Origin of the sequence: Rathayibacter sp. AY1C5 (genome assembly GCF_002931705.1) — a bacterium.
Lineage (GTDB): Bacteria > Actinomycetota > Actinomycetes > Actinomycetales > Microbacteriaceae > Rathayibacter.
Genome location: NZ_PSWD01000015.1, coordinates 1 through 56600 on the forward strand (window position 1 = coordinate 1; position 56600 = coordinate 56600).

Below are 56600 nucleotides of genomic sequence, written 5' to 3' on the forward strand. Positions count from 1 at the left end.
GGCGCGGGAAGCCGATCAGGAACGCGCCGCCGGGGGGGGCGAACAGGAAGGGGCCGAGCATGGGCAGGTTCGGCGCGAGGAACGCGTAGGCGGCCGCCGTCTCGCGCCGAACCTGCTGATGCTCGGCCTGTTCGTGTTCGTCCCCCTGGGCGGCGCGTTCCTGATCGGCTTCCAGCGCACGAACGGCTTCGGCGACGGCGTCTTCGTCGGGCTCGACAACTACGCGCGGCTGCTCGGCGACGGCCTCTTCTGGCGCTCGACGCTGAACACGGCGCTGTTCACCCTGATCGTGACCCCGCTCTCGATGGCGCTGGGCCTCGGCGCGGCGGTGCTGATGAACTCGGTGCTGCCCGCGCGTCCGGTGTTCCGCAGCATCCTCATCCTGCCGATGGCGGTCTCCGGCGTGGCGACGGCGCTGATGGGCGTGCTGATCTTCGACGAGAACAGCGGCGTGCTCGACGGCATGCTCCAGACGATCGGCCTCCCCCGCATCGCCTGGCAGTCCGGCGGAGCGGCGGCCTTCGCCTCCGTGGTGCTCGTCACCCTGTGGTGGCGCACCGGCTTCAACATGCTGATCTACCTGGCGGGGCTGCAGGGGGTGAACCCGGCGCTCTACGAGGCGGCCCGGCTCGACGGAGCGAACGCGTGGCAGCAGTTCCGCCACGTGACGCTGCCGCTGGTCGGCCCGTCGTCGTTCTTCCTGCTCATCCTCAACGTCATCTACTCGTTCCAGGTGTTCGACATCGTCTTCGTGCTCACCGGCGGCGGACCGCAGAACGCGACCTCGGTGCTCGTGACCTACGCCTACGACACCGGGTTCGTCACCCGCGACCAGGGCTACGCCGCGGCCATCGGCATCGTGCTGCTGATCCTGACCATGATCTTCACCGCGGTGCAGTGGCGCACCAACCGCTCGAGGGACCTCGTCGAATGATCCGCACGTCGCGCACCTCGCGCCTGCTCCGCCTCGCCCTCGCCCTCGGTGTCTCGGTGGTCATCGTCTTCCCGCTGTACTGGATGGTCGTCGTCGCGTTCTCCTCGCGGTCCGAGCTGCTCGGCGGCACCCTCCGCCTCTGGCCGCGCGAGCTGACGCTGGTGAACTTCGAGCGCGTGTTCTCGTCGTTCCCCGTGGCGACCTGGTTCGGCAACTCCCTCGCGATCAGCCTGGTCACCGCGCTGATCACCGTGACGATCAACCTGCTCGGCGGCTACGCCTTCGCGCAGCTGCGGTTCCGCGGATCCGGAGTGCTCTTCCTCCTGGCCCTGTCGACGCTCACCCTGCCCGTGCAGGTGATCATGGTGGCGCTGTTCCGGCTCGTCACCGACCTCGGCCTCTACGGGAGCTACTGGGCGGTGATCCTGCCGACGGCGGCGTCGGCGTTCGGGCTGTTCCTGGCGCGGCAGTTCATCCTCGCGATCCCGCGGGACCTGATCGAGGCGGCCCGGATCGACGGCGCCGGGCACTTCCGCGTGTTCACGGCCATCGTCCTCCCCCTCTCGAAGCCGCTCATCGCCGTGCTCTTCTTCATGTCGCTGCTCGGCTCCTGGAACGACTTCGCCTGGCCGCTCATCGCCCTGAAGGAGAACGCGCTGTTCACGCTCCCGATCGGGCTGCTCTTCCTCCAGGGGCAGTTCGGCAGCGACTACGGAGCGACCATGGCGTTCGCCCTGGTGAACGTCGTGCCGATGGTGGTGCTGTTCCTGGTGTTCCAGCGCTACTTCGTGCAGGGCTTCGCGCGCAGCGGCCTCCGCTGACCCCGCGGCGGGGGATGCCGATCGGTGCACTGAGCGGCCATTCGTCCCCCCGTCCGGGGCCGGGAGTGTCAATCCCCCCGTTCCGCCGACCCGGCCGGCGCCGCCCCGCGGTACCGTCGTCGCAGGCGCCCACCTCGTGCGCTCCGGAGCGCACCGTTCGAGCGGAAGGCGGGATCGCCATGAGTACCGTCGCCGCGAACGCCGCCCAGCAGAAGGTGGCCGGCCGCTACTACCTGATCGAGCGCATCGGCTCCGGCGGGATGGGCTCGGTCTACCGGGCCCGCGACGAGACCGTGCAGCGCGAGGTCGCCGTGAAGGTGTTCCGCGCGGAGGCCTCGAACCCCGAGGACGTGGCCCGCCAGGAGCGCGAGGTGCGGATGCTGAGCTCCTTCGCCCACCCCGGCATCGTCAACCTCTTCGACGCGGGGCTGCACAACTTCGGCGGCGAGGTCCGCCGCTACGTCGTGATGGAGCTCGTCGCCGACCCCACGATGGAGGCGCGGCTCGAGTCCGGCCCCCTCCCGGCGGCGGAGGTCGCGGCGATCGGCACACAGCTCGCGGAGGCCCTGGCCTACCTGCACGAGCGCGGCGTCGTGCACCGCGACGTGAAGCCCGCGAACATCCTGGTCAGCGAGGTCGCCTCCAGCGGCTACACCCGCACCGCCAAGCTCACCGACTTCGGCGTGGCCCACTTCATGGACGGCTCCCGCCTCACCAGCGACGGCGTCGTGATCGGCACCGCGAGCTTCGTCAGCCCGGAGCAGGTCGCGGGCGAGCCGATCAGCGGAGCGAGCGACGTCTTCTCCCTCGGCCTGGTCCTCCTCGAGGCGATCACCGGTCACCGGGAGTACTCGGGCACCGTCCTCGAGGCGGCGATCGCCCGCCTCCACCGCAGCCCCTCCGTGCCCGACGCCCTGCCGGCGGAGTGGCGGGCGCTGCTGACCTCGATGACACAGAGGGACCCGGAGAAGCGGCCGACCGCCGACGAGGTCGCGCACCGGCTCCGCGGCGGGATGACGACGGGCTCGGCTTCGGGCGCGCCGACCGCCTCGGACTCGCGCGCGGCACGGATCCGGCGCTCCGTGATCATCGGCTCGAGCGTGGTCGGCGTCGGCGCGATCGCGGCGCTGTCGTGGATGCTCGGAGCGCTCGCCGGTCGCTGACCGACCGGGCGCGGGGCCCTAGGCCTCGCCGGGGAACGCGGGACGGAGCACGATCCGCGTCCAGGCGCCCACGTAGATCCGATCGCCCTCCTCGACCTCGCGGCGCTGACCGGCGGCGATCGGCGACTGCGGGAGCGGAGCCCCGGCCGGGGCGAGGTACGTGCCGTTCGCCGACTGCAGATCCTCGACCCACCAGCGGTAGCCGTCGGTGCTCAGCTGGCAGTGGCGCCGCGAAACACCGGAGTCGGAGCCGCAGTCCACCTGCGGCGAGATGCCGCGGGAGACGGACGGGCGGCCGACGAGCAGGGTGCGCTCGCGGAGGACGACGGTCGCGGGCGGGCCGGGCGAGGGCATCGGGTCGTCAGCGCGCTGCTCGGCGTACCACTCCGGGTCGACCCAGAGCTCGGCGATCCACGGGCGGTCCGGGTCCGCGGAAGCGGAGGCGGGGCGGGCGGAGCCGGTGGCAGGCGCGGACGCGGCCTCCTCCTCCGACGCTGAGGCCCCGGGTGCCGCGTCGGGGGCTGCGGCCTCGGGTGCAGGGGCCTCCGGGATCACCTCGGTCGGCGGAGCTGCGGGCGGCGCGGTCGCGACGGGGGTGTCGAAGCCGGCCTCTTGCTCCGGGACCAGCTCGGTCGGAGCCGCGGGATCGGCCTGCGGCGCGGGCGCCTCGCCCAGGTGCTGGGCCGGGTCCCCCGACGGCGTCGCGGAGCCGCCGACCTCGCCCGGAGCGCGGACGGCGCCGGAGGAGGTGAACGGATCGGCCTCGGGGAGGGAGCCGGTCGTGAAGTCGTAGCCGCAGTTCTCGCAGAACAGGGCGCCGGGCTCGTTGGGGAACGAGCAGTGCGGGCAGACCGAGGGACCGGTCGGGATCGCGGTGGTCGGCGCGGCGGGAGCGGGCGACGGGGCCGCAGCGGCACCGATGGGCGCCCCGCAGACGTCGCAGTAGTCGCCGGACTGCGAGGTGTGCCCCTCGGGGCAGCGGAAGCTCACTTGCGCACCCGCGTGGTCTTGGTCGACGCGGTGTCCAGCGCCATCTCGTCGAGGCGGTCCACGCCGCGCTTGAGCCGCACGGTGCCCTCGTTCGGGTTGTCGATCTCGACGACCTTCCGCAGCTTCGCGGTCGCCTCGTCGTTCCCGGTGACGGAGGCGAGCTGCACCGCCCGCCCGAGCTTGACCGTGGCGGTCGCCTCGTCGCCCCGCGCCTTGGCCGCGAGCCCGTCCTGGATCGCGGAGGCGAGCTCGGTCTGGCCGGTGTAGTGGGCGACGGCGGGGTCGATGCGGGCGGTCAGGGCGGAGTCGTCCGTCCAGCGCGCCTTCACCAGGGCGGAGGCGACCACCTCGTCGCGCACGCTGAGCTGCACCCGCGCGGCGAGCTGCTCCGAGCCGACCGGCTTCGACGCGACCCGGACCGCCACGTGGTACTCCCGCGACTCGTCGCCCCAGGCGCCGGTCGGGTAGGCGCCGGTGAGCGGGTTCACGGCGTTCCGCCGGGAGCTGAGGTCCTCGAGGTTCGGAGCGACCTGGCGGACGAAGAGCAGCTGCGCGCCCTGCGGAGTCCAGACGCGGAGCTCGCCGTTGGCGACTCCCCGGCCCATCGACGCCCGCATCAGCGACTCGAAGTCGGCAGCCATGTCGGCCGGGTTCGCGATCAGGCCCACGGTGCCCAGCAGGGCGCTCGCGATGGTGCGCGCCTCCTCGACGATCCAGCGGGAGCCGACGCCGCGCACGTCGCACTGGAAGTCGCCCGACGCCGCGCGGATCGCCGCGTCCAGCTGCATCCGCGACTCGTGCTCGTTCTTGCCGTCGGTGAGGAGGATCGCGTGCCTCTGCGTCGCCTCCGGCACGGTCGCGAACAGCTGGCGGGCGAGGGTCAGCCAGGTGCCCATCGCGGTGCCGCCGTCGGCCTGGAGGTAGCCGATCGCCTCCTTCGCCGCGGCCCGCGCCCCCGGCTCCATCCGCACCATCGAGACGGTGGCGTTGGGGTACGGGAAGGCGCGGTCGGCGCGCTCGGATCCGGCCACGACGGCGAAGAAGGTGCCGTCCAGGATCTGGTCGACGGCCACGGCGGCGGCGCGCTTCGCGGCCGTCATGTTCTCGCCGGTCATCGATCCGGAGCAGTCGACGATGATGATCTCGGCCGCGGCCCCGTCGGACCCGGCGACCCCCGTGCCGGACGCGGTCACCGTGACGATGGCGTGCACGTCGGTGGCGCCGTCCGAGAGGAACTCGTTCTGGAAAACACTCGCGCTGAACTCCGCCATTCCGGCAGTTTACGGGGACGCCCGGCCCGAGCGGCCCTCCATCGCCGAGGATCGGCCGGGCATCGCGGCCCGACGCCTGCACGACAGCTGTCGGGGCGGGCGGAGGCGGGTCGAGCGCCGCCGGAGCGCCCCCGTCAAGCCCGCCGCGGCCGGACACCGCCGGTGCCAGGGTGGAGCCGTGCCTCCCTGGACCCTCGCCCTCGCCAGCGGCGCCATCGGCGGCGCCACCCTCCTGATCGGCGCCGCGCTCGCCTGGTTCGTGCGCGTGCCCCCGAAGCTCACCGCCGCGATCTCCGCGTTCGGAGCAGGGGTGCTGATCTCGGCGCTCGCCTACGAGCTCGTGCAGGAGGCGGCGGACGACGGAGGACTGCTCCCGACGATCCTCGGCACGCTCGCGGGAGCCGTCGTCTTCGTCGGCGCGGACGCGCTGCTCACCCGCGCCGGCGCGGGGAACCGCAAGAGCGCGAAGGGGTCGGGCGGAGGAGGAGGCGCGGCCATCGCGGCCGGCGCCCTGATCGACGGGGTCCCAGAATCGATCGTGCTCGGCCTCTCAGTCGCCCAGGGCGGAGCGGGAGCGGCGATCAGCGTGCCCATCGTCGCCGCGGTCGCGATCTCGAACCTCCCCGAGGGCCTGTCCTCGACGGTCGGCATGAAAGCCGACGGCCGCTCCGCCCGCTACGTCTTCACCGTCTGGGGCGGGATCGCCGCGATCTCGGCCGCCGCAGCGCTGGTCGGCTTCCTGGTCTTCGCCACCGCACCGGGCGCGGTCGTGGCCTTCGTGACGACCGTCGCCGCCGGCGCGATCCTCGCCATGATCTCGAACACGATGATCCCCGAGGCGTTCGACCGCGACGACGTGCTCACCGGGCTGTACGCGGTGCTCGGGTTCGTGACGGCGTTCGCCTTGCACAGTGCTGGTTAGGACGCCGCTCCCCGCGCGGCGTCCCGCAGTCGGCTCGAGCGCGGGGCTGGGTCCCGAGGAGCGGGTCGCGCACGGCGACGCGGATCCGCTGGAACGCGGATCCCCGGATACGCCTCGCGAGGACGCCGCTCCCCGCGCGGCGTCCCGCAGTCGGCTCGAGCGCGCTGCCGGGTCCCGAGGAGCGGGATGCGCACGGCGACGCGGATCCGCTGGAACGCGGATCCCCGGATACGCCTCGCGAGGGCGCCGCTGCCTTCGCGGCATCCCGCAGTCGGCTCCAGCGCGGGGCCTGGTCCCGAGGAGCGGGATGCGCACGGCGACGCGGATCCGCTGGAACGCGGATCCCCGGATACGCCTCGCGAAGACGCCGCTCCCTTCGCGGCATCCCGCAGTCGGCTCCAGCGCGGGGCCGGGTCCCAAGGAGCGGGTCGCGCACGGCGACGGGGATCCGCTGGAACGCGGATCCCCGGACACGCCTCGCGAGGACGCCGCCGCCTGCGGAACGGAGTGCGGTCAGCCGCTGAAGGCGGTGAGGGCGTCGTCGAGGATGCCGAGGCCGCGGGCGACCTCGGCGGGGGTGATGACGGCCGGCGGGACCACGTGGATCCGGTTGTCGGCGGTGAAGGGCAGGAGGCCGCGCGACAGCAGGTCGGTCTTGAGGCGGGCGACGGAGGCCGCCGGCAGCGGGGTGCGCGCGGCCCGGTCGGTGACCAGCTCCAGGGCCCAGAACACTCCGGAGCCCCGGACCTCGCCGATCAGGTCGTGCTTCGCCTCGAGCGCCGCCAGGCCGGGGGCCAGGTGCTCCGAGCCGATGGTGCGCGCGTTGTCGACGATCCCCTCCTCCTCCATCGCCTCGAGCGTCGCGACGACGCTGGCCGCGGCGAGCGGGTGGCCCGAGTAGGTGAGGCCGCCGGGGAAGACGCGCTCGTCGAAGTGGTGGGCGATCGGATCCGAGATGACGACGCCGCCGATCGGGACGTAGCCGGAGTTGACGCCCTTCGCGAAGGTGATCAGGTCGGGGCGCACGTCGAAGGCGTCGAAGGCGAACCACTCCCCCGTGCGCCCGAAGCCCGCCATGACCTCGTCGAGGATCAGCTGAATGCCGTACCGGTCGGCGATCTCGCGGACACCCGCGAGGTAGCCGGGCGGCGGGGTGAGCACGCCGGCGGTGCCGGGGATGGTCTCGAGGAGGAACGCGGCGATCGACTCCGGCCCCTCCGCCTGCACGACGCGCTCGAGGTGGTGGAGGGCGCGCTCGCACTCCTGCTCGAGGGTCTCGGCCCAGAACTCGCTGCGGTACAGGTAGGGCCCGAAGGCGTGCACGTGCCCGCGGGAGTACTCGTTCGGAATGCGGCGCCAGTCGCCGGTCGAGACGATCGCCGCTCCCGTGTTGCCGTGGTACGAGCGGTACAGCGAGACGACCTTGTCGCGGCCGGTGAACAGCCGCGCCATGCGGATCGCGTTCTCGTTCGCATCCGCGCCGCCGTTGGTGAAGAAGACCTTCTCCATGCCCTCGGGCGCCCGCTCGGTGATCAGTCGGGCCGCCTCGGCGCGGGTCTCGTTCGCGTAGGCGGGGCCGACGGTGGTGAGGACGCCCGCCTGCTCCTGGATCGCGGCGACGACCTTCGGGTGCTGGTAGCCGATGGTGACGTTCACGAGCTGGCTCGAGAAGTCGAGGTAGCGGGTGCCGTCGACGTCCCAGACCTCGGCGCCGAGACCGCCCGCGATCGGCAGCGGGTTCAGCGCGCCCTGCGCCGACCAGGAGTGGAACACGCGGGACCGGTCGGCGGCGGTGACCGAGGCGTTGTCGCGGACGGTGGGGGCGGTCGAGGACGTCATGCTCCCCATCGTGCCGCGCGCGCCTCGGAAGCGGGCGTGCGGATCCGTCGATCCGCGGACCCTACGATGGACGGAACGTCGAAGGGAGCCGCGCATGCCCGCGACCGTCCGCGATCTGCTGGCCGAACCGGCCTTCTGCCTCCGCGTGCTCGCCGGCGTCCACGACGAGGCCGACCTCGACGCCCCTCTGGTGTGGGCGCACTCCTCGGACCTCGTCGATCCGACGCCCTGGCTCGAGTCGGGCCAGCTGCTGCTGACCGACGGCGTCCACTTCACCGGGCACGACAGCGCCGAGTTCTCGGAGGAGTACGTCGCCCGGCTGCGCGGACGCGGCATCCGCGCGCTCGGCTTCGCCACCCGCATCGTGCACGACGAGGTGCCCGCCGCTCTCGTCACGGCGTGCGACCGCCAGGGCCTGCCGCTGCTGGAGGTGGCGGACCTGACTCCGTTCATGGGGATCATCCGGTTCGTCGCCGACGTGATCTCGCGGGAGCAGCGCGAGCGGCTGGAGTGGTCGCTCGAGGCGCAGCGGCGGGTCGCCCGCGCGGCGCTGCGGCCGGACGGGCTCGCGGCGATCCTCACCGAGCTGGAGCGGCAGCTGGACTGCTGGGTCGCCCTCTACGACGCGGCCGGGCAGAGGGTGCACCTGCCCACCCGGCTCGACGTGCCGGCGGAGGAGGCGGTCGCCGCGGCCGCGAGGCACGCGCTGACCCGCGGCAGCCGAGCGGGACTCCGGCTCGACGACGGCGGCGGGGTGACGCTGCAGACGATCGGGCGCCGCGACCACCTGCGCGGGGTGCTCGCCGTGGGGACGGGCACGCCGCTGGACCCGGCGGGCAGCGACCTCGTCGCGAGCGTCATCGCCCTGGCGAGCATCGCGCTGGAGCAGCGGCGCGCGCTGGACTCCTCCCGCCGGCAGCTGCGCTCCGGACTGCTCGAGCTGCTGGCCGCGGGAGCCTTCGACGTCGCCGAGAGCACCGCACGGCGCCTGGGGAGCCCGCTGCCCGCCGAGCCCGTGCGGGTGGTCGTGCTGAGCACGCCCGTGCACGGCGACTCGCTCCTCGACGAGCTGGAGGTCGTGGCGGAGGAGGACGGCGCGCGCCTGTTCTTCGCCGAGAGGGACGGCTCGCTCGTCGCCGTGGCCGCCGCCGACGGACTCGGGCCGCTGACCGCCGTGCTGGAGCGGCACGGCGCGAGCGCCGGCGCCTCCGCCCCGATCGGCTGGTCCGACCTGGACCGGGGCCTCGAGGAGGCGCGGCGCGCCGCCGAGCGGACAGGAGACAGGACGGTGGTCCGCTTCGAGGACGTCGCCGCCGAGGGGATGATCGGGTTCCTCGCCGCCGCCGGAGCAGCACCGCTCGCCCGCCGGATGCTCGCACCGCTGCTGACCCCCGAGGGAGGCGTGCTGCTCGAGAGCGCCCGCGTCTGGCTCCGCCGCAACGGCGCCTGGGAGCCCGCCGCCCGCGACCTCGGCGTGCACCGTCACACCCTCCGCAACCGCATCACCGCCGTCGAGCGCGCCCTCGGCCTCGACCTCGACGACGTCTCCGCCCGCACCGAGCTCTGGACGGCGCTGCGGCTCCACTCATAGCCTCTCTCCTCCTTCGTCGTCGGTCGGCCGCGGTCGGCCGGGGAGGGTGGTCGCGTTCCGCAGAGCGGGTTGCGTACCGCGCACGACGATCCGCTCCCACGCGGATCGCCGGTTGCGCGGTGCTCAAAAGCCTCTCTCCTCCTGGCGTCGTCGGTCGGCCGCGGTCGGCCTCAGAACGCGGGAACGATGGGAAGAGCGGGTCGCGTACCGCGCACGACGATCCGCTCCCACGCGGATCGCCGGTTGCGCTCAGCCGTGCTCAGGAGCCTCTCCGGTCGACCGAGCGCTTCCCGCCGGCGCGGAGCGCAACCGGCGATCCGCGTTCCAGCGGATCGACGTGCGCGGTACGCACGACGCCCTCGAGAACGGAACCACCCTCCCCAGCCGACCGCAGGCGATCGACGACGAAGGAGGAGAGAGCCTAGGAATGCTGCGGGAACCCGAGGTTGATGCCGCCGTGGGAGGGGTCGAGCCAGCGGCTGGTGATGGCCTTCTGCTGGGTGAAGAAGCGGACGCCTTCTGCTCCGTGGGCCTTGGTGTCGCCGAAGAGGGACGCCTTCCAGCCGCCGAAGGAGAACGTGGCGACGGGGACGGGGATGGGGACGTTGATGCCGATCATGCCGACCTCGACCTCGTTCTGGAAGCGGCGGGCCGCTCCTCCGTCGTTGGTGAAGATCGCGGTGCCGTTGCCGAACGCGCCGTTGTTGATCAGGGCGACGCCCTCCTCGTAGGAGGCGACGCGGACGATGGACAGCACCGGTCCGAAGATCTCCTCCGTGTAGGCGCGGGAGGTGGTGGGGACCTTGTCGATCAGGGTCGGGCCCAGCCAGAAGCCGTTCGCGTCGCCGTCCACCTCGATCCCGCGCCCGTCGATCACGACCTCCGCGCCGTCCTCCTCCGCGATCGCGATGTAGGAGGCGACCTTGTCGCGGTGCGCCTCGGTGATCAGCGGACCCATGTCGCAGCCGCGGCGTCCGTCGCCGGTGCGCAGGGTCGCGGCCCGCTCCTGGATCTTCGCGATCAGCTCGTCGGCGACGGGCTCGACCGCGACGACGACCGAGATCGCCATGCACCGCTCGCCCGCCGAGCCGAAACCGGCGTTGATGGCGGAGTCGGCGACGAGGTCGAGGTCCGCGTCGGGGAGCACCAGCATGTGGTTCTTCGCCCCACCGAGGGCCTGGACGCGCTTGCCGAGGCGGGTGCCCGTCTCGTAGACGTACTGCGCGATCGGGGTCGAGCCGACGAACGAGATCGAGCGGACGTCGGGGTGCTCGAGCAGCCCGTCGACGGCCTGCTTGTCGCCGTTGAGCACCGTGTAGACGCCGTCGGGGAGGCCGGCCTCCTTCCAGAGGGCGCCGAGCCAGATCGCCGGGGACGGGTCCTTCTCGGAGGGCTTCACCACGACGGTGTTGCCGGCGGCGATGGCGATGGGGAAGAACCACATCGGCACCATCGCGGGGAAGTTGAAGGGGGAGATGATCCCGACCACACCCAGCGGCTGCTTGGTCGAGTAGACGTCGACGCCGGTGGAGACCTGCTCCGAGTACTCGCCCTTGAGGTGGTGCGCGAGACCGGTCGCGAACTCCACGACCTCCTGGCCTCGGGTGATCTCGCCGAGCGCGTCCGAGACGACCTTGCCGTGCTCCGACGTGATCAGCTCGGCGAGCTCCTGCTTCTTCGCCTCGAGGAGCTCGCGGAAGCGGAAGACGATCTGCTGCCGCTTCGCGAGCGACGTGTCGCGCCAGGCGGGGAAGGCGGCCTTCGCGGAGGCGACGGCGGCGTCCACCTCGGCGGAGTCGGCGAGCGCGACCTCCTTGGTCGCGACTCCCAGCGCCGGGTCGTAGACGGGAGCGGTGCGGCCGGACGAGGAGGCCGAGGGAGCCCCATCGATCCAGTGGCCGACGACGGACAGGGCGGTGGCGGGCTCGACGATGCTCATGGCGACGACTGTAGGGGCGTGACCACGGCCGCGGGGGTGCCGATCCGTCCAGCGGTGGAGGGGTGATCTGGACGGATCGGCGCGCTCAGTCGGCGGGACGGGAGGCGTCGGCGTCGGGCGACGGGGTGGCCGGGTCGGGGTCGGCCGCGCTCGGGCCCGCAGCGCTGGGATCCGCAGCGCCGAGGTCGGCGGCGCCGGTGTCGGCAGCGTCCGGCTCCGCACCGTCGGGATCGGCACCGGAGTCGGCAGCATCCTGCTCGGCTGCGCCGGTCTCCTCACCGTGCACCGCGGCAGCGGACGCTGCATCCGCTGCCTCCGCCGCACCCGCCGGGTCGAACCGCGCCAGTGCGGCCGTGATGTTGTCGTGCCCGCCGCGCTCGTTCGCCCAGGCGACCAGCGCCTCCGCGAGCGTGACCGGATCCGCGCCCACCCGCTCCTGCGCGTCGCGGAGCACGCGCGCGAGGTCCTCGGCGGCGGACGCGTAGTTCCACAGCCCGTCGGAGCAGACCAGCACCCAGCCCGGCTCGTTCAGCTCCTCGGAGGCGACCCGCGGCTCCTCGTCGTGCGCGTCGGCGCCGAGCCAGCGGGTGATGGCGTGAGCGTCGGGCGCCGTCTCGGCCTGCTCCCGCGGCACTCCCGAGGCGATCTGCTCCTGCGCCCACGAATCGTCGACCGTGAGCTGCCGCGGCTCGCCCGCGTCCGGCATCCAGTAGCTGCGGCTGTCGCCCACGTTGCCCGTGACGAGCAGCGCGCCGTCCAGCACCGCCGCGGTGAAGGTGCACGAGGGCGGATTCGACCGCTTCTCGGGCACGGCCGCGTCGATCGCTCCGGAGGCGCGCGCGGTGGCCATCTGCAGCAGCGCGCGCCAGCGGTCCGCTCCCGTGCTCTCCCCGCCGACCTCGGCCTGCAGCGCGCTGAGTGCCGCACGGGCCGCGGCGAGCGACGCCTTGTCGGAGTCGGGGGTCGAGGAGACCCCGTCGCAGACCACCAGCAGCGCCGTCCTCAGAGAGCCATCGGCGCCGGTGGTCGCCCCGAGCGCCATCGCGTCCTCGTTGGCCGGGTGCCGGAGCCCGCGGTCGCAGACGCCGCCGACCAGCGGGTGCGGCGCTTCGGCCCAGTGCTCGCGCTCGGTCGGAGCGGGGCGTCCGCACTGCTCGCAGTAGCCGTCCTCGGCGACCGCTCCCCCGCAGTAGACGCAGGCGGCGGATCCTCCGACGGCGACGGGCGGAGCGGAGGGGGTGGCCGCGACGATCAGCGGCGTCCCGCAGGCCTCGCAGAACGCGTCGCCGGTCGTGACCGGCTCGCCGCAGTTCGGGCAGGGAGTCGACAGCGCGCCGCTCATGTCAGCGTCCAGCGTCGGACCTCGTTGGCCCGGTCGACGAGGCGCAGGCGCTCGTCGCGCTCGCGAGTGGAGGCGGCGAGCGCGCGGTAGGAGGCCTCGAGGCCGTCGCGGATGGCGGCCTCGTTCGCCTCGACCCCGCCGAGGGTCGCTCCCTCGGCCGGGCCGTCGCGCCGCACCAGCTCGAGGGCGGAGGCGAGGACCTGGGTCGTGAGCTCGAGGCGGGTCCGCTGGTCGATCGACACGGAGTCGACGCTCGCGAGGGCGGCCGAGAGCGCGGGCAGCCCGCGGCCCGACTCCGCCAGCAGCTCCGCCCGGCGGCGGCGCGCGTCGGAGTAGGAGGAGCGCGTGGGCGCGACGATGTCGAGCGCGTCGAGCGCCCCGTCGAGGTCGGAGCGCAGCTGCCGCACCCGGGCGAGACCGAAGGCGGCGGGTGCCGTGTAGTTCGCGTCGGCGCGGGCGCAGATCACGTAGAGGGACTCGGCGACCTCGGGCTCGCCGCTCGCCTCGCACGCCGCGGCGAGCGCGAGCTTCGGGGCGAGCTCGCCGGGGACCTGCCCGTAGACGGTGTTGAAGGAGGCGCGGGCCCCGATGTCGTCGCCGCGCGCGAGCTGGGCGAGGCCGCTCATCCAGACCGCCCGCCACTCCCACGGGTCCTCCGTGAGGATCTCGCCCGTCGCGCGGGCCGCCTCCTCCCAGCGCTGCGCCTCGATCGCCGCCCGGGCGCGGGCGAGCCGCACCTCGACCGTCACGGTGGGCGCGAGCGCGAGAGCGCGCAGGCGCACGATCGGGTCGGCGACGTTCACGCCCGCGAGCCACGACCGGGCGGGATCGGACTCGTCGCGGCGGAGCGCCGGCAGCGCGTCCCACGGCGGGACGCGGTCGACCACGTCGGCCACGGGCGCCTCGAACAGGGCCGACTCCGTCGAGTGCAGCGCGGGGTGTCCGGGACCGCGGTCGGTCGCGACGACCTCGCGCAGCACCCCGAGCAGCTGGCCGCGCATCTCGTCCACCGTGGCGAAGCGGTCCTGCGGGTCGGGAGCGCATGCCTTCGCGATCAGGCGGTAGAAGGAGTCGTAGCGCTGGAACAGCGGCGTCTCCGACACCGGCGGCAGCGAGGCGACGAAGGTCGTCTGGTTGCCGCGGAAGTCGAGCACCAGCGAGGCCAGCGTGCGGCCGATCGTGTAGACGTCGGAGGCGACCGAGGGACCGAGGTCGGCGACCTCCGGAGCCTGGTAGCCGACGGTGCCGTAGATGGCGGAGTCCTCGTCGTCGATCCGGCGCACTCCGCCGAGGTCGATCAGCTTGACCTGGTCGCCCACCTGGATCATGTTGTCCGGCTTGAAGTCGCAGTAGAGCAGGCCGTGGTCGTGCAGGTAGGCGAAGGCGGGCATGACCTCGAGCACGAAGGCGAGCGCCTGGTCCACCGGCAGCGGATCCGCGGCGCCGCCGTTGGCGTCCAGCCGCTCCTTCAGGATCTGCTTGAGGCTCGGCCCGCCGACGTACTCCATCACGATGTAGCCGGCGCCGTCGTGCAGGACGAAGTTGTAGATCTCGACGATCAGCGGGTGCTCGACCTCGGCCAGGAACCGGCGCTCGGTGACGGCCGCCGCGTACGCATCGGGGTCGCCGGAGTTGAGCAGGCCCTTGAGCACCACCCAGCGCCCCGAGACGTTCCGGTCGCGCGCGAGGTAGATCCAGCCGAGGCCGCCGTAGGCCAGGCAGCCGACGACCTCGTACTGGCCGCCGACGACGTCACCCTTCACCAGCTGCGGAGTGAACGAGAACGGCGTGCGGCAGTTGGGGCAGAACCCCTCGGTGCGGCCGGGCCGACCGTCGCGCCCGCGGCCGACGGCCGTGCCGCAGTGCGAGCAGAAGCGCTTGCGCTCGGGGAGGACCGCCTCGGTCATCAGAGCGGCCATCGGGTCGGCGGCCGGGCGGGACGGGACGGTGGTGAGCCCGGCGCCGAGCCTCGGGCCGCGCAGTCGGGTCGAGGTGGTGCCGACGCGGCGGGTGACCTTCGAGCCGGTCTGCGCCGTGCGGGCGGAGCCGAGGGCGGCGGTGGCGAGGCGGGCGGAGGAGGTGCGCGTGCTGCGCGCGGTGGCCGACTCCTCCGCGGGCCCGGGTGCCGTGGCGCCGGGGGTGCCCTCGACGAAGCCGGTGCCGAAGGCGGCGGAGGCGGTGGCCGGCGGGGAGGCCGGAGCGGCGCGGCGCGCGGTCGGCGTGGAGGCGGCGGCGCCCTCCTCGGGCGGGAGGCCGCAGACGTTGCAGTAGCCGTCCTCGATCGTCCCGGTGCAGCCGGGAGTCGCGGTGCAGGGGGCGCCGTTCATGGGGTGGCCTTCCGGTGGTGCGCGGGGTCGGGGTGCGGGAGGTCGCGGGTGACGACGTCGTACTGCTCGACCAGGTGGCGGGCGAGCGGGACGGAGCACGGCACCGTGTCGAGGGCTGCGCGCACCTCCTCCTCGGCCGCGACGCCGACGGCGGTGGCAGCGCGGCCGTTGCCCTCGGCACGCTCCCGCAGCGCCCGGAGGCGGAAGCCGAGGGCGGCCCGTTCGCGCAGCGGCGAGGTGTAGGCGGCCTCGACCGCGTCGAACGCGCGGCCGACGGCGGTGAGCCGGGCGAGGTGCGCGTCGAGCGCCTCGCGGTCGGACGGAGGATCGCCCAGCCGGGAGACGTCGGGCACGGCCAGCCGCGGCGGGTCGGCGATCTCGCGGCGGCAGCGGGCCACGAGCTCGCGCAGCGGCGCCTCGCGGCGCTCGGCCGCCTCCGCCAGCTCGCGCGCCCGACGGCGGTCGCGCTCGAGTCCGCGCCGCTCGGACGCGGCGATGATCAGGTCGCGCTCGAGCCGGGCGGAGTCGCTCTCGAGCTGGCCGAGCGGCCCCGACACGTCGGCTCCCCGACCCGCCCGCTCGGCGAGCGCGTCGAGGCGGGAGCGCAGCACGGCGACCCGCTCCGCCCGCTCGCGGTCGACCGTGCCGCCGCCGTCACGGGTGAGGTCGCGGCAGCGCTCGATCTCGGCGCGCACCCCCACGATCCGCCCGGCGACGTCGGTGCCGCTGGGGTCGAGCTCGAGCCGGGAGCGCAGCTGGCCGACGACCGCGTCGCAGAGGCGCACCGCCTCCACCAGCGAGACCGCGCCGCTCCCGGAGGCGTCGAGACGGCCCCAGATCAGCTGCGACATCCGCTCGCGCGCCACGACGTCGACGCGGCCGGAGTCCCAGACCGCCTCGAGCTCGGCGAGGCGCCGGGTGACGGACTCGCGGAGCGACTGGGCGAGCACCACGTCGGCCGTGTAGTTCTCGGCCTGCGGCGACGCCAGCGCGGCGGCGTCCAGCCGCGAGAGCTCGCGCGTGGTCCGCTGGAGCCAGCGGGTGAGAGCGGCGAGGTACTCGAAGAGCTCGCGCTGCGGCGCGGCCTCCCCCAGCCGGCCCGGAGCGACGGGGGTCCCCTCCGCGAGACCGGTGCTCATCGGCCGTACACCGGGGCCGGCGGCGAGGCCTCGCCGAGGACCCCGAGCCAGCGCTCGTAGATGCTCTGCCAGCGGCCGTCGCTGCGGATGCTCTCGAGCGAGGCGTTGACGAAGCGCACGAAGTCGGGGTCGTCGGCGGGCAGGCCGAGGCCGTAGGGCTCCGAGCTCAGGGCGTCGCCGACGACCTTCGCGTAAGGGTCCTGCGCCACGAAGCCCGCGAGGATCGTGTCGTCGCCCGCGATGGCGTCGACCTCTCCTGCCTGGAAGAGGGCGAGGCACTGCGAGTGCGTGGCGGCCTCGACGGCCTCGACCTCCGGGTAGTCGTTCTGCAGGCGGCTGAGCGTCGTGGTGCCGCTGGGCGCGCAGACCCTCTCGCCGTCGAGGTCGCCGATGCCCGTGATCGGGACGCCGTCGGGGTCGTCGGAGACGAGCACCTTGAGGCCGGCGTCGTAGTACTCGGACGAGAAGGCGATCGAGCTCCAGCGATCGCAGGTCATCGTGAGGGTGCGAGCCACCATGTCGACCTGCGGGGCGCCGTCGCCGCCGGTGAGCGCGGGGAGGCGCTGAGCGGAGGTGATCACGACGTAGTCGATGGAGTCGCTGCCGAGGATCGCCCGGGCGACCTCGCGGGCGATGTCGACGTCGAAGCCCTCGATCGCCCCCGTGATCGGGTTGCGAGCGCTCATCAGGAGGGTGTCGGCCGAGACGCCGACGCGCAGGGTCCCGCGCCCGCGGATCTCCGCGAGCCTGGTGCTGTCGGTCACGCCGGTCGGCGCGTAGGAGGTGACCGCCGAGGGCGAGCAGTCCGCCGCGGCAGGAGCGGCGGGAGCGGACGCGCTCGCCGTCGGAGTCGGGGTCGCCGCGGCGAGGGGCGTGCCGAGGTCGTCCGCCCCCGTCGTGCAGCCGGTGAGGGCGAGAGCCGCGGCGGTGGCCAGGGCGAGGGCGGCGGCGCGCAGGCGGTTCATCGGTACTCCTCCAGTCGCTGGGCGATGCCGCGCCAGGCGAACACGGCTCCGGCGAGACCGGCCGCCAGCAGGATCCACGAGACGAGGGTCGCGAACTCCGCGCCTCTGTCGAGCGTGGTGGCGGCGGCCAGGGCCTTCTCCTGCACCACGTCGCGGGCGTCGTCGGAGAAGGTCGTGAAGAGGTCGTTCGGCGTGCCGTTCCCGGTGATCGTGGCGACGCGGACGGCCTGGTCCCAGTTCCCGGCGTCGTCCGCGGCGCGGATCTCCTCGTGGAACGACTGCCACTGCCCGAACTCGTCGACGAGCCGTGTCCTCGCCAGCTCGTCCTGCAGGTCGCCCGAGAGCTTCTCCCGGGCGGAGTCGACGGCCTGGGTGTAGCGCTCCTCGAGGGCGGCGCCGGAGCCGCGCTTGATCAGCGTGAAGCTCTCGAGCGACTTGGCGTCGCTCGCGGCGATGAGCGCGTTCGACACGGTGAGCGCCTCGCGGTAGGACTCGACCCGCGCCGTCCCCGCGTCCGCCGCGACCGATCCGTAGGCGAGCGCCCCGCCGACGCCGACGACAAGCAGGAGGGCGGTCCCCGTGGCGAGAGGGCGGTTGAGGTAGCGGTGCGTGCGGCGGGCGAGCCAGAGCTGCGCCGCCAGGAGGAGGACCAGCATCACGAGCGAGCCGATCATGAGCAGGACGCTCCAGCGGACGGCGTCGTAGGCGGCCGCGACCCGGTCGGCACCGGAGTCGACGAGCCCGTCGAGGTCCTCGAGGATGCCGCCGTCTCCCGAGAGGGCCGTCGACGCCTGGTCGAGATACGCCGAGGCGACGGGGAAGCCCTGCCGGTTGTTGGCCCGCGCCTGCTCGATCAGCCCGCTGTAGGTCGTGATGCTGCTGGCGACCCGGGCGAGGGCCCGGGTGTCCGCCGAGTCGGCGGCCGAGAGTCCGGCGATCGCGGAGGCGGCGCCGGTGAGGCTCGAGACGTACGACGCCCGCAGCTCGGTCGGCTCCAGTCCGCCGACGAGGAAGGTGTTGGCCGCGATCGCGTTGGCGTCCACCAGCAGCGTGCGGACGTTCTGCACGCCGAGCAGCTGCGCCGACTGCTCCCGGGCCGTGGTCGCGGCGCGCGCCTGCATCGCTCCTGCCTGCTGCGCGAACACGCCGAACAGCACGGCCGCCAGCGCCGTCAGGGCGAGCAGGAGGCGCAGGGTGGCCGGAGTGGTCGCGGTCGCGCGGGCCAGCAGCGACGGCTTCCGCTGCGCCGGCCGGTTGGCGACCTGGACGAGGGGCGGCTCGGGGATCCTCTGCGCGGGCGGCGCGGCGGGTGCGGTGCTCAACGGCTCTCCTCCTCGGAGTCGTCGGTGACGGCGACGGCCGCGCCGCTCGGGGCGGCGTCCGCCTGCCCGAAGGCCTCCTCAGAGCCGTCGACCGCGCCCTCGTCGTCGTCGCCGGCTCCGTCCGGGCTGCTCGAGGCTTCGGGGCTCTCCACCACGTCCTCGGGGAGCAGGATGCGCAGCTCGTCGAGCGTCGGCTCCTCCACGTCGCGGAGGCGCCAGGCGTGCCGGGCGATCGCCGCGTCGAGGACGTTGCGGACCCAGCGCCCGTTGCCGAACGCCTCCGTGCGCTGCTGCGCCGAGGCGAGGCCCGCGAACGCGGCGAGCGCCTCCTCCGTCGGCTCGAAGTCCGCGGAGGCGGCGAGGCGGCCGAAGATCGCCGAGAGCTCGTCGTCGGAGTAGTCGGCGAAGTCGATCGTGGTCGAGAAGCGGCTGGCGAGTCCCGGGTTCGTGTCGAGGAAGCCCTGCATCGGCCCGGAGTAGCCGGCGACGATCACGACGAGGTCGCCGCGGTGGTCCTCCATGTCCTTCACGAGGGTGGTGACCGCCTCCGCGCCGTACTGGTCGAGCGCGAGCGCGTAGGCCTCGTCGATGAAGAGGACGCCGCCGCGCGCGGAGGCGATCACCTCCGCGGTCTTCGTCGCGGTCTGCCCGAGGTAGCCGGCCACCAGCTCCGATCGGTCGACCTCGACGAGCACGCCCTTCGAGAGGATGCCGAGCGAGCGGTAGATCCGCGAGACCAGCCGCGCCACCGTCGTCTTGCCCGTGCCGGGGTTCCCCGTGAAGACGAGGTGGCGGGTGAGCGTGGGCGTGCTGAGACCGGCGGCCTGGCGCAGGGTGTCGATCCGGAGCAGCTGCGTCTGCCGCTTGATCTCGCTCTTCACCCGGTCTAGGCCGATCAGCGCGTCGAGCTCGGCGAGCAGGTCGTCGATGGACTCCGGCGGGTCGAGCGGCTCCGACTCGGAGGCGGGCTCCGCGGCGGGAGCGGCGGCGGGCGCCGGCTCGTCCTGCGGACCGTCGTGCTCGGTCCGGCGGAGGCGCTCGAGGATCTCGTCGACCCCGGGCACGCCGGCGGGCAGACCGGTCGGCAGGTCGGCGCTCGCGGCACCGTCCGGCGTCCGGCCGGTCGTGTGCGGTACTCCTCCGCTCGTCGTCGGAGCGGCGCCCCGGGCGCCCGGGACGGCGGAGAGCTGGGCCGCGGCGGTCGCGGAGGCGGAGGCGATGCCGCCGATGCCCGGGTCGCCGAGAGCGCTGGCCGCCGAGACGACCTCGGTCAGGGCGCGGGCGTAGGCGGAGGAGTGGTGCGAGCCCGCGCCGACCAGGGCGGCCAGCTGATCGGTCGGCCCCGACCGCCAGCGCCGGCCGCTCGAGGCGGCGGTGAAGAACGCCTCCAGACCGCCCGTCGCGCCGGTCGCGGCGAGCCAGTCCTGTCCGGCGCCGCGGATCGACTCGGCGACGGCGGCGGCCAGCCGCGCACCCTCGTCGCGGACGGCCGCGGCGTCGAGGCCGGCGGCCGTCCCCGCGAGCACGAGGGCGTCCAGCGCTGGGGCGAGCGCGGTCACGAGGCGCTCGGCGGGGTCAGCGAGCCGGATCCGGACGGCGCTCCCGGCTGCGGAGGCGCGTCGAGACCGCTCGGGGAGAGCGAGGACTCCGTGAACTTCTCGGCCAGGAACTGCCCGTGCGCGATCAGCGCCGAGGCGTCCTGCCGCGAGACGGCGTCCGAGATGCGGTCGAGCGTGCCTCCGAGGAGGTCGAGCTGGTCGCAGAGGATCATCAGCGAGGTCTTCCCCCTGTGCACGGCGCGGCGGTCGGCGAAGTCCCTCGGCAGGCGGAGGTAACCCTCCACCGCCTCGGGGAGGTAGCTGGTCGCGGTCGCGACGACGGTGTGGCCCTGCCGGCTCATCCCGCCGAGGCGGTCGAGACGGGGCACCATCTCGCGGACCGTCTCGTCGATCCGCTGGATGCGCGCCGCGACGATGCCGGGCACCCGGCCCTCCGTCCGCGTGCCGACCCGGTCGAGCGCCGCGAGGATGTCCTCGCTCGTCGGGACGCTCGGCAGAGCGGGCGCGGTCTCCTCCGGCGCCGCGGGGGCACCCGTGAACAGTCGGGAGAACCAGCCCATCGGCTAGCGGCCGAGATCGAGCGAGGACGTCGCGTCGATGTCCGAGTTGCTGCGGCGGGCCCGCTCGACGTACTCGCCGGCCTTCGCCGTCTCGGTCTGCAGGACTCCGACGGTCTGGGCCATGCTGTCGAGCGCCTTGATCTTGAAGTCCGAGATCGAGTCCATCGTCTGGTAGATGTTCGCGAACGCGGCCTGCAGCTGCGGCAGTCCGACCGTGGCCGAGGCGGCCTGCGACTGGATCGAGGCGGACTGGTCGGCGAGCATGCGCGAGGTGGCCTCGATCATGTTGGACGTGGTGGTGTTCAGCGCCGTGATCTGATCGAGCACGAGGCGCTGGTTGGCGAGCGCCTGCGCCACGATGACCGCCGTGCGCAGCGCCGAGACGGTCGTGGTCGTCGCCCGGTCGACGCCCTTGATCAGCTCGACGTTGTTCTTGATGACGACGTCGATCGCGAGGTAGCCCTGGATCGACACGGCCAGCTGGGTCAGCAGGTCCTGGTGCTTCTGGCGCGCGTAGAAGAGGACGTCCTCGCGCAGCGCCTTCGCCCGCTCCGGGTCGGTGACGTCGAGCTCGGCGATCTTCGCCGAGAGCTTCACGTCGAGCCGCTCGGCGACGTAGATGTACTCGTTGAGACGGGTCATCGTCTCCCAGAGGTTCTGCTTCTCGAGGTTCAGGGCCGCGTTGTCCTTCCGCAGCTCGTCCTGCCCGTCGTACAGGGCCTGGATGATCGCGTTCAGGTGCGACTGGGCGCTCTCGTAGCGGCGGAAGTAGTCGGTGATCTTGTTGCCGAACGGGATGAAGCCCAGGATCTTCTTCTGCAGGTTGTCCTCGGACGGGTCCAGATCCTCCACCGTGCGGCGCAGCTCGAGCAGCGTCTTGCCGATGGTCGACCCCTCGGAGAGCCCGCCCTCCTGGAGGGCGCGCACCGGCGTGCTCAGCAGCCGGTTCGACGAGTCGGCGGCCGAGCGGATGTCGGCGTCGCCCATCGTGCGGATGTCGTTGGCCCGCGTCGCGAACTCGGGGCTGCGGGACTCCGTCGCCAGGAGCGTGTCGAGGTAGCCGTCGACCTTCGCCTCGAGGCCGGGCAGGGCGGCTTCCGGCACCTTCGGCGCGATCGACGGCGCCGAGGTGGTCGGCACCGCTGCCACCGGCTCCGGAGGCGTGAGCGAGAGGGCGTTCTGGACGGGCGGCTGCAGGGCCTCGGTCATCGGGATCCTCACCGTTCCTGGCGCTCGGCGCCGACTGGGATGAACGTCCGCCCAGCATATCCCGGGCCCTCCCGCGGGATCCCCGCGAGCCGCCTCGTCCGAGGACTCGACGCGATCGGGCGGCTGTGGAGGAGCATCCGCCGCCGGTCAGACCGCCTTCGGGCGCCTCCGCAGCGTCGCCACCGCGACTCCGGCCAGGGCGAGCGCGCCTCCGAGCAGCGCGGCGAGCGGCGGGGTCTCGCCCAGGACGAGCCAGGACAGCAGCACGACCACCGCGGGCACCGCGTAGGTGGACGCCGCGGTGCGACCCGCGCTGGAGCGCGCGAGGACGTACCCCCACGTCGTGAAGGCGACGGCAGTCGGGAAGATCCCGAGGTAGACCACGGCCAGGATCGAGGAGAGCGGAGCGGCGGCGAGCGCCTCGACGAGCTCCGGGGCGAAGGGCAGGCACGCGACCGTGCCGGCGAGGCAGCCGAGCCAGGTCATCGTCGGCGCGTCGATCCGTCCCAGCAGGCGCTTCTGAAGGGTCGCCGCGCTGCCGTAGACGACGGCGGCGACCAGGCCGAGGGCGACGCCGATCACGTCGAACTGCCCGGTGGAGGTGGAGAACGCGATCACCGCGACGCCGGTCAGCGCCACGAGCATCCCGGCGAGGAGACGGCGGGGGAACCCCTCCCCCAGCAGCAGCCCGGCGAGCACGGCGGTGATCATCGGCGCGATGTTCACCAGCAGCGCCGCCGTCCCCGCGTCGACGTGCCGCTCCGCAGCGTTCAACGCCAGGTTGTAGACCCCGAACCAGGCGACTCCCCAGCCCAGCACGAGCAGGAGGAGGCGCCCGCGCGGGACCGCTGTGCGCGGATCCGGAGCCGCCTCCGAGCGGCGCCTCCGGGCGGTGAGGACGACGCGCACCACCGTGAGCGCGAGCGACCCCACCACGATGCGGCCGAGGGTCAGCGCGCCCGGGCCGAAGTCCTCCGTCGTGGCGCGGATGCCGACGAAGGCCGACGCCCAGAGAAGGACAGTGACCGCGATCGCGCCCCACAGCAGGAGGGCGTCCCTCGTGGAGGGCGGGGCGGAGGAGGAGACGTCGGCCATGAGGCCATCGTGGCGCTGCCGGGGATTCAGCACCAGTTCCGTTCACTGTCGGATAGTTCAGCCGGACTGTACCGTCGTCCCGTGCTCGACGTGCACCGGCTCCGCATCCTCCGCTCCGTCGTCGCCTCCGGCTCGATCGCGGGAGCCGCCTCCGGCCTCGGCTACACGCCCTCCGCCGTCAGCCAGCACCTCACCGCTCTGCAGCGCGAGACCGGACTGACGCTGCTGGAGCGCGTGGGCCGCGGCGTCCGCCCGACCCCAGCCGGACGCGCCCTCGCCGCCCAGGCGGACCGCGTCCTCGAGCGCCTCGCCGAAGCGGAGGCCGTGGTGGAGGAGCTGCGCGAGGGCCGCTCCGGCCGCCTCTCGGTGACGTACTTCGCCTCCGTCGGCAGCGCCTGGATGCCGGAGGTCGCCCGCCGGCTGACCGCCGCGTTCCCCGGCCTCGCCCTCGATCTGCGCCTGGGAGAGGAGCTCGACGACGACCTCGGAGCGCACCCCGACGTGCAGCTCCTCGTCGCCTCCTCCGAGCCGACCGCCCCCGGATTCACGGCGCACCACCTCCTCGACGACCCCTACCTCGTCGTCCTGCCCGACGGTCATCCGCTCGCCTCCCGGAGCGAGATCGACCTCGCCGAGCTCGCGAACGAGCGCTGGGTCGACAACGACCTGCCCACCGGCTGGTGCCGCCGGAACGTCGTGGAGGCCTGCGCCGCCGCCGGGTTCGCGCCGCCCTTCCACGTCCAGGCCAACGACCACATCACCGCCGCCGCGTTCGTCGCCGCGGGCATGGGCGTGACGGTCCTGCCGGAGCTCGCGGCCCACCGTCTGCCGGACGGCGTCCGCGCCGTGCCCGTCGTCCGTCCCCGGCCTGTCCGCTCCCTCGAGGCCGTCGTGCGGAACTCCGCCGCCTCCTCCGCACCGGTGGCCCTGGTGCTGGAGACACTGAAGGCCCTCGCCGCGCGCCGCTGAGCGCGCCTGCACGGGCGAGCTCGCAGCACACCGGAGCACGATGGGCGCGTGAGCTCCGTCGAACCCGTCACCCGTTCCGCGCCCGCGCTCGGCGGACCGCGCATCCTGAAGCAGCGCTGGACCGAGGCGACGTTCCTGCACTGGCGGGTCGACCCCGCCCTGGTGGCGCCCCACCTCCCGGCCGGGACGAGGCCCGACGAGCACGACGGCTCCTCCTGGGTGGGCCTGATCCCGTTCCGGCTCTCGCGGACGGCCTTCCTCGGCGGCCCGCGGGTGCCCTGGCTCGGCACCTTCCCCGAGGTGAACGTCCGGCTCTACTCCGTCGACGAGCAGGGACGACGCGGAGTCGTGTTCGTCTCGCTCGACGCCTCCCACCTCCTTCCCGTGCTCACCGCGCAGGCGGTGTTCGGGCTCCCCTACCGCTGGGCCCGGATGAGCATCGAGCACCGCCACGGCGCGGTGATCTACGACACGATCCGGCACTCGGACTCGGCCGCCCGCTCCCGGATCGTCGTCCGCCCGGGCGAGCCGGTCGACGAGGACCCGCTCGGCTCGTTCCTCACCGCACGCTGGGCCTACCACGAGCGCCACCTGGGCTCCACCTGGTACGGCCGCAACCTGCACCGGCCGTGGCCGCTGCGACGCGCGGAGCTGCTCGCGCTCGACGACGGGCTGCTCGACGCCGCGGGCTTCCCCGGGCTGGCGACGCGCGCGCCGGACTCGGTGCTGTACTCGGCCGGAGTGGAGACCGTGTTCACGGTGCCGCGGAAGGTGTGAGGGGGGCGACGCTCCTCCACAGACGGTTCTTCGCGATGCTGTCCGATGAAACGGCGCTCCCGAGGCCCACGGCGAGACTTCGTCCGGTGAGATCAGGGCATGAAGGAATCGGCGACAGTAGACGACGCGCTCACGGAGGCGCTCGCGCTCGCCGGCTCACGGCACGCTGAGCGGTCCGCCGTCGAGGCATCCCGGTACCGGGCAGTCGAGGAGGCACGCCGCCTCGCGATGGCGGCACCGGCGGCGCTCGTCGGCGAGCACGTCCAGGTGCAGGTGGATCGGGCGGAGGCGGCGCACCGGGCGCTGATCGCGGAGCTCGCGACGGGACTCCGGGTCTCGGAGGCGCACGCCTCTGCACTGGTCGACGAGGCGCGCCTGCTGGTGAACGACCTCCCGGCGACGTTGCGCGCACTCGCGGACGGAGCGCTCTCCCCCGAGCATGCGCGACTCGTGGTGCGAGGAGCACTCGACGTCCCCGCCGAGGTCCGTGGGCGCTTCGACGAGGAGGCCGCCACGATCGCGGTCGCCTGCACGCCGCCCCAGCTGCGACGCGCCCTCCGGTCGCTCCGGGAACGGCTGCACCCGCAGACGCTCAGCGAACGTCATAGGGACTGCGCCCGTCGTCGCGCGCTCTGGGTGGAGGGCCTCGACGACGGGATGGCGATCCTGCACCTCTACACCGCAGCTCCCGATGTGCTCGGCGCGATGGACAGGATCGACCGGGCCGCCCGCTCCCTCGTGGATCTGCCGGACGAGGAGCGGACGCTGGGCCAGCTCCGCGCAGACATCGCCGCTGCGCTGCTGGTCGACGGGGAGACATCGGCCGACGGAGACGGCACGTCGATGCCGGCGGGAGTGCGCGCCGAAGTCGCGGTGACCGTGCCGGCGCTGACCCTCCTCGGGCGGTCCGACCAGCCCGCCGTCCTCGACGGATACGGACCCGTCGATCCGGAGACCGCGCGGCGTCTCACAGCAGGTGCTCCCTCGTTCACGCGGCTGCTCACCCATCCGGAGAGCGGAGCGGTCCTCTCCGTCGGACGCGACTCCTACCGAGTGCCGGCGGACCTGCGTCGCCACCTCCAGCACCGCGACGGGACCTGCCGGTTCCCGGGATGCACCCGCAGCACCCGCCACGCGGACGTCGACCACACGAACGACTGGCAGCACGGAGGCACCACGTCGGCCGACAACCTCGCACACCTCTGCCGACACCACCACCGGCTCCGCCACACCACGGGGTGGACCCACCGGCAGGAGCCGGACGGCACGCTGCACTGGACGAGCCCGACGGGACGGCAGCATGTCACCCGGCCCGGGGAGCCGGGGAACGGGACGGAGGGCGGACACGATCCGACCGGGACCGGCGGGCCGTGACAAGGGGCAGGTCGGGTGGCGTGGACGGGCAGGTCAAGGGGCGGGCCCGCTTCGGCGCGCCCGCGTAGCGTGGACGGCACGGGCCGATAGGCGCGGAAGCGACAAGAGGGGCAGCGACATGGCAGGAACGAAGGACAGGAAAGACGCGACGACGGGGACCTCGGCGGTGCTCTTCGATATCGACGGGACCCTCGCCGACACGAACTTCCTCCACGTCGAGGCGTGGTCGCGCGCCTTCTGGCAGGCCGACCTCGTCGTCCCCGCCTGGCGCATCCAACGAGCGATCGGCGCAGACTCGTCGGAGCTGCTCGACATGCTCCTCGAGGACGAAGTGAAGGAGGAGCAGCGCGCACTGGTGAAGTCGCTGCACACCAAGAACTACACCGAGACGACAGCACGCATCGTTCCACTTCCGGGAGCTCGCGAGCTCGTCGCGACGCTCGTCGGTCGAGGCGTCCACGTCGTCCTCGCCACCTCGGCACCGCAGAACGAGCTGGACGTGCTTCTCGACGTCCTCGACTTCGGCGGCTCCGTCCACGCTGTCACCAGCGGCGCAGACGTCTCGACCGCCAAGCCGGCACCCGACCTGATCTCGATCGCGCTCGACCGCGCGGGCGTCTCCGTCGACCGCGCCGTCATGGTCGGCGACGCGACCTGGGACGTCCTGGCCGCCGAGCGCGCGGGCCTGGCAACGGTCGGAGTCCTCTCCGGCGGTACCTCGGAGCACGAACTCCGCGAGGCCGGGGCCGTCGCCGTCTACGAGGACGCGGCGGCCGTCCTGACCGGTCTCGGTGAAGGGCCCCTCGCGAGCCTCCTGAACTGACCGACCGCCACCCCAGGAGGCTCACGAGCCTCAGTCGCGGGGTCGCCGTCGCAGCACGAGGAGCGTCACTCCGATGGCGGCGGCGACCGCGGCGAGAGCGCCGCCGATCCACAGGACGTCCCCGAGGAGTGCGGGGTCCGATCCGGACGTCGCCTGCGCTTCGTCGGCTGACTCGGCCTGTCCTCCTGAGACCGCGACGGTGCCGTTGCAGTCCGGGACCGAGTCCGACCCGTCGGCGAGCGCGGTCCCGTCGGACGGCGCCCAGTCGAACGCGTACTGGCCCGACACGGGGTGCCCGTCGGTGGACACGACCTGCCAGGTCACCTCGTACTCCCCCGCCGCGCCGAGCTCGAGCGGCATCGACGCTTCCGGCCCGACGACGCTGACGCAGCCGTCGCCGTAGTAGAGCCCGTCCGGCCCGACGACGCGCAGAGCCGCCGCCGTTCCGTCCGTCCCGAGGACGAGCAGGTCGTCGTTCGTCGTCAGCACCAGCGTTCCCGGCTGCTCCGTCACGGTCGAGTCCGCAGCGGGAGTCGTCGAGACGAGGTAGTTGTGCGCGCTGGCGGGCGCCGCCACCGCGATCGAGCCGAGCAGCCCGATCGCGGTAACGGCGACGAGGGCCTTCCGACGGGTCACGCCGACGCCCGGGGTCCGCGGCGGCGGGAGGCGAGCCCGACGGCCACGCCGACCGCGCCGACGACGAGCCCGCCGACTCCGAGGATGCGGGCGAGCACGTCGTCGCCGCTCGTGGCCGTCGTCGCCGAGGCGGTGGTCGCGACCGCGTCGTCACCGTCGCCGTCGTCGTCGTGTCCGCCCCCGTGGCCGGACCCCGCTTCCGCCGCGGTCACCGCGACGGTGGGAGCGGGCAGCTCGGGCTCGTTTTGGCCGTCGACGGTCGGCTGGTCCCAGGCGGTGCTGCCGGTCTCGCACGTCTGCAGCACGGGGAACTCCAGCGTGGAGCCGGCTGCGTCCTCGGGGAGCTGAAGCTGGAGGGCGACGGTGTCGCGGTAGCCGTCGGCGAGGGGCGTCTTCGCCGTGTAGACCACGTCCGAGACCCGCTTGGTCGCGGTGTTCCCGTGGGAGTCGGTGACCGGGTCGGCGATTGCGACCTCGTTCTTCACGACGTCCCAGTTCGGGTTGATCGTCGGGCTGACCGAGTTGATGCCGTCGGGCATCGTGATCGTGAGTCCCGTCGTCGGCGAGCCCTCGCAGCCGTGGGCCAGCGAGAACGTCACCACCGTGTACGAGCCGGCGGCGGTGCTGCTCGCCGCCGCGGTCACGTGGGCGCTGGCCGCAGTGGGCGCGGCGACAGCGAGCGCGATCGATCCGGCGGCGACGAGTGCGCCGCTGCCGACGAGGCGGAGCCGCGAGAAGGAAGAAGAAGAAGAAGAAGAACGGGTCATGACGGTCGTGTCCTCGGGGGAGATCCGGCGCGGGGCCGGGAGTTCTGGACGCAGCGCGGGTTCGCGGTGCATGCGGAGGCGCCGACCGGAGCCGCTCCCGCACGGGAGGGGCGTCAGGCGGCGCGGAGGACCCGCAGCGGCGGCCCGCGGTGCCGGAGGATCGAGAGGACCGCGTCGAGGGAACGGGGCGCCCGCGGCTCGGGGGTGCCCGTCATCGAGACGCCGGGTGCCGACGGGAGCGCGACCGCGGACGCGCGGGCGACGATCCGTACGACGACGCGGTGGAGGCCTGCTCCCAGCGTCCAGAAGAGGCGCTCGCCGTACCGGAACGCCGCGATCGTGAAGGCAGCCGCAGCGAGGTGGGCGACGAGCATCACCGGAGCGTGAGCCGCGTGTCCGCCTCCGCCGGCGATGAGCTCGATGGTCGACCCGTCGTGGAAGTGCGCGCCGGTGCCCGTCGTCCCGACGACGCTCACCTCCCCACCGCTGCCCGTGATGAGGAAGAGGCCGTGGTACGCGATCTGGCTGAGGAGCACGGAGAGCGTCAGCCGGGGAAGGGACGGACGGCGCCCCGAGAGGAGGACGCAGACGACGACGGCGAACGCCGCGGCGAGGGCGAGCACGGCAGGAGCGGGGGTCTCGGCGCCCGCGAGCGTGTGGGAGGCGGCGGCCGTGGCGGTCGCGGCGAGAGCGGCGGCGACGCCGCGAGCCACTCGTGCACCTCGGGTCTGCACTCGCCCGTCCTCTCGTCGTCGCGTCGACGCGTGCGCGCGACGTCTCCAGGGTAATCGACGCGGCGGAGCAGCTCCCCGCCGTCCCGGTTCCCTGCCGTTACGAAGCCGTTACCTAGATCACCGAAAGAAATCCAAACCCCCGCAGGGAGGGCTCCGAACACATGTCAACGGCCGCGACACGGTCCACACAGAACAGGTCCTCCGCATCACGTGGGGGCCGTCTCACGAAGGAGTAATCCCATGCGATCCACCAAGCGTTCCGCCCTCGCCGCATTCGCCCTGCTGGGCACCGCCGCCCTCGGCCTCACCGCCTGCTCGAGCGGAAGCGGCTCGACCACCGCCGCCAGCGACGCGGCGACCGAGATGTCGACCCCGATGGCCACCTCGTCGGCCTCCGCCTCCTCGACCCCCATGGCGACCATGGACCCGGCCGCGAACCTCGTCGGCCCCGGCTGTGCCGCCTACGCCGAGCAGGTCCCGGACGGCGCCGGCTCGGTCGAGGGCATGTCGCTCGACCCCGTTGCGACCGCCGCGTCGAACAACCCGCTGCTCACCACCCTGACCGCTGCGATCTCCGGTGGCCTCAACCCCGACGTCAACCTCGTCGACACGCTGAACAGCGGCGAGTTCACCGTCTTCGCCCCGGTCGACGACGCGTTCGCCAAGCTCGACGCCGCGACCGTCGACTCCCTCAAGACCCCCGAGGGCGCCGCCACGCTGTCCTCGATCCTGACCTACCACGTCGTCCCCGGCCAGATCGCCCCTGACGCGATCGCCGGCGACCACGCCACTGTCCAGGGTGGCAACCTCACCGTCACCGGTTCCGGCGACGACCTGAAGGTCAACGACGCGTCCGTCATCTGCGGTGGCGTCCAGACCGCCAACGCGACCGTCTACCTCATCGACACCGTGCTGACCCCCCCGGCCAGCTAATTCCCCTCACCGGCTCCGGCCGGTGAACACGCCGAAGGGCGGGCACCGCGAGGTGTCCGCCCTTCGGCGTTCGTGCGTGCAGAAGCCCTCCGCGAAGCCGGACACTGCAGAGTCGTCCGGCACAGAGTCGTCCAGCACAGAGCCGCGCAACGCAGAGCTGTCCGAACGGGAAGCCGCACAGCGAGGAGCCCTGCGCAGCGCGGAGTCGGAGGGTCACCACGACCCGGCACTCGCCGTCACTCCGCACCACAGCACTCACCACGAACGACACGAGGCGCGGACCCCGATGCAGGGGGTCCGCGCCTCGTCGTCGTGCGGTCGGCGGCTACTCGGCCGGGGCGCTGATCTCGCGCAGGACGCGGTCGCCGGGGCGGGCCTCGATCATCTCGGCCTCGATCTCGGCCCGGTCGAGCAGCTCCTCCATGCGGCGGCGACGGTTGCGCGTGATGAGCGTCACGACCGTGCCCGTCTTGCCCGCGCGGCCGGTGCGGCCGGAGCGGTGGAGGTACGTCTTGTACTCGTCGGGAGCGTCGGCCTGAATCACCAGGTCGATGTCGTCGACGTGGATGCCGCGCGCGGCCACGTCCGTCGCGACCAGCACGTCCACGCGTCCGCTGGTGAGCAGTGCGAGGTTGCGGGTGCGGCGCGACTGGTTGAGGTCGCCGTGGAGGCTCGTCGCGGGGATGTCCGCGTGGTCGAGCTGCTCCGCGAGCTGCTCCGCGAACGCGCGGGTACGGGCGAAGATCAGCGTCTTGCCCTGGCGGGCGGCGAGCTGCTCGATGATCTCGGCCTTGTCGCGGTGCTCGATCAGGAGCACGCGGTGGTCGATGGTCGAGGACGCCTGGTCCTCGCCGGCGACCTCGTGGACGCTCGGCTCGACCAGGAACTCGTCGACGAGCGTCGCGACGCCCTTGTCGAGCGTGGCCGAGAACAGCAGCCGCTGGCCGCCGTCGGCGGTCTGGCGGAGGATGCGCTGCACCGGCTCGAGGAAGCCGAGGTCGCACATGTGGTCGGCCTCATCGAGCACCGTGATGGTGATGTTCGAGAGGTCGAGGCGCCCCTGCTCGACGAGGTCCTCGAGGCGGCCCGGCGTCGCGATGACGATGTCGACTCCGCGCTGGAGGGCTCCGACCTGCTTGTACTGGGGGACGCCGCCGTAGATGGTCGTCGTGAACAGGCCGACGGAGCGGGCGATCGGCTGGATGGTCCGGTCGATCTGCATGGCGAGCTCGCGGGTCGGCGCGAGGATGAGCGCCCGCGGAGCGCGGCCCGGCTTGCGGCCCTTCGCTCCGTTGTTCTCCATCAGCCGCTCGACGACGGGGGCGCCGAAGGCGATGGTCTTGCCGGAGCCGGTCTTGCCGCGTCCGAGGACGTCCTTGCCGGCGAGCACCTCGGGGATGGTCGCGGCCTGGATCGGGAACGGCGCGGCCGCTCCGAGCTCGGTCAGCATCCGGACGATGTTCCCTCCCAGGCCGAGGTCGCCGAAGGTGACGCCCTCGACGTCGACGGCGAGCGTGGCCGTCGCCTCGAGGCGCTCGAGCACGACGTCGTCGGCCTGGTGCGGCGCACGGGCGTCGCGGCTGGGGTAGAAGTCCGAGCCGGAGTCGCGGCGCGAGGGCCGGGAGTCGCGGTCGAACGAGCGGGTCGGGCGGTCGCCGCGGTCGTGGCCGCGCGAGGGACGCGCGTCCCGGTCGAAGGAGCGGGCCGGACGGTCGCTGCGGTCGAACGAGCGGGCGGGACGCTCGGTGCGGTCGTAGCCGCGCGAGGGGCGCTCGTCGCGGTCGCCGGTGCGGGCCGGACGGTCGTCGCGTCCGTAGGAGCGGGCCGGACGATCGTCGCGGTCGTTCGAGCGGGCCGGACGCGCATCGCGGTCGAAGGAACGGGCCGGGCGGTCGCTCCGGTCGAAGGAACGCGCAGGACGGTCGTCGCGCCCGTAGGAACGGGCCGGACGATCGTCGCGATCGTTCGAGCGGGCCGGACGCGCATCGCGGTCGAAGGAACGGGCCGGGCGGTCGCTCCGGTCGAAGGAACGCGCAGGACGCTCATCGCGCCCGTAGGAACGCGCCGGACGATCGTCGCGATCGTTCGAGCGGGCCGGACGGTCGTCGCGATCGTTCGAGCGGGCCGGGCGTGCGTCGCGGTCGTACCCGCGGACCGGACGCTCGTCACGGTCGTTCGAGCGCGCCGGACGCGCGTCGCGGTCGTAGCCGCGAGAGGGCCGCTCGTCGCGGTCGTTCCCGCGGGCGGGCCGATCGGCGCGCTCGGTGGCCCGCTCGGCGCGCTCGTCGGCGTTCCAGCGCGCCTTCTTGGGGGCGTTCTCGTCGACGGCGCGGAATCCGCGGTGGCCCTCGCTGCGCGAGCCCGGCTTGGCGCCGGGGAAGCGCGAGCGGCCGCCGAGCTGGGACTTGCCGCTCGAGGCGCCGAAGCGGTTGGGCTCGAAGTTCTTGGCCGGACGTCCGCCGGCGGGCTTCTTGTTCTTGGGCATGGCAGTTCTTCCTGGGTTCAGGTCGTGCGCGAGGAGGCGACGCCGGAGGAGCCCCGTCGTGAGGGGCGTCCGTGCGCTGGACTGCTGCGGGGCAGCAGGGGGAGAACCCGGGCGAGTCATTGACCGGGGCCGATTCACACATGTGATTCGTCTCACGACGACTGTCGGAGACTCGGCCCACTTGACTAACAAACCCATCCGCACGCGAACGCACGGTGTCAAGAGCCGACCGAGCGAGTCTACACGCGGCCCCGGAGCCTGGCTAGGGCGGGGAGACGTGCGGCCAGGAGCCGCTCAGGTCGGGAGCCGCCCAGGTCGGGAGCCGCTCAGGTCCGGAGCCGCGAAGCCCGGGAGTCGCGCATCTCCGCAACCGGTCCCCCGCGGAGTCGCCCCGCATACAGCCCCCCGACCCCGAGCCGCAGCACGATCGACGCGCGAGCCCGTGCGCAGCTACCGCCCGTCCGCTACTGCGACGCCCGCCGAGCCCGGTACGCGGCCACGTTCGCGCGATTGCCGCAGTTGCCCGTGTCGCAGTAGCGCTTCGAGCGGTTGCGGGAGAAGTCCACGAGCACCGCCTCGCAGTCCTCCGCCGCGCAGACGCGGATCCGCTCGCGCTCGTCGCCGCGGATCACGTCGACGAACGCCATGGCGGCCTCGACCAGGATGCGCGTGGCGAGCGGGCTCTCGTCGCGCGTCGCGTGGAGGTGCCAGCCGTAGGGTCCGTGCCGGACCAGCTGCGGGAGCGCGCGGCCGGAGTCGAGCATCCCGTTGACGACGGGGACGAGGTCCTCCTCGGCCCGCGTGAGCCAGAGGGTGCGGAGGGAGGAGCGGATCGCCCGCACGGCCTCCAGCTCCTCGGCCGATCCGTCGCGGCTGCCCGTGTACCGGTTCTCGAGGAGGAAGTCGTCCAGCTGCTCGATCGTCGCCATCTCGTCCTCGCCGGACGGCGACAGCTCGGGGAGCGTGTTGACGAGGGTGGCGGTGGAGGTGAGCGACGCCTCGACGTCATAGGCGAACACCATGTTGACTCCTGACAGTGCGGCTCAGTAGTGTGCGATCAGCTCGCTGTCACGAGTGTAATCCTTTTGACTCCTGAAGGAGCCGGCCATGACCGCCGAGAGCACTGCTGCCGTCACCCTCCCCGCCGCGAGCGCGCCCGCGCCTGCACGGCGCCTCGGCTCCGGCCTCGTCGCGGCGCTGGCCGCGTCGGCGGCGTTCGGTCTGGGCGGGCCGTTCGTGAAGCCGCTCCTCGAGGCGGGCTGGACGCCGGCGTCCGCGGTCCTCTGGCGGGCGGGCGGCGCGGCCCTGATCCTCGCGATCCCGGCGATCCTGTCCCTCCGCGGTCGCTGGCCCGTGCTCCGCCGCAACCTCGGCACGATCGCCCTCTACGGAGTCTTCGCCGTGATCGCCGCGCAGCTCTGCTTCTACAGCGCGATCGAGCACATGTCGGTCGGCGTCGCCCTGCTGATCGAGTACCTCGCGCCGGTGTTCCTCGTCCTCTTCGCCTGGGCGCGCACGCGCCGGCACCCCGGCCGCTTCACCCTCGCCGGCTCCGCGCTCGCGCTCGGCGGCCTGGTGCTCGTGCTCGACCTGTCCGGCGAGTCGACGCCCGAGCTGGTCGGCATCGCCTGGGCGCTGACCGCCTCGCTCGGCCTGTGCGTCTACTACGTCATCGCCGGCCGGGTGGATCCGGAGCTGCCGCCGATCGCGCTCACGGCGGGGGCGATGACGGTCGGCGCCGCGATCCTGCTGGCACTCGGGGCGCTCGGCGTCACACCGCTGCGCGCGACCTTCGGAGAGGTGGTGTTCGTCGGAGCGGAGGTCAGCTGGCTCCTTCCCGCGGGCGTGATCCTCGGCATGTCGACGGTGCTGGCGTATCTGCTCGGGATCGAGGGCGGACGCCGTCTCGGCACGCGGATCGCCTCCTTCGTCGGCCTGACGGAGGTGCTGTTCTCGATCGCGGCCGCGTGGCTGATCCTCGGCGAGCTGCCCGCGCCGATCCAGTTCGGCGGCGGCGCGCTGATCCTCGCGGGGGTCGTCCTGGTCCGGCTGCAGCGCGAGCCCGGCACCCCCTGATCGCGGGGGTGCCGCATCCGGGGCGCCGGGCACCCCGTACGCTGATCGCACTCATGCGCGAGCCCACCCGATCCCCGCGACGCGTCGCCGCGGTCCTGGCCGCCCTCGCACTCCTCCTCTCGGGCTGCGCGAGCACCACTCCCGTCTCGGAGCCGGTGGCGCAGGCGCTCGGAGCGGCACCCGCACCCGACTGGTCCGGCGTGAGCGTGACGGCCGACGTCGTCTACGACGCGAGCACCGGGCAGAGCGTCGACGTCTGCTCCTCCCCTGCCCCGTCGGCGGAGCCGCGGCCCGCTGTCCTCGTCGTGCACGGCGGCAGCTGGGCCCGTGGAGGCAAGGCCGACGCGAACTGGCGCCCGATCTGCCAGTGGCTCGGATCGGAGGGGTTCGTCGCCGTCTCGGTCGACTACCGCCTCGCGCCCGCCGCCGTGTTCCCCGCGCAGCTCGACGATGTGACGGCCGCCCTCGGCTGGCTGCTCGAGCCGGAGCAGACCGCGCGCTTCGGCATCGATCCGGAGCGGGTGGCGGCCTTCGGCGGCTCGGCCGGCGGCAACCTCGCCTCTCTGCTCGGCACGCTGCCGTCGACCTCGTCGCGCCTGGCCGCCGTGGTCGACCTGAGCGGCCCCTCCGATCTCAGCGCCGCCGGCCTCGCCGACGACGACCCGGTTGTCGGAGTCGCGGCCGCCGTGCGCAGCTACCTCGACTGCGCGGACCTCGCCTCCTGCCCCGCTGCGACCGCCGCCTCGCCCCTCGCGCAGGTGGACGGCTCCGAGCCGCCGTTCCTCATCGCGCACGCGGCGCACGAACGGGTCGCGCTCAGCCAGTCGACCCGCTTCGCCGAGGCGCTGCGCGGAGCGGGGTCGAGCGTCGACCTCCTCGTCCTCCCCGGCTCGCTGCACTCGATCGCGCTGCTCGACGACGCTCTGCGTGCTCGGGTCGTCGAGTTCCTCCGCGCCCACCTGGGCTCGTGAGCGGAGTCGTCGTCCGCCTCGAGGACGCAGCCGGAGCGGAGGGCCTCCTCGCCGCGGTCCCGCCCCCGCACGCCCGCGTCCTGGTCGCCCGGATCGACGGGGCGGCGTCCGGCGTGCTGGTGCTCGCTCCCGGCCCGGACGACTTCGCCGAGGTGCTGGAGCTCGTGGTCGCCTCCGTCCACCGGCGCACGGGAGTCGCCCGACGGCTCGTCGCGGCGGCGGAGTCGTGGGCGCGGGTGCAGCGGATCCGCACGCTGCGCCTGGCCGCCGCGCCGGAGCTCGCCGCAGCGGCCGAGGCGCTCGGCTTCACGGCGATCGACGCCTTCGGAGCCCACGTCGGCGACGACGCGGTGCTCTGCTTCGCGCGTCCGGTCTGAGCAGCGCCCGCTCCGAGGCGTGTGCCGCTCCCGAGAGGCGGCCCCGCCTCGTCCTGCGCGCACCCCCGCCGTCAGTCGATCGAGCAGCCCGGCTCGTCCGACAGCGCCCGCTCGATCCGGGCGCGGTGCTCGTCCGACATCGGCGGCAGCGCGTCGGGCGCGAACCAGCCGACCTCGGTCGACTCGTCGTCCGCGACGTGGGCCTCCCCCGAGATCCAGTGGCAGCGCACCACGTGGTCGAGGTACTGCGAGCGGTCCCCGTTGGGGTACTGCATCGGCGGGAGGGTGTGCACCTGCACGAGGCGCTCGACCTCGATCTCGACGCCCGCCTCCTCCTGCGCCTCGCGGCGGGCGGTGCCGGCGACGGTCTCGCCCGGGTCGATGATCCCGGTGACGGCCGTCCAGGCTCCGGTGTCGGCGCGCCGGACGAGCAGGACCTCGAGCGCCGGCTCCTCGCGGAGGATCACCGCGGTCGCGCCGGTGAGCCAGAGCAGCTCGGTCCCGATCCGCTCGCGCAGCCGCAGCACGAAGTCGGGAGTCGCCATCAGTGCTCTTCGGGTCGGAAGTCGAACGCGACGATGCCGGCCGTGTCGACGAACGGCCCGACGAACTCCTTGAACGCGTCGTGCGCCGGATCCCAGTGCGCGGGGTCCTCGACGGCCGGCCGGCCCAGGTAGTAGTGCAGGTCGCCCTCGGAGGAGAAGGTCAGCAGGAACGCGCGGTCGAAGCCCTCGCCCGCGCCCTCGATGCTCAGCTGCGGCCCCGTCTCGATGGACTCGATGTAGGGCCGTCCGTCGCGGACGCACTCGTCGGCCAGGGCGAGGAAGCGGCGGGTGACCTCGTCCGCCTCGGCGACCAGCGCCGTCGGGCGGAAGCGGATCAGGACGAGGTGCCGGAGCGTGCCCGGGCGGAAGTCGCGGGCGACGAAGCGCTCCGGACCGATCTCGTCGAGGACCGCGGTGGCGCGCTCCGGGCCGCTGCGCCAGCGCGAGCCGACCGTCTCGGCCGCATCCCTGATGTCCGTCATGCCGACGCCTTCCCGGCGCGGGCGGCACGCCGCCGCTCACGATACCCCTCGACCAGGTTGTAGACGACGGGCAGGACCACGAGGGTCAGCACCGTCGAGGACACCAGGCCGCCGATCACGACGATCGCCAGCGGCTGCGAGATGAAGCCGCCGTGGCCCGTGATCCCCAGCGCCATCGGCAGGAGGGCGAAGATCGTCGCGAGGGCGGTCATCAGGATGGGCCGGAGCCGCCGCTCGGTGCCGTGCAGCAACGCCTCCCGCACCGGCATCCCGCGGTCGCGGTACTGGTTCACCAGGTCCACGAGCACGATCGCGTTCGTGACGACGATGCCGATCAGCATCAGCACGCCGATCAGGGACGGCACGCCCAGCGGCACGCCGGTGATCACCTGCAGGAGGATCGCGCCGGTCGCCGCGAACGGCACCGACACGAGCAGGAGCAGCGGCTGCAGGAGCGAGCGGAACGTCGCCACCATCACGACGTAGACGATCAGGATCGCGACCAGCAGCGCGATGCCCAGCTGCGAGAACGCGTCGGCCTGGTCGGCGGTCACTCCGCCGAGGGAGGCGTCGACACCGGCGGGAAGCGCCGTCGCGTCGATCGCGTTCTGCACGGCGACGTTGGCCGAGGCGAGGTCGTCGCCCTCGGGGGTGACGGTGATGGTCGCGGTGCGCTGCCCGCGCTCGGTGGTGATGCTCGCCGGACCGTCCGTCTGCTCGACCGCCGCGAGGGTGGAGAGCGCGACGGCGCCGGTGAGGGTCGGCACCTCCAGGTTCCGCAGCTCGTCCACGGTGGCCGGCGGCTGCCCGTCGGCCAGGTAGATCGAGAGGGTGCGGTCGTCGATCACGACGCTGCCGACCTGGCTGGGCTGGAGCGCCTGGCTGACGATCGTGCCCACGGCGACCTCGCTGAGACCCGCCCGAGCCGCGGCGTCGCGGTCGACCCGCACCGCGATGTAGGGCAGCGAGGAGGAGAGGTTGCTCTCGGCCTGGCTGATCCCGTCGGTCCCGCGCAGGGCCTCGAGGAGCTGGTCGCTCGCGCTCTGGAGGTCGCTCTGCGAGGCGGTCGAGAGGTCGACCTCGATGTCCGAGGAGGCGCCGAAGCCGGAGGAGGCGGCGACGCTGATGTCCTCGGCCGAGGCGACGCCCGACAGCGCGTCGCGGACGTCCGCCTGCACGGCCTCCTGGTCGGCCGACTCGTCGGTGGTGACGGAGTAGCGGATCGAGGTGCCGCCGCCGCCTCCCCCGCCGAACGCGCTCTGCAGGCCGCCGGAGGAGCCGACGGTGAGCTGGACGGTCTCGACGCCGTCGACGCCGAGGATCGCCGTGCTCGCCTGCTGCGCCGTCGCGTCCTGCGCGTCGAGGCTCTGGCCGACGGGGACCGTCTGGGTGACGGTGAAGGTGTCCTGCCCGCTGGATCCGAGGAAGTTCGTCTTCATCAGCGGGTACAGCGCACCGGTCCCGACGAGCACGAGCAGCGCGAGGAGGACGGTGACGACCGAGTGCTTCAGCGTCCAGTGGATGATCGGGCCGTACACCGACTGCAGCCCGCGCGCCCGCCGGGGAGCGGCGTGGGCGCCGTGGTGCGGGGCCTCCTCGACCGGCGCGGCGGTCTCGGCCGGGACCCCCGAGGCGGGTGCCCCTCCGGCCGCCGCGCGCTCCTCCGCGAGCGCCGCCTGCGCGGCCTGGCGCACCGCCGGCCGCTTCGAGGGGCGGAGGAACCAGTAGGCCAGCACCGGCACGATCGTCAGCGCCACCACGAGGGAGGCGAGCAGGGCGATCGACACGGTCAGCGCGAAGGGCCGGAACAGCTCGCCCGTGGTGCCGCCGACGAACGAGATCGGCAGGAACACCGCGACCGTGGTGATCGTGGAGGCGGTGATCGCGCCGGCGACCTCGCGGACGGCGACCGCGATGGTCCGGGCCCGGTCCTCGCCCGCGTCGAGGTGCCGCTTGATGTTCTCGATCACGACGATGGAGTCGTCGACCACACGCCCGATCGCGATGGTGAGCGCGCCGAGGGTCAGGATGTTGAGGGTGTAGCCGGCCGTCTGCAGGCCGATGAAGGTGATCAGCACCGAGGTCGGGATCGAGATGGCCGTGACCAGGGTCGAGCGCACCGACAGCAGGAACAGCAGGATCACCAGCACGGCGAAGACGAGGCCGAGCGCCCCCTCCTGCGCGAGCGACGCGATCGACTCCTGGATGTAGGGCGCCTGGTCGAAGACCGGGGTGAAGGCGGCGTTGTCGCCGATCGACTCCTCGAGGTCCGGGAGCAGCGCGGCCACGCCGGTCGACACGTCGACGGTGTTCGCCGCGGGGAGCTTGGTGATCGAGAGGGTCAGGGCGGGCTGGCCGTTGACGCGCGAGATCGAGGTGACGGGGGCGTCGGTGACGGCGACGGTCGCGACGGAGCCGAGGGTGGTGACCGTCGGCTCCGCGGTCACGGCCGCGCCTCCCGCCGCCGCTCCGACGTCGGAGCCGCCGGCGGAAGCCCCGGCACCCGCGGAGGCACCCGCGCCCGCTGACGCACCGGCGCCGCCCGCACCCGCGGAGGCACCTGCGGACGGCAGCAGCGGCAGCGCCGCGATCGCGTCGGTCGAGTCGAGCTTGACGCCCGACTGCACCGAGAAGGTCGACCCGTCCTGGGTGATCTGTCCGCCCGCGACGAGCACGCCGTTCTGCTGCAGGGCCGAGCGGATGTCGCCGGTCGAGAGGCCGGCCGCGGCGAGCGCCGCGTCGTCCGGAGTGATCGTGACGCGCTGGGCGGTCTCGCCGACGAGCGCCGCCTCGCGCACGCCCTCGACCTTCTCCAGGTCCGGGATGACCGTGGTGCGCAGGCGCTCGGCCAGCGCGTCCGCGTCGCCGTCGCTCGACACGGCGAGCTGCAGCACCGGCAGGTCGTCGAGGGAGCCGGTGACCACCTGCGGGTCGACGCCGTCCGGGAGCGTGCTCTTGATCCGGTTGATCGCCTGCAGGATCTTCTGCTCGGCGGTGGCGAGGTCGGTACCGTAGGTGAAGGACGCCGAGATGAGGGAGGAGTCCGTGGAGGACGTCGCGCTGGTCGTCTCGAGCCCCGGCACCCCCTGGATGGCGGTCTCGATCGGCGTCGAGACGTCGTCGTTGACCACCTCCGGAGCGGCGCCCGGGTAGGACGTGACGACGGCGAGCTGGGGGAAGGAGATCGACGGCGCGAGCTCCTGCTTGAGCCCGGTCAGGGCGACTCCGCCGAAGACGGCGATGACGACGGTGACGAGCGCGATGAGCGCCCGGTTCTTCATGCTGAGGACCGCGAGGAGATGCACCCTCCGAGTCTTCCATCAGCCGACTGAGTGTTGGGAGGGACGCGGCGTTCCGGGGCGCGCGACGGGGCGACCCGCGCCACCGGCCGGCCCGGACGCCCTCAGCCCAGGCGGACCTCCGCCGTCGACGACCCGACAGTGAGGCTCACTGCAGCGCCCGCCCCCGCGCTCGAGAGCGCGAAGTCCCCGGCGAAGGCCCGGACTCCGACGCGCCCCTCGGCGTCCGTCCGGAGCACCGTCGGCTCGAGCCACCAGTCCCCGCGGATCCGCGAGCGCAGCGCCTCAAAGGCCGGCTTCGGGCTCCCGTCGCGGCGGAGGAACCCGCCCGGCGCTCCGAGCCAGGCTCCGGCGTCGTCGAAGCCCCAGTAGGTGATCGCCTCGACCGCCGGATGCGCGACCAGCGTCTCGTAGTGCCGCACCATCTCGTCCGCCTGCCGTGCCTCCCCCTCCGGAGTGGTCGGCCAGTCCTCGACCACGTGGTCGTTGAGGTCCTCGATCTCGGCGGGCATCAGCTCGCCCGAGACGAGGGTGGTCTCGGTCCAGTGCAGCGGCAGACCGAAGCGCGCGAACCTGTCGCAGATCGCCGTGATCTGCTCCTCCCCACGGAACCCCTGGTGCATGTGCGACTGCAGGCCGATCGCATCGGGCCGGATCCCGGCCTCGAGCACGTCCTCGATCAGCCGCTCGTACTCGGGCCCGAGGTCGAAGTCGTTCAGCACGAGCACCGGTCCGGTGCCGAGGCTGCGCGCCTCCGAGAAGGCCAGCTCGACCATGACGACGCGTCCCTTCTCGCGGGCGAGGCGGGTGACGGCGTTCGTCACGCCGTCCGGCTCGTTCGCGAAGCGCGGCATGATGACGACCTCGTTGATCGCGTCCCAGGTGTCGATCAGCCCGGCGAAGGCGCCCACCTCCCGGCGGATGCGCGCGCGGAGGAGCTGCTCGGCCTCGTCCAGCGGCAGCGCGTCGAGCCACTCCGGCTTCACGTAGTGCCAGACCAGCGGGTGCCCCTTCAGGCGGACGCCGTCCGCGGCGAGCGCGCGCGCCTCGGCGAGCACCTCCTCCGTCGCGGTGCGGCCGCGCTCCGGCTCGAAGCGGCCCCAGTAGACGGGGAGCGTCGCCGTATCGAACAGGTCGAGCCAGAGCCGGCGCTCCTCGGCGCGCGCGGGGTCGGTGCTCGGAGGGGTGCAGCCGAAGGCGAAGGCGTGGCGGCGCTGCTCGACCGTCACGTCGGCGTGGGCGAGCGGAGCGCCGTCGGCACCGAGGACGGTGACGAGGGCGTCGGCGAGACGGGGGCTGAAGTCGGTCATGCGGGGCCTCTCAGGCGGGGTGGCGCTCGTCGAGCGCCGTGTACTCGGATCGGGTGAGCGGGAGGACCGCTCCGTGCTTGGTGTCCTCGGGCAGGTCGAACTCCTCCGCGAGCTCCCAGCGGCCCGAGGCCGGGTCGGTGCTCGTGTAGGCGCGGTAGCCGTAGGGGCGGAGGGCGTACTGGTCGACCCAGAGCGACCAGCGCTCCTCGCGGTGGTGCCGGAAGACCAGCGGCCCCTCGATGCTCGGGCCGAGCTCCTGCCCGATCCCCCGGGCGACGGTGGTGAAGTCGTCCGCGAAGAGGGAGGAGCCGACCTGCTGGAACACCTGCATCGTGTCGGGGGCCTCGTCGTGCTGCTTGGCGAAGCGGTGGACGGCCGTGCCCTCGATCAGCAGCGTCATGTCGATCACTCCGCCGGGCAGCCGCAGGTAGGTCTCGGGCTCGGCGAACGTACGGAAGTCGCGCGTGCGGGACAGCAGGATGCGGCTGTCGCCCGTCTCGCCGGTGGCGGGGTCGCCGTCCTCGGCCAGGCCGGAGGACCAGTGCACGAGGAAGTCGCCCGAGACCGGGTCGTAGACCGACTCCGGCGCCCAGGCCATGCCCGCGCCCTCGGGAGCGACGGCGACCGCGCGCGGCTCGGACCACTCGAGGAGGTCCGGGGAGTCCCAGACCACGAGGTCGCGGCTCCCCCGGTGCCGGTAGAGGTCCCAGTCCGGGCCCTCGGGCCGCCAGACGCGGAGGTCGGTGGCGACGAGGTGGAAGCCCCGCGGCCCGCGGACGATGTGGGGGTCGCGGACGCCGCCCGTGCCGCCGGTCCACTCCAGCACCGGCCCGAGCGCTCGCCAGCGCAGCGGATCGTCGCCCCGGCTGAGCGAGAGGAAGATCTTCTCGCTGTGGCCGGTCCGGTCCTCCACGAAGTGGACCAGCAGGTAGCCGTACCCGTCGCTCATGAGAGAACGATCTCACACGCCCGGCGGGCACTCCACCTCAGACCACGTCGGCGAGGTACCCCGGGTCGGCCGCCGGGTGCCGGGCGACCTGCGCCCAGGCCGTCGCGAGCGCCTCCACGGCCCGGTCGGTCGCCTCGGGCGAGTAGCCGATCGGGATGCGGAGGAAGCGCTCGAAGGCGCCGTCGATCCCGAAGCGCGGGCCCGCGGTGATCAGCAGGCCCGCCGTCCGGGCAGCGAGCGCGAGCTGCGAGCTCGCCGGCCGGCCCAGGCCCACCCAGGTGGAGAGGCCGCCCGAGACCCGCGGCACGCTCCACTCCGGGATCGCGCGCGCCAGGGCCGCCTCGAGGTGGTCGCGGCCGGCGCGCAGCTGCGAGCGCCGCAGCTCCAGCACGCCGTCCATACGGCCGAGCATGTCCGCGACCAGGAGCTGCTCCAGGATCGGCGTGCCGAGGTCGCTCGCCGAGCGCGCCAGCGCCAGCTTGCGGATCACCGCCCGCTCGGCGCGGATCCAGCCGATCCGGATGCCGCCCCACAGTGTCTTGCCGACGGAGCCGATCGAGAGCACCGTCCCCTCGGGCCCATAGGCGGCGAACGGCAGCGGCGTCATCCGCCGGTCGATATCGAGCTCGGCCGTCGTCTCGTCGGCGATGATCAGCGTGCCCTGCCGGGCCGCGGCGGCGATCGCCCGCTCCCGCAGCTCGGGGGCCATGGAGCGGCCCGTCGGGTTGTGGAAGTCGGGCATCAGGTAGGCCAGGCTCGGGCTCGTGCCGCGCAGCGCGGCGATCAGGCCCTCTCCGTCCCAGCCGTCCGCCCCGTCGACGTTCACCGGCACGAGCCGCGCGCCGGCCAGCCGGAGGGCCTCGTAGGCGTGCGGGTAGGTCGGGGCCTCGATCAGCGCCCGGTCACCCCGCGCGAGCAGCGTGCGGGCGACGAGCGCGATCGCGTGCTGCGCGCCGATGGTCACCATGATCTGGCCGGGCTCGGTGCGCAGACCCCGCGCGGTGTAGCGCTCGGCGATCGCGCGGCGCAGCACCGGCAGACCGACCGTGTCGTAGGAGCCGGAGTCGAAGTGCTCGGGGGCCGCCTGCGCCGCGCGGGTGTAGGCCTCGGCCAGCTCGGGGACGGCGGGCAGGGCCGCCTTGGTGAAGTCGAGGAAGTCCGGCGCGAGCGAGGGCACCGCGTGCACGGCCGCTCCCGGCAGGCGGGTGACGCTGCCGGAGCCGCGCACGCTGACGAGGTAGCCGCTGTCGCGCAGCTCGCGGTACGCGGCGGCCACGGTCGTGCGGCTGACGCCGAGGCGGGCCGAGAGCTCGCGCTCGGCGGGCAGGCGGCTGCCCGCGGGGATGCGGCCGTCGATCCCGAGGAGGCGGATCCGATCGGCCAGCGCGAGGTAGGCGGGCCGGGTGCCGCGCTGCTCGCGCCAGTCGCCGAGGAGGGTCTGCAGGGCGCGCGCGCCGAAGTGGACATCAGCCATGCGTCCAAGGTAGCCGGATTGGACCGCGCGAAGAAGGCCAATGTCGCGCTGTGATGAGTCCATGACCCTCACCGCTCCCGTTGCCGCCGCCGCTCCCCCAGCGGGCCAGTGGCGCCTCCGACCCGTGCCGCGCCTGCTGGTGGGCCTGATCCTCTACGGATTCGCCGACGCGATGATGATCCGCGCGGCGATCGGCGTGGACCCGTGGACCGTCTTCGCCCAGGGGGTCGCGCACCAGACCGGGCTCGGGATCGGACTGCTCACGAACGTGATCGGCCTGCTCGTCCTGCTGCTGTGGATCCCCCTCCGACAGCGGCCCGGTCTCGGCACCGTGCTGAACGTGCTCGTGGTCGGCACGATGATCGATGTCGGGCTGCGCGTGCTGGCGACGCCGGAGGAGTGGTGGGCCCGCGGCCTGCTCTTCGCCGGAGGCCTCGTGCTTCTGGCGGTCGCGAGCGGGATCTACATCGGCGCCCACCTCGGTCCGGGGCCCCGCGACGGACTGATGCTGGGCCTGCACACCCGCACGGGCCTGCCGATCTGGGTGGCGCGCTCGGGCGTCGAGCTCACGGTGCTGGTCATCGGCTGGGCCCTCGGCGGCGACGCCGGCCTCGGCACCCTCCTCTTCGCGGTGCTGATCGGGCCGCTCTGCTCGGTGACCCTGCCTCTGCTCGGGGTGCGGAGGCACTGACCCGCGGACGACGGAGGCCCCGCCTCCCGGACCGGTTCCGGGAGGCGGGGCCGTCGCGATCGGATCGGCTAGCGCTTGGCCGCGATCTCCGCACGCATCCGCGACGCCTCGTCGGAGTCCTGGATCGAGGCGATCCCCTCGGTGATCGAGGTGCCCGACGCGGGGGCCTCGTGCTCGTCCGCTCCGAGCGTGGTCTCGTCGAAGGGCGAGCGCCCGCCGAGGACCTCGCGGACCTGCACCATGTCGATCTGCTTGGTCCAGGTGCCCACGAGCAGGGTGGCGACCGCGTTGCCGGTGAAGTTGGTGACCGCGCGGGCCTCGGACATGAAGCGGTCGATGCCGACGATCACGCCGACGCCGTTGACCAGGTCGGGACGGAAGGACTGGAGGCCGCCGGCCAGCGTGGCCAGGCCCGCTCCGGTGACGCCCGCGGCGCCCTTCGAGGCGATCATCATGAAGAGGAGGAGGCCGATCTGCTCCGGGATCGACATCGGCGCTCCGGTGGCCGAGGCGATGAACAGCGACGCCATCGTGAGGTAGATCGCCGTGCCGTCGAGGTTGAAGGAGTAGCCGGTGGGCACGGTGATGCCGACGACGGGCTTGGAGACGCCGAGGTGCTCCATCTTCGCGATCAGGCGGGGCAGCGCCGCCTCCGAGGAGGAGGTGCCGACGATGAGCAGGTACTCGCGGGCCAGGTACTTCATCAGCGAGAAGATGCTCACGCCGGTCACCAGGCGCAGCAGCAGGCCGAGGACGACGACCACGAAGATCGCGCAGGTGATGTAGAAGCCGATCATCAGGGTGGCGAGAGCGACGACCGCTCCCCAGCCGGTCTTGCCGACGACCGCGGCGATGGCGCCGAACGCGCCGATCGGGGCGACCCAGAGCACCATCGAGAGGATGCGGAAGACCAGGACCTGGAGCTGCTTGATCGCTCCGAGGATCGGCTGGCCCTTGGCGCCCATCTTCTGCAGCGCGAAGCCGACGAGCAGCGCGACGAAGAGGGTCTGCAGGATGCTGCCGTCCACGAGCGAGGAGAACAGCGAGACGGGGATGATCCCGAGGACGAAGTCGCTGGTGCTCTCGGCCTTGAGGTCGCTGGTGTCGTAGGTGGCGCTCGAGATGTCGAGGCCCTCGCCCGGGTGCAGGATGTTGCCGACGACGAGGCCGATCGCCAGGGCGAAGGTCGACATCACGATGAAGTAGCCCAGCGCGAGTCCGCCGACCTTGCCGACCGTGGCGGCCTTCGCGATGGAGCCGATGCCGATGACGATGGTGCAGAAGATGATCGGCGCGATCATCATCTTGATCAGTCCGACGAAGGCCTTGCCGACGGGCTCGAGCGTCGCCGCGAAGGCGGGAGCGAGGAGTCCGACCACGACGCCGGCGACCACGGCGATGATGACGGCGATGTAGAGCCAGTGGTTCCGGTCGATGCGCCGCCGGGTCTTCGGAGGGGTGACCGCGGGGATCAGCCGGTCGGACGGCGTCTGAGGCGTCTTCGCCATGGGGGTGTCCTTCTCTTCGTCGAGGTGAGGGGGTAGGACGATGGTGGCCCCGCCTCCGGAGCCCGGCACGGTTGCGTTCATACTGTTCACGGCGGGGCGCCCCGAGCGCTCGCTCACGAGGGAGTGGCATGGTCAGGACGCCGAGCGCACGCGGACCGCGCGGCAGCATCGCCGCGCGCCTGTTCGCCGTGCAGCTGCTGAGCATCCTGCTGATCGCCGCAGCGGCCGTCGCGGTGCTGGCCCTCGACGCGCGGAGCCGGGCGGGCGCCGAGGCCGCCCAACGGAGCCTCGTCGTGGCGCGGACGGTGGCCGACAATCCGTTCGTCCTCGAGTCGACGGCCGGTGCGGATCCCTCCGCGAGCCTGCAGCCGTACGCCGAGGAGGTCATGCGGGACACCGGCGTCGACTTCCTCACGATCATGGCCCCCGACCGCACCCGGTACACCCACCGCGACCGCGACCGGATCGGCCTGCCGTTCCAGGGCACGATCGAGCCCGCGCTGGAGGGGCGGACCTTCACCGAGACGTACACCGGCACGCTCGGGCCCTCCGTCCGCGCCGTCGCGCCGATCGAGGACGCCGACGGCGCGGTCGTCGCGCTCGTGTCGGCGGGCGTCACGCTCTCGGCCGTGGACGCCTCCTTCGCCGCCCGCGTGCAGGTCGTCGCGTGGGGCGCGCTCGGGGCGGTCGCGCTCGGCGCGCTCGGCTCGTGGCTCCTCGCCCGCTACCTGAGGCGGGTCACGGGCGGGCGGGGCCCGGAGCAGATGAGCCAGGTCTTCGCCTACTACGAGTCCGTCCTGCACTCGGTGCGGGAGGGGCTGCTGCTGGTCGACGACCGCGGCCGACTGGTGCTCGCCAACGACCACGCGCTGGAGCTGCTCGGGCTCGAGGGCGTGCGGACGCCGGTGCCGGTCGCCGAGCTCGACCTCCCCGTCGCCCTGCGCGAGCTGCTGCAGGACGACGAGCCCGTCTCGGACCGCCTGGTCGTGGCCCGCGAGCGGATCCTCGTGGTGAACGAGCGGCCCGCCGCCTCCCCCGGCGCCCGCCCCCTGGGCACGGTCGTCACGCTCCGGGACCGCACCGAGCTGCAGCGGGTGAGCGGCGAGCTGGAGTCGCTGCGCACCCTCTCGGACGCGCTGCGCTCGCAGACCCACGAGTTCTCGAACCGCCTGCACACCATCGCGTCGCTGATCGAGCTCGGCCGGCCCGACGAGGCGCTCGCGTTCGCCGCCGGCGAGCTGAACCTCAGCCAGCGCCTGGCCGACCGGGTCCTCGGCTCCGTGCAGGAGCCGGTGATCGCCGCCCTGCTGCTGGGCAAGGCCGCACAGGCCCGCGAGCGCGGCGTCGAGCTGCACTTCGAGACGCACCTCGAGCCCGGCACGCAGGGGCTGGAGCCCGGGGACCTCGTGACGGTGCTGGGCAACCTGATCGACAACGCCCTCGACGCGGCCGCCTCCTCCGCTCCGGACCGCGAGCCGTGGGTGGAGGTCTACCTCGGCCTCGCGGAGGGCGAGCTGGTGGTGCAGGTGTCGGACAGCGGCCCCGGAGTCGCGAGCGCCGCCGACGTCTTCGCGCGCGGCTACTCGACGAAGGAGTCGGACGGCTTCGGCCGCGGCATCGGCCTGGCGCTGGTGCAGCAGGTGGTGGAGCGCCTCGGCGGCTCGATCGAGGTCTCGCGCCACGTCGGCGCGGTGTTCACGGTGCAGCTGCCGCTGCCCGCGCGGGTGGCGTCGTGATCCGGGTGCTCGTCGTCGAGGACGAGCCGCTGACCGCGAGCGCGCACGCCGACTACGTCCGGCGGGTCGACGGCTTCGAGGTGGCCGCGGTCGCCGGCAGCGGGGCGGAGGCGATCCGGGCCCTGCGCGCGGACCCGGGCATCGCGCTGATCCTGCTCGACATGAACCTGCCGGACATGAGCGGCCTCGACCTCTGCCGGGCCGTCCGGGCGGCGGGCCTGGACGTCGACGTCATCGCGATCACCGCCGTCCGCGACGCCGCGAACGTGCGCGCCTCCGTCGCCGCCGGCATCGTGCAGTACCTGATCAAGCCGTTCGTCTTCAGCGCGTTCGCCGCCAAGCTCGCCAGCTACCGGTCGTACCGCGAGCGGATGCACGGCGCCGACGTCGCCAGCCAGCACGAGGTGGACGGGGCCTTCGCGGCGCTCCGCACCTCCAACGCCCCGGGTCTGGCCAAGGGGCTCTCGGCGCAGACCCTCGAGGCCGTCACCGCGCTGCTGGGTCCCGTCGGCCTCTCGGCGGCCGAGCTCGCCACCCGCCTCGACATCTCGCGGGTGACGGCCCGCCGCTACCTCGAGCACCTCGCCGACTCCGGAGTCGCGGACCGCGCGCCCCGCTACGGCTCCCCCGGCCGCCCGGAGCTGGAGTACCGCCGCCGCTGAGCGCACGTCAGGCGGCCCGCAGCGCTGCGGCGATCTCCTCCTCGATCAGGTCGTGGTTGATCGCCGCGCCCACGCGCAGCCCGTCGGCGGACGAGGCGACGACCTGCGCCATCGGCTCGACCAGCGAGCCCGCGGCGAAGACCCCGGCGACGCCGGTCCGGCCCATCGGATCGACGGCGAGGTGCCGCGCGACTCCCGACGGGTGGTCGGCGAGCTCGAGGCCGAGCCCCTCGGGGAGCCGCCCCTCGACCCGCGGGCCGACGACGAGCGCGTCGAGCTCGTGCCGCCGACCGTCGATCACCACGCCGACCAGGCGGTCGTCCTCGACGAGGACCTTCTCGACGCGACCCGGCACGAGAGCGATCCCGCGGGCGGCCAGCGCCGCCGCCTCGTCGCCGGCGGGCGCGGGTGCGCCGTGGAGCAGGATCGACGTCCGGTCGCTGAGCTGACGGAACATCTGCGCCTGGTGCCCGGCGAACGAGCTGCCGAGCACGCCGATCCGCCGGCCGCGTACCTCGAAGCCGTGGCAGTAGGGGCAGTGCAGGACGTCCCGTCCCCAGCGGGCGCCGAGCCCGGGGATCTCCGGCAGCAGGTCGCGGACGCCGGTCGCGAGCAGGAGGCGGCGCGCGCGGAGGACCGTGCCGTCGGCGAGGGTCGCGGTCACGCCCTCGGCACCCGCGGAGGCGCGGACCGCCTCGCCCTCGACCACCCGGGCTCCGTAGCCCTCGGCCTCGGCGCGCGCCAGGCGCACCAGCTCCGTGGGCGGGACGCCGTCGCGGGTCAGCACGTTGTGGGCACCGGGCGAGGGTGCGTTGCGCGGAGGTCCGCCGTCGACGACGAGGACGTCGCGGAGACTGCGGCCGAGGGCGGTGGCGGCGGCGAGGCCTGCGAAGGAGGCGCCGAGGATCAGGACGTCGGCGGGGGCAGGGACGGACGGGCCGGTGGGGGCGTCGGTGGAGGTCATGGGTCGATGCTCCGCCGCCCCGGGGCGGGCCGCGAGGATCCGTGCCGTTCCGGCATGCGGCGCGACCGCCCGTGCCAGGATGGCGTCGTGCCCGAGACCCCGCCCGCCCCCTCCGACGACGAGATCGTCGCCGCCGTCGGACCACGGCTCCGGCGCCTGCGCACCCGCCGCGACCGCACGCTCGCGTCCCTCGCGGCCGAGACCGGCATCTCGGCGAGCACCCTCTCGCGCCTCGAGAGCGGAGGCCGCCGCGCGACGCTGGAGCTGCTCCTCCCGATCGCCCGCGCCCTCGGGGCGCCGCTCGACGAGCTCGTCGGCGCCGCGCCGGAGGATCCCCGCGTGCACGGCCGGCCGGTGCGCCGGAACGGCATGCTCATCCAGCCGCTCAGCCGCGACGCGGGCGCGCTCCAGGCGTTCAAGCACACGCTCCCGGCCGGGCCGGTGACGGAGCCGGCGGAGCAGCGCGCGCACGAGGGCTTCGAGTGGCTCTACGTGCTGAGCGGGCGGCTCCGCCTGCGGCTCGGCGAGCACGATCTGGTGCTGCCGGCCGGCGAGGCCGCCGAGTTCGACACCCGGGTGCCGCACTGGTTCGGCCGCGCCGACGAGCAGCAGGTCGAGTTCCTCAGCCTCTTCGGCCGCCAGGGCGAGCGGATGCACGTGCGCGCGTCCACGCGCCGCTGAGCGCGGTCACGCCTCGCCGAGCACCTCGCGCGCGAAGCCCTCGGTGCGCGCCCGCAGAGTCGCGATCCGCTGCGCTCGCGCCGCCTCGAGGTCGAACCCGATGTAGGCCACCGACGGGCGCCGCCGCACATTCATCGAGCACTCGAAGCGGGAGCAGACGAGCGTGCCGAGCGAGTCCCCCGCCCGCCCGGCCGCTCCGGCCTTCCGCGCCCCGAAGAAGACGACGTCGTTCGGGAGCTGCACGTCGCGGCACCACGAGCACTGCGCCCGCGAGCGCGGCAGGGCGTCGGCCTGGGTGAGCAGGACCCCGACGAGGCGCTCCTCCAGCGGCACGACGACGTAGGCGCGGCGGCCCATCCTCCGGTCGCGCCAGCCGAGATGGTCGATGACCGACCAGTCGAGCGCGTCGAAGTCCTTCGGCAGCGCGAGATCAGCGACCTCCTTGCGGGAGGCGTTGACGAAGGACTCGCGGATCTCGGTCTCGGTCAGTGGCTGCATAGCGCTTCCGAGCCTAGGCCGGGATCAGCCCAGGTGGGCGACGGCCTCCTTCGGAGCCTGAGCGAGGAACTCCTCCTTCTTCACCCGGATCATCGCGACGGCGACGACGGAGGCCACGACCAGCCCGATCGCGGCCGCGACGAAGACCGCGGAGTAGCCGTCGACGAAGGCGACCGGCGACTGCTGCTCACCCGCGACTCCCGCGTAGAGGGTCGTGAAGATCGACAGCCCGATCGAGCCGCCGATCTGCATGGCGGCGTTGGCGGTCGCTCCGGCGGCACCGGCGTCGTGGGCCGCGACTCCGGTGAGCGCGAGGTTCTGCAGCGGCACGAAGACCATCGCCATGCCGACGCCCAGGAGGATCAGCGCGGGCAGCACCTCGAGGAGGTAGCCGCCGTCGGGGGTGATGCGGCTCAGGTAGAGGAGCCCGGCCGCCGCGATCAGCGGGCCGACGATCATCAGCACGCGCGGGCCGGTGCGCGGCAGCAGCTTGGCGGCGACTCCCGCGACGATCATGATCGTCACCGTCATCGGCAGATTGGCCAGGCCCGCCTCGAGCGGCGGCAGGCCCAGGACCAGCTGCAGGTGCAGGGTCAGGTAGAGGGTGGAGCCGATCATCACGCTGCCGACGATCGCCTGGACCAGGAATGCTCCGCCGCGGACGCGGTCGGCGACGATGCGCAGCGGCAGCGACGGGTGGTCGGAGCGGGCCTGGATCCGCACGAAGAGGGCCAGCAGCAGCACGCCGACGAGGAGGAAGCCGAGGGTGTCGACGCGGAGCCAGCCCTGCTCGGCGAGGGTGAAGCCGTAGACGACGCTCGCGAGCCCGAGCGCGACGGTGATCGTCCCGGCGACGTCGAAGCGGTTGCGCCCCTCCGCGCGGCTCTCGGTGACGAGCAGCTGGCCGGCGATCGCGCCGACCACGACGACGGGGACGTTGACGAGGAGGCACCAGCGCCAGTCGGCGAACTCGGTGAGCAGCCCGCCCAGCACGAGGCCGACGGCGGCGCCCGCTCCGGCGACCGCTCCGAAGACGGCGAAGGCCGTGCCCCGCTCGCGGCCGGAGGGGAAGGAGACGGTGAGGAGGGCCAGAGCGGCCGGAGCGAGCAGCGCGGCGAAGGCGCCCTGCAGCCCGCGGGCGGCGATCAGCTCGGTGCCGGAGGTGGCGAGGCCGCCCCAGGCGGAGGCGGCGCCGAAGCCGATCATCCCGATCAGGTAGGTGCGCTTGCGGCCGGTGTAGTCGGCGATGCGGCCGCCCAGGAGCAGGAGCGCGCCGAACGCGAGGGCGTAGGCGGTGACGACCCACTGGCGCTCGACGTCGGTGAGGCCGAGGTCGGCCTGCGCGGCGGGGAGGGCGATCGTGACGATGGTGCCGTCGAGCACGACGACGAGCTGCGTGAGCGCGAGGATCACGAGCACCCACCAGCGGCGGGCGGAGGAGGGAGCGGACGGGGAGGGCATGGCGGCCTTTCACACGGAGCGGAGCGGGACCGGCGGGTCCGGATCCGAGCCGCGTCATCGGGGCCGAACCACCCCAACCAGTTGGTTGGGCGAAGAAGAGTGTATCGTTCGAGCGCCCGGAGGTGAACCATGGAGCCGACATCCGATGCGGCGCTGCCCGCGCGCGAGCGGATCCTCCGCGCGGCCTCCGTCGAGTTCGCCGCCCACGGCTTCGCGGGCGCCCGGGTCGACCGTGTGGCCGCGGCGGCGGGTCTGAACAAGGAGCGGCTCTACGCCTACTACGGCGGCAAGCGCGGCCTGTTCGTCGCGACCGTCGTCGAGGCGCTCGGCGCTCTCGACGAGACGCTCCTCGCCGAGGCGGCGGACCTCCCCGACCTCGCGGGCCGCATGTTCGACCACGTGTGGGAGCACCCGGAGTTCCTGCGCCTGCTCACCTGGGCGCGCCTGGAGGGAGCCGGCGTCTGGGAGGAGGCCGGCGAGCAGCTCGGCGGGGTCCCCGCCCCCGAGGCCCGGGTCCTCGAGTGGCAGCGCGCCGGCGTCGTCGACGCGAGCTGGTCCGCCGACGACCTCTTCATCGCCCTCCTCGGCCTCTGCGAGATCTGGCACCTCACCCCCTTCGCCTCCCGGGGCGGGGAGGAGACGCGCGACCGCCGCCGCGCCTTCGTCGTGCACGTCGCGCAGCTGGTGGGCGCACCGCGCTGAGGCCGACCCCTCCCCCGGCAACGGAAGCGACGTCGGCATCTCCGATCCGGACGCGGTGGACGGGGCGGCTCATCCCTCCGAGCCGGAACCCGACGGATCGGACTGGAGTGGGAGGTCCCACGGATCCGGCTTCGGGACGACCCCTTCATCACCCGGAAGGACCGCGCCCGCCGCGCGCTGAGCCTCGTCCTCGAGGAGGAGTGATTCGAAATCGCCGGGCGCGCACGGCATCTCCGCCCCGATCATGTACATCTCCTCGACAGCGCCGGTGACGAAGCTCGCCCGCAGCACCGGTCCGCCCTGCCCGTAGACCGTCGGGCGCGGAGTCGAATCGGTCACTCTCACCGTCATCCCCAGCGACTCCCAGTAGTCCGCGACCTTCCGCGCATCCCCCTCGACATCGGTGCCCGCCGGAGCCCACCAGTCGTAGCTGTAGCTCGCACCGCTCACCCGGTCGCCGGGGCCGCACACATCGGGCCTGGCCGCGCCGCTCCGCGGCCACCACCCCTCCACATCGAGCCGCCCCGCGGAGTCCCGCACGAACTCCACCACCCGGTCCCGACCCTCCCGAGGACTCATCGTGCTCACCGGTCTCGTCTCCTTCTCCGTTGCACAAGCGGTCATCGACATCACGAGCAGAGCGGCGACGGTCAGCGAGACGCCCGTCCGCTGAAGAGAGCCTCTACCCGCCATGGGAGGCTCCCACGACCGCCTTCTGGAAGGCGGTCGGTCCGAGCGGCCGGTTCTCGGTCAGCAGGTCGAGTCGCCGGGAGACGGCCCACGCCGCGTTCTGCAGGGACTCGGTGTTCTTGTCGAGATACCCCGCGAGATCGCCGTCGTCGCTCTTCAGCGCAGCGTGATCCGTCACGATCCTCCCGGCGTCGCCTCCGGTCTCCACACCGAAGACGCGCGCGCCGAAGTCCTCGTCAGCGGGATCCGTGTGGTGGTTCCAGCTGAAGGCGCGGCCCATCCACGCGGCCTCGTCGCCGCTCTCGGTCTCGCCGAGGTACTTGTCCCGCGCCTGCCCCGCGAAGACGGATTCCGCGTGCAGGTCGCTCGCCTCGTCGACGCTGTCCGGGAGGCCGGCCGAGCCCAGCGTCACGACGACCCCGAGCTCGACGTCCGAGCGCGAGGCGGCGACGGCCATGACGGTGCTGCCGTAGGAGTGTGCGACGACGTTCGGCTTCGGCAGGTCGTCGCCCCGGACCGCGGAGAGCCCCTGGACAGCCGAGGCGAGTGCGGCGCCGCCGGCGACCGCCTGGTTCGAGGTGAGGACGTCCATGCCGTTCCCGCCGAGCCGCGCCATCGGCGGGGTCTCGTAGCCGATCCAGGAGACGACGGCGCTGCCGGGCGGGAGGAGCGACTGCAGATTCTGCGACGCCTTCGTCCATCGGGTCATGCTCTCCGTCGTCTGTCCCATCCCGGGGACGGCGTAGGTGACGTTCGTGGCGGTGTCGGGATCGCCGATCGAGACGGCGGCGAGCGGAGGCTCGTCGGCGGTCAGGGAGATGAGGAAGCGCGGTTCCTGACCGAGACCGCGCCGGAGCGATGCCCGCACGTCCCTCAGCGCCACCAGCTGCGACTCCACCGCCGCGAGTCGCTCCCCGTCGCCCGCCTTCCCGCGCAGGCCCGCCGCCTCGCTCCTCAGCGCCACGATCCGCGCCCTCAGCGCCCTCTCGTTCGCCCTCACCCGGGCGCGGTAGGGAACACCCTCCAGATTCCCGATCACCCCGGGCAGACCGGCGACCAGCGCCTCCTGCTGCGGCGAGAAGCGCGCGCCGTCCGTGGAGTCGAGGCTCCGCCACCAGTCGTTCACGAGGGTCGGAGCCAGTCGCCCGAGGCGCGCCGCGAGGTCGGGCGACGCCGCCAGGAGTGTCGCGAGATCGTCGGACGAGAGCGCCGCGAGGGAGTCGAGCAGGCTCCGGCCGCCCCGGGGCCGCGCCAGGGTGCCGACGGCGTCGAGGACCGGAACGGAGAGCGCCGCTCCCCCCGCGGCGGTGAAGGCCAGGGAGATCTGCTCGACCCAGGTCGCGTCGGCCGCACCGATCGACAGCAGCTCGCGGAAGCCCCGGAGCACCGAGAAGGACTCGACCGGCGCCCACGAGCAGCGGTTGCCGAAGGCTCCCCAGGCGGCCATCAGATCCTGGAGCCGGGAGCGCATCGCCTCGTCCGCCTGCCGGGTCTGCGAGACGAAGACGTCGAGGCGCTCGGGGTCGGCGGAGGTCGTGCCTCCCGCGGCGGGGCCGCCCGGGGACGTGCGGGGCACCGACCGGGGGGAGAACAGCGCACGGATCGGCGGAGGCACGACCGGCCGATCGGACGGCGGCCGGTCGACGACCTCTTCGACTCCCGCCGCGAGGGCCGCGACCGGATCGAGGCGGCGCTGCTGCTCGCGCTCGTCCGCCCGCCGCTCCCAGGCCGCGTACTCCTCCCGGCGCCGACGCTCCTCCTCGGCCTTCCGTGCCACGAGCCGAACCGTGTCGGCGAGCTCGTGCAGCTCGGCGCTCAGCCGACCGCGGTTCTCCCTGTCGCAGACGCAGACCCGGCGGAACAGCTCGGCGTACGCGCCGCGGAACTCGCCCAGCGCGTACTCGGCAGCGACGGACCTCAGCAGGCCCTCGGAGGCGAGCGCCTTCGCCGCCTCGTCCGAGGCGCGGACCAGCTCCGCCGCTGCTGCGTGGTCGAAAGAGAACAGGGTCATCGCCTCCTGAGTGAGAACATCTCAGGAAATGTAGAACGACTACGACGGCGTCGGCACCGGGTGGCGCGAGACGGCGCGCGGTCAGCGCGCCCGCGCCGCGTCCGGCGGCACGCAGAAGTGGCGCGGACCGCATCGGACCGCGCCACTCGTCCAGATCACGCGGCTCACTCCGCCGCGGTCAGCCGCTCCAGGTATCCCGCGAACGCACGCAGGTCCTCCTCGGGCCAGGCGCTCAGCGCCTCCTGCATCCGCTGCCGCTGACGGCCGCCGAGGTCGCGCATCCGCTCGCATCCGGCCGCGCTGAGCGAGAGGAACCGCGCTCGGCCGTCGGCGGGATCGGAGGTCATCTCGACCAGGCCCAGCTCGGCGAGCTGGCGGGCCTGGCGGCTGATCGCGCTGCGGTCGACCCCGAGCCGCTCCGCCGCGGCGCCGGAGTGGACCGGACCGCAGCGCTCGAGGATCCGCAGCAGCCGCAGTCCGAAGGGCGGCAGCGCCGGGTCGATCGACGCCGCCGCGTCCCGGACGGCGAGGCGCACCTGGACGGCGAGCACGGTGATCTGCTCCTCGACCTCGTGCAGCGCCTCGGCCGAGGGCGCGGCGGCGGGCATCAGGAGCGCTCGATCACGTCGACGGAGCCGGTGGGAGCGGCGTGGCGTGCGTGCCCGACCGGCTCCTCCTGCCGCTCGTCGTCGGCGTGGCGGCCGTGTCCGGCGGGAGTGGCCTCGCGACCCTCCCGGGCGTGCGTCGCGTCGTCCGTCCGCCGGGCCTGGCCGACGGGGCGGAGCGCCGCCTGGCCGTCCGAGGCGGCGATGAGGGCGTCCTCCGCGGCCTGCAGCGGAGTGGTCGGCTCCGCCTTGAGCTGCACCGCGTTCTTCGAGCCGAGACTCACGTTGGGCAGGAGGACGACGGCGATCAGCGTGACCACGGCGAGCGGGATGCTGTAGAGGAACACGTCGCCGACGCCGATCCCGTAGGCGCTCTCGACCACGACGCGCACGGCGTCGGGCAGGGTGGCCGGCTGCGGGAT

The 56600-nt window shown here is 73.4% G+C and carries 50 protein-coding genes (1 of these 50 running past the window's edge); 18 read left to right on the forward strand and 32 right to left on the reverse strand.

From position 1 onward, the window contains the following. The first annotated feature begins 118 nt into the window (after positions 1-118). From C5C57_RS11390 to C5C57_RS11400, 3 genes are all read left to right on the forward strand, one after another. Complete coding sequence (locus C5C57_RS11390) at positions 119-934, forward strand: carbohydrate ABC transporter permease (protein WP_104233170.1); 816 nt, start codon at positions 119-121, stop codon at positions 932-934. Next, complete coding sequence (locus tag C5C57_RS11395; protein WP_104223846.1) at positions 931-1755, forward strand: carbohydrate ABC transporter permease; 825 nt, start codon at positions 931-933, stop codon at positions 1753-1755. Before C5C57_RS11390 ends, C5C57_RS11395 begins: the two co-directional genes overlap by 4 nt. 179 nt (positions 1756-1934) lie before the next feature. Beyond that, on the forward strand, positions 1935-2918 hold the full coding sequence (locus tag C5C57_RS11400) for a serine/threonine-protein kinase (RefSeq protein ID WP_181027112.1): 984 nt from the start codon (positions 1935-1937) through the stop codon (positions 2916-2918). Between the two features lie 18 nt (positions 2919-2936). Here C5C57_RS11400 and C5C57_RS11405 read toward each other — a convergent pair whose 3' ends face one another. Together C5C57_RS11405 and C5C57_RS11410 are read right to left on the reverse strand one after the other, a co-directional pair. Next, on the reverse strand, positions 2937-3908 hold the full coding sequence (locus C5C57_RS11405) for an FHA domain-containing protein (RefSeq protein ID WP_104246875.1): 972 nt from the start codon (positions 3906-3908) through the stop codon (positions 2937-2939). Next, on the reverse strand, positions 3905-5179 hold the full coding sequence (locus C5C57_RS11410; protein ID WP_104238603.1) for a VWA domain-containing protein: 1275 nt from the start codon (positions 5177-5179) through the stop codon (positions 3905-3907). The genes C5C57_RS11405 and C5C57_RS11410 overlap by 4 nt, the downstream gene beginning before the upstream one ends. A 178-nt stretch (positions 5180-5357) precedes the next feature. Between C5C57_RS11410 and C5C57_RS11415 the strand changes: the two genes are divergently transcribed. After that, entirely contained in the window at positions 5358-6101 is a 744-nt protein-coding gene (locus C5C57_RS11415) for a ZIP family metal transporter (RefSeq protein WP_104223842.1), read from the forward strand. Positions 6102-6614: 513 nt separating this feature from the next. Here C5C57_RS11415 and C5C57_RS11420 read toward each other — a convergent pair. Next, entirely contained in the window at positions 6615-7940 is a 1326-nt protein-coding gene (locus C5C57_RS11420; protein ID WP_104246876.1) for an aspartate aminotransferase family protein, read from the reverse strand. A gap of 94 nt (positions 7941-8034) precedes the next feature. On the opposite strand from C5C57_RS11420, the gene C5C57_RS11425 reads away from it, so the two are divergent. Then, positions 8035-9531 (forward strand): PucR family transcriptional regulator, encoded by a 1497-nt coding sequence (locus tag C5C57_RS11425; protein WP_181027113.1) that lies wholly within the window; start codon positions 8035-8037, stop codon positions 9529-9531. 421 nt (positions 9532-9952) lie between these two features. On the opposite strand, the gene C5C57_RS11430 is transcribed toward C5C57_RS11425, so the two are convergent. From C5C57_RS11430 to C5C57_RS11475, 10 genes are all read right to left on the reverse strand, one after another. Continuing rightward, a complete protein-coding gene (locus C5C57_RS11430) occupies positions 9953-11470 on the reverse strand; it encodes a CoA-acylating methylmalonate-semialdehyde dehydrogenase (RefSeq protein WP_104246878.1) in 1518 nt (505 codons plus the stop codon). Between the two features lie 85 nt (positions 11471-11555). Continuing rightward, positions 11556-12812, reverse strand: a complete 1257-nt coding sequence (locus C5C57_RS11435; RefSeq protein ID WP_104246879.1) for a PP2C family serine/threonine-protein phosphatase — start codon at positions 12810-12812, stop codon at positions 11556-11558. Next, a complete protein-coding gene (locus C5C57_RS11440) occupies positions 12809-15139 on the reverse strand; it encodes a serine/threonine-protein kinase (protein ID WP_104223838.1) in 2331 nt (776 codons plus the stop codon). Before C5C57_RS11440 ends, C5C57_RS11435 begins: the two co-directional genes overlap by 4 nt. Then, positions 15136-16278 carry a hypothetical protein gene (locus C5C57_RS11445; RefSeq protein WP_104226189.1) on the reverse strand — a complete coding sequence of 381 codons (1143 nt, stop codon included), beginning with the start codon at positions 16276-16278 and terminating at the stop codon, positions 15136-15138. Before C5C57_RS11445 ends, C5C57_RS11440 begins: the two co-directional genes overlap by 4 nt. After that, a complete protein-coding gene (locus C5C57_RS11450; RefSeq protein WP_104233136.1) occupies positions 16275-17243 on the reverse strand; it encodes a glutamate ABC transporter substrate-binding protein in 969 nt (322 codons plus the stop codon). Before C5C57_RS11450 ends, C5C57_RS11445 begins: the two co-directional genes overlap by 4 nt. Beyond that, positions 17240-18565: a hypothetical protein gene (locus C5C57_RS11455; RefSeq protein ID WP_104223835.1), complete on the reverse strand. Its 1326-nt coding sequence runs from the start codon at positions 18563-18565 to the stop codon at positions 17240-17242. Before C5C57_RS11455 ends, C5C57_RS11450 begins: the two co-directional genes overlap by 4 nt. After that, entirely contained in the window at positions 18562-20124 is a 1563-nt protein-coding gene (locus C5C57_RS11460) for an AAA family ATPase (protein WP_104246880.1), read from the reverse strand. The genes C5C57_RS11455 and C5C57_RS11460 overlap by 4 nt, the downstream gene beginning before the upstream one ends. Beyond that, entirely contained in the window at positions 20121-20684 is a 564-nt protein-coding gene (locus C5C57_RS11465; RefSeq protein ID WP_104223834.1) for a hypothetical protein, read from the reverse strand. The genes C5C57_RS11460 and C5C57_RS11465 overlap by 4 nt, the downstream gene beginning before the upstream one ends. A 3-nt stretch (positions 20685-20687) precedes the next feature. Then, a complete protein-coding gene (locus C5C57_RS11470; RefSeq protein ID WP_104246881.1) occupies positions 20688-21893 on the reverse strand; it encodes a toxic anion resistance protein in 1206 nt (401 codons plus the stop codon). A gap of 147 nt (positions 21894-22040) precedes the next feature. After that, entirely contained in the window at positions 22041-22988 is a 948-nt protein-coding gene (locus tag C5C57_RS11475; RefSeq protein WP_104246882.1) for a DMT family transporter, read from the reverse strand. Between the two features lie 81 nt (positions 22989-23069). On the opposite strand from C5C57_RS11475, the gene C5C57_RS11480 reads away from it, so the two are divergent. The 4 genes from C5C57_RS11480 to C5C57_RS11495 all read left to right on the forward strand — a co-directional run bounded on the left by C5C57_RS11480 (position 23070) and on the right by C5C57_RS11495 (position 26931). After that, positions 23070-23957, forward strand: coding sequence for a LysR family transcriptional regulator (locus tag C5C57_RS11480; RefSeq protein ID WP_104246883.1), 888 nt, complete (start codon positions 23070-23072; stop codon positions 23955-23957). A gap of 48 nt (positions 23958-24005) precedes the next feature. Next, on the forward strand, positions 24006-24734 hold the full coding sequence (locus tag C5C57_RS11485) for a YqjF family protein (RefSeq protein WP_104246884.1): 729 nt from the start codon (positions 24006-24008) through the stop codon (positions 24732-24734). A gap of 99 nt (positions 24735-24833) precedes the next feature. Further along, positions 24834-26108: an HNH endonuclease signature motif containing protein gene (locus tag C5C57_RS11490; RefSeq protein WP_104246885.1), complete on the forward strand. Its 1275-nt coding sequence runs from the start codon at positions 24834-24836 to the stop codon at positions 26106-26108. 118 nt (positions 26109-26226) lie between these two features. Next, positions 26227-26931 (forward strand): HAD family hydrolase, encoded by a 705-nt coding sequence (locus tag C5C57_RS11495; RefSeq protein WP_104246886.1) that lies wholly within the window; start codon positions 26227-26229, stop codon positions 26929-26931. A 30-nt stretch (positions 26932-26961) separates the two neighbouring features. Here C5C57_RS11495 and C5C57_RS11500 read toward each other — a convergent pair whose 3' ends face one another. From C5C57_RS11500 to C5C57_RS11510, 3 genes are read right to left on the reverse strand one after another with little or no spacing between them, the layout of a single operon-like run. Then, positions 26962-27567 (reverse strand): copper resistance CopC family protein, encoded by a 606-nt coding sequence (locus tag C5C57_RS11500; protein WP_104246887.1) that lies wholly within the window; start codon positions 27565-27567, stop codon positions 26962-26964. Continuing rightward, a complete protein-coding gene (locus C5C57_RS11505) occupies positions 27564-28406 on the reverse strand; it encodes a YcnI family protein (protein ID WP_104246888.1) in 843 nt (280 codons plus the stop codon). The genes C5C57_RS11500 and C5C57_RS11505 overlap by 4 nt, the downstream gene beginning before the upstream one ends. 41 nt (positions 28407-28447) lie before the next feature. Next, the gene (locus C5C57_RS11510) at positions 28448-29047 is read right to left on the reverse strand and encodes a hypothetical protein (RefSeq protein ID WP_104246889.1); all 600 of its coding nucleotides are present in this window, start codon (positions 29045-29047) and stop codon (positions 28448-28450) included. Positions 29048-29308: 261 nt separating this feature from the next. Between C5C57_RS11510 and C5C57_RS11515 the strand changes: the two genes are divergently transcribed. Beyond that, complete coding sequence (locus tag C5C57_RS11515; protein WP_104246890.1) at positions 29309-30001, forward strand: fasciclin domain-containing protein; 693 nt, start codon at positions 29309-29311, stop codon at positions 29999-30001. A 325-nt stretch (positions 30002-30326) separates the two neighbouring features. On the opposite strand, the gene C5C57_RS11520 is transcribed toward C5C57_RS11515, so the two are convergent. Further along, complete coding sequence (locus tag C5C57_RS11520) at positions 30327-32486, reverse strand: DEAD/DEAH box helicase (RefSeq protein WP_104246891.1); 2160 nt, start codon at positions 32484-32486, stop codon at positions 30327-30329. 464 nt (positions 32487-32950) lie between these two features. After that, positions 32951-33508, reverse strand: a complete 558-nt coding sequence (locus tag C5C57_RS11525; RefSeq protein WP_104226176.1) for a CGNR zinc finger domain-containing protein — start codon at positions 33506-33508, stop codon at positions 32951-32953. Positions 33509-33593: 85 nt separating this feature from the next. Here C5C57_RS11525 and C5C57_RS11530 point away from each other — a divergent pair, with 85 nt between their 5' ends. The 3 genes from C5C57_RS11530 to C5C57_RS11540 are packed head-to-tail and all read left to right on the forward strand — an operon-like array spanning position 33594 to position 35910. Continuing rightward, positions 33594-34562 (forward strand): DMT family transporter, encoded by a 969-nt coding sequence (locus C5C57_RS11530; protein ID WP_104237656.1) that lies wholly within the window; start codon positions 33594-33596, stop codon positions 34560-34562. Positions 34563-34615: 53 nt separating this feature from the next. Next, on the forward strand, positions 34616-35533 hold the full coding sequence (locus C5C57_RS11535) for an alpha/beta hydrolase (protein WP_104246892.1): 918 nt from the start codon (positions 34616-34618) through the stop codon (positions 35531-35533). Next, entirely contained in the window at positions 35530-35910 is a 381-nt protein-coding gene (locus C5C57_RS11540; RefSeq protein WP_104297638.1) for a GNAT family N-acetyltransferase, read from the forward strand. Before C5C57_RS11535 ends, C5C57_RS11540 begins: the two co-directional genes overlap by 4 nt. A 71-nt stretch (positions 35911-35981) precedes the next feature. Here C5C57_RS11540 and C5C57_RS11545 read toward each other — a convergent pair whose 3' ends face one another. The 6 genes from C5C57_RS11545 to C5C57_RS11570 form a co-directional block, all read right to left on the reverse strand. Beyond that, positions 35982-36455: an NUDIX domain-containing protein gene (locus tag C5C57_RS11545; protein ID WP_104297639.1), complete on the reverse strand. Its 474-nt coding sequence runs from the start codon at positions 36453-36455 to the stop codon at positions 35982-35984. Continuing rightward, entirely contained in the window at positions 36455-36937 is a 483-nt protein-coding gene (locus C5C57_RS11550) for a Dabb family protein (RefSeq protein ID WP_104249875.1), read from the reverse strand. The genes C5C57_RS11545 and C5C57_RS11550 overlap by 1 nt, the downstream gene beginning before the upstream one ends. Continuing rightward, a complete protein-coding gene (locus tag C5C57_RS11555; protein WP_104297640.1) occupies positions 36934-40242 on the reverse strand; it encodes an efflux RND transporter permease subunit in 3309 nt (1102 codons plus the stop codon). The genes C5C57_RS11550 and C5C57_RS11555 overlap by 4 nt, the downstream gene beginning before the upstream one ends. A 98-nt stretch (positions 40243-40340) precedes the next feature. Then, a complete protein-coding gene (locus tag C5C57_RS11560; protein WP_104297641.1) occupies positions 40341-41546 on the reverse strand; it encodes an endo-1,4-beta-xylanase in 1206 nt (401 codons plus the stop codon). Positions 41547-41556: 10 nt separating this feature from the next. Continuing rightward, on the reverse strand, positions 41557-42495 hold the full coding sequence (locus C5C57_RS11565) for a glycoside hydrolase family 43 protein (RefSeq protein ID WP_104297642.1): 939 nt from the start codon (positions 42493-42495) through the stop codon (positions 41557-41559). A gap of 37 nt (positions 42496-42532) precedes the next feature. Beyond that, the gene (locus C5C57_RS11570; RefSeq protein WP_104257666.1) at positions 42533-43969 is read right to left on the reverse strand and encodes a PLP-dependent aminotransferase family protein; all 1437 of its coding nucleotides are present in this window, start codon (positions 43967-43969) and stop codon (positions 42533-42535) included. A 61-nt stretch (positions 43970-44030) separates the two neighbouring features. On the opposite strand from C5C57_RS11570, the gene C5C57_RS11575 reads away from it, so the two are divergent. Beyond that, the gene (locus tag C5C57_RS11575) at positions 44031-44660 is read left to right on the forward strand and encodes a YitT family protein (protein ID WP_258072747.1); all 630 of its coding nucleotides are present in this window, start codon (positions 44031-44033) and stop codon (positions 44658-44660) included. Between the two features lie 68 nt (positions 44661-44728). Here the strand turns inward: C5C57_RS11575 and C5C57_RS11580 are convergent, their stop codons facing one another. Next, positions 44729-46168: a cation:dicarboxylate symporter family transporter gene (locus tag C5C57_RS11580; protein ID WP_104297643.1), complete on the reverse strand. Its 1440-nt coding sequence runs from the start codon at positions 46166-46168 to the stop codon at positions 44729-44731. Between the two features lie 128 nt (positions 46169-46296). Between C5C57_RS11580 and C5C57_RS11585 the strand changes: the two genes are divergently transcribed. Next, positions 46297-47904: a sensor histidine kinase gene (locus C5C57_RS11585; protein ID WP_104297644.1), complete on the forward strand. Its 1608-nt coding sequence runs from the start codon at positions 46297-46299 to the stop codon at positions 47902-47904. Next, entirely contained in the window at positions 47901-48566 is a 666-nt protein-coding gene (locus C5C57_RS11590) for a response regulator (protein WP_104297645.1), read from the forward strand. The genes C5C57_RS11585 and C5C57_RS11590 overlap by 4 nt, the downstream gene beginning before the upstream one ends. Positions 48567-48573: 7 nt before the next feature. Here C5C57_RS11590 and C5C57_RS11595 read toward each other — a convergent pair whose 3' ends face one another. Continuing rightward, complete coding sequence (locus tag C5C57_RS11595; RefSeq protein WP_104297646.1) at positions 48574-49530, reverse strand: NAD(P)/FAD-dependent oxidoreductase; 957 nt, start codon at positions 49528-49530, stop codon at positions 48574-48576. Positions 49531-49617: 87 nt separating this feature from the next. On the opposite strand from C5C57_RS11595, the gene C5C57_RS11600 reads away from it, so the two are divergent. Continuing rightward, a complete protein-coding gene (locus tag C5C57_RS11600) occupies positions 49618-50211 on the forward strand; it encodes a helix-turn-helix domain-containing protein (protein ID WP_104283164.1) in 594 nt (197 codons plus the stop codon). 6 nt (positions 50212-50217) lie between these two features. Here the strand turns inward: C5C57_RS11600 and C5C57_RS11605 are convergent, their stop codons facing one another. After that, on the reverse strand, positions 50218-50709 hold the full coding sequence (locus C5C57_RS11605) for an FBP domain-containing protein (RefSeq protein WP_104246902.1): 492 nt from the start codon (positions 50707-50709) through the stop codon (positions 50218-50220). Positions 50710-50733: 24 nt separating this feature from the next. Next, positions 50734-52170 carry an MFS transporter gene (locus C5C57_RS11610; RefSeq protein ID WP_104246903.1) on the reverse strand — a complete coding sequence of 479 codons (1437 nt, stop codon included), beginning with the start codon at positions 52168-52170 and terminating at the stop codon, positions 50734-50736. A gap of 129 nt (positions 52171-52299) precedes the next feature. Here C5C57_RS11610 and C5C57_RS11615 point away from each other — a divergent pair, with 129 nt between their 5' ends. Beyond that, complete coding sequence (locus tag C5C57_RS11615) at positions 52300-52872, forward strand: TetR family transcriptional regulator (protein ID WP_104297647.1); 573 nt, start codon at positions 52300-52302, stop codon at positions 52870-52872. 69 nt (positions 52873-52941) lie between these two features. Here C5C57_RS11615 and C5C57_RS17780 read toward each other — a convergent pair whose 3' ends face one another. From C5C57_RS17780 to C5C57_RS11635, 4 genes are all read right to left on the reverse strand, one after another. Further along, positions 52942-53322: a hypothetical protein gene (locus tag C5C57_RS17780; protein ID WP_146082419.1), complete on the reverse strand. Its 381-nt coding sequence runs from the start codon at positions 53320-53322 to the stop codon at positions 52942-52944. Positions 53323-53554: 232 nt separating this feature from the next. Further along, positions 53555-55573, reverse strand: a complete 2019-nt coding sequence (locus C5C57_RS11625; RefSeq protein ID WP_104246906.1) for an alpha/beta hydrolase — start codon at positions 55571-55573, stop codon at positions 53555-53557. 164 nt (positions 55574-55737) lie between these two features. Beyond that, the gene (locus C5C57_RS11630) at positions 55738-56181 is read right to left on the reverse strand and encodes a MarR family winged helix-turn-helix transcriptional regulator (protein ID WP_104222853.1); all 444 of its coding nucleotides are present in this window, start codon (positions 56179-56181) and stop codon (positions 55738-55740) included. Then, positions 56181-56600, reverse strand: partial view of an MDR family MFS transporter gene (locus tag C5C57_RS11635; protein WP_104222854.1) — the final stretch only. 1338 nt of this gene lie beyond the right edge of the window; the window shows 420 of its 1758 coding nt (coding positions 1339-1758); the start codon falls outside the window, past its right edge; its stop codon occupies positions 56181-56183. Before C5C57_RS11635 ends, C5C57_RS11630 begins: the two co-directional genes overlap by 1 nt.

Coding starts and splice junctions, on each gene's coding strand:
- C5C57_RS11575 (WP_258072747.1), top strand. CDS start 44,031: ATGACCCTCACCGCTCCCGTTGCCGCCGCCGCTCCCCCAGCGGGCCAG.
- C5C57_RS11430 (WP_104246878.1), bottom strand. CDS start 11,470: ATGAGCATCGTCGAGCCCGCCACCGCCCTGTCCGTCGTCGGCCACTGG.
- C5C57_RS11440 (WP_104223838.1), bottom strand. CDS start 15,139: ATGAACGGCGCCCCCTGCACCGCGACTCCCGGCTGCACCGGGACGATC.
- C5C57_RS11420 (WP_104246876.1), bottom strand. CDS start 7,940: ATGACGTCCTCGACCGCCCCCACCGTCCGCGACAACGCCTCGGTCACC.
- C5C57_RS11515 (WP_104246890.1), top strand. CDS start 29,309: ATGCGATCCACCAAGCGTTCCGCCCTCGCCGCATTCGCCCTGCTGGGC.
- C5C57_RS11410 (WP_104238603.1), bottom strand. CDS start 5,179: ATGGCGGAGTTCAGCGCGAGTGTTTTCCAGAACGAGTTCCTCTCGGAC.
- C5C57_RS11445 (WP_104226189.1), bottom strand. CDS start 16,278: ATGAGCACCGGTCTCGCGGAGGGGACCCCCGTCGCTCCGGGCCGGCTG.
- C5C57_RS11595 (WP_104297646.1), bottom strand. CDS start 49,530: ATGACCTCCACCGACGCCCCCACCGGCCCGTCCGTCCCTGCCCCCGCC.
- C5C57_RS11585 (WP_104297644.1), top strand. CDS start 46,297: ATGGTCAGGACGCCGAGCGCACGCGGACCGCGCGGCAGCATCGCCGCG.
- C5C57_RS11615 (WP_104297647.1), top strand. CDS start 52,300: ATGGAGCCGACATCCGATGCGGCGCTGCCCGCGCGCGAGCGGATCCTC.
- C5C57_RS11535 (WP_104246892.1), top strand. CDS start 34,616: ATGCGCGAGCCCACCCGATCCCCGCGACGCGTCGCCGCGGTCCTGGCC.
- C5C57_RS11465 (WP_104223834.1), bottom strand. CDS start 20,684: ATGGGCTGGTTCTCCCGACTGTTCACGGGTGCCCCCGCGGCGCCGGAG.
- C5C57_RS11545 (WP_104297639.1), bottom strand. CDS start 36,455: ATGGCGACTCCCGACTTCGTGCTGCGGCTGCGCGAGCGGATCGGGACC.
- C5C57_RS11435 (WP_104246879.1), bottom strand. CDS start 12,812: ATGAGCGGCGCGCTGTCGACTCCCTGCCCGAACTGCGGCGAGCCGGTC.
- C5C57_RS11530 (WP_104237656.1), top strand. CDS start 33,594: ATGACCGCCGAGAGCACTGCTGCCGTCACCCTCCCCGCCGCGAGCGCG.
- C5C57_RS11490 (WP_104246885.1), top strand. CDS start 24,834: ATGAAGGAATCGGCGACAGTAGACGACGCGCTCACGGAGGCGCTCGCG.
- C5C57_RS11390 (WP_104233170.1), top strand. CDS start 119: ATGCTCGGCCTGTTCGTGTTCGTCCCCCTGGGCGGCGCGTTCCTGATC.
- C5C57_RS11580 (WP_104297643.1), bottom strand. CDS start 46,168: ATGGCGAAGACGCCTCAGACGCCGTCCGACCGGCTGATCCCCGCGGTC.
- C5C57_RS11470 (WP_104246881.1), bottom strand. CDS start 21,893: ATGACCGAGGCCCTGCAGCCGCCCGTCCAGAACGCCCTCTCGCTCACG.
- C5C57_RS11400 (WP_181027112.1), top strand. CDS start 1,935: ATGAGTACCGTCGCCGCGAACGCCGCCCAGCAGAAGGTGGCCGGCCGC.
- C5C57_RS11475 (WP_104246882.1), bottom strand. CDS start 22,988: ATGGCCGACGTCTCCTCCTCCGCCCCGCCCTCCACGAGGGACGCCCTC.
- C5C57_RS11505 (WP_104246888.1), bottom strand. CDS start 28,406: ATGCACCGCGAACCCGCGCTGCGTCCAGAACTCCCGGCCCCGCGCCGG.
- C5C57_RS11525 (WP_104226176.1), bottom strand. CDS start 33,508: ATGGTGTTCGCCTATGACGTCGAGGCGTCGCTCACCTCCACCGCCACC.
- C5C57_RS11610 (WP_104246903.1), bottom strand. CDS start 52,170: ATGCCCTCCCCGTCCGCTCCCTCCTCCGCCCGCCGCTGGTGGGTGCTC.
- C5C57_RS11495 (WP_104246886.1), top strand. CDS start 26,227: ATGGCAGGAACGAAGGACAGGAAAGACGCGACGACGGGGACCTCGGCG.
- C5C57_RS11560 (WP_104297641.1), bottom strand. CDS start 41,546: ATGACCGACTTCAGCCCCCGTCTCGCCGACGCCCTCGTCACCGTCCTC.
- C5C57_RS11450 (WP_104233136.1), bottom strand. CDS start 17,243: ATGAACCGCCTGCGCGCCGCCGCCCTCGCCCTGGCCACCGCCGCGGCT.
- C5C57_RS11605 (WP_104246902.1), bottom strand. CDS start 50,709: ATGCAGCCACTGACCGAGACCGAGATCCGCGAGTCCTTCGTCAACGCC.
- C5C57_RS11570 (WP_104257666.1), bottom strand. CDS start 43,969: ATGGCTGATGTCCACTTCGGCGCGCGCGCCCTGCAGACCCTCCTCGGC.
- C5C57_RS11395 (WP_104223846.1), top strand. CDS start 931: ATGATCCGCACGTCGCGCACCTCGCGCCTGCTCCGCCTCGCCCTCGCC.
- C5C57_RS11625 (WP_104246906.1), bottom strand. CDS start 55,573: ATGACCCTGTTCTCTTTCGACCACGCAGCAGCGGCGGAGCTGGTCCGC.
- C5C57_RS11550 (WP_104249875.1), bottom strand. CDS start 36,937: ATGACGGACATCAGGGATGCGGCCGAGACGGTCGGCTCGCGCTGGCGC.
- C5C57_RS11630 (WP_104222853.1), bottom strand. CDS start 56,181: ATGCCCGCCGCCGCGCCCTCGGCCGAGGCGCTGCACGAGGTCGAGGAG.
- C5C57_RS11520 (WP_104246891.1), bottom strand. CDS start 32,486: ATGCCCAAGAACAAGAAGCCCGCCGGCGGACGTCCGGCCAAGAACTTC.
- C5C57_RS11425 (WP_181027113.1), top strand. CDS start 8,035: ATGCCCGCGACCGTCCGCGATCTGCTGGCCGAACCGGCCTTCTGCCTC.
- C5C57_RS11565 (WP_104297642.1), bottom strand. CDS start 42,495: ATGAGCGACGGGTACGGCTACCTGCTGGTCCACTTCGTGGAGGACCGG.